Source organism: Nitratireductor aquimarinus (assembly GCF_017255295.1).
In the GTDB taxonomy this organism is placed as follows: Bacteria; Pseudomonadota; Alphaproteobacteria; order Rhizobiales; family Rhizobiaceae; genus Nitratireductor; species Nitratireductor aquimarinus.
Genome location: NZ_JAFKDE010000012.1, coordinates 52,153 through 108,463, shown reverse-complemented (window position 1 = coordinate 108,463; position 56,311 = coordinate 52,153). Strand labels below are relative to the sequence as shown.

Here is a 56,311-nt window from a genome sequence, read left to right as displayed (position 1 = left end):
TCCGGGCAAAAGGGGCAGTCGCCCTGCCCCTTGTCCCTTAAGTTACTGCGTGACGAACACCGTCACCATGGGCTTTTTGCCCCATGCGGCGTTTGCGGCGTTGCGTACCGCGCGGCGCGCGGATTCCGACACCATGTCGAGATCCTTGCGGCGGTTGCGCGGAATGCTGCGTACGGCGCCAATGGCGGCGTCCAGCATGATGTCCTCAAGCGTTTCGCCTTTTGCGTCGCGCTCGGCCACGCCGATGGCGACAATGTCCGGATCGCCATCCAGATTGAGCCGGTCATCGAGCACGATGTTGATGGCCACATGGCCCGCATAGGAGAGCTTTCGGCGATCGCGGATGCCCATCTCCTCCTCGTCACCGAGAAGGCGGCCATCCTTGAAGAAGCGGCCATGCCGGGCTTCGCCGATGATCTCGGCGGGTCCGGGCGCAAGCCGCACGATGTCGCCATTGCGCACCTGTGCAACCTCGGGGATGCCTTCCATGGAGCCGAGCGAGCCCTGCGCCACGAGATGCGCGGCTTCGCCGTGAACGGGCACGAGGATCTGCGGGCGGACCCACGAATACATGCGCTTCAGTTCGCTGCGGCGCGGATGGCCGGAAACATGCACCAGCGCGTCATCATCCTCGATGATCTTGATGCCCATCTCGATGAGACGGTTCTTGGTTTCCAGAACCGCCTTTTCGTTGCCGGGAATGAGGCGCGAGGAATAAACGACCGTATCGCCGGCTGCGAGCGCGACATTGCGCATCTCGTCCCGGGCGAGCTTGGCGAGTGCTGCGCGGTTTTCGCCCTGGCTGCCGGTGCACAGGACCACGACCTTGTCGCGCGGCACGTGCTGGAACTCATCCTCGTCCAGATATTCCGGCAGGCCGTCGAGATAACCCAGATCGGTTGCCACATCGATGACGCGCTTCATGGAGCGGCCAAGCACCAGAAGCTGGCGACCGGCGTCGCGCGCGGCCTCGGCGATGGAACGGATGCGCCCCACATTCGAGGAGAAGGTGGTGACGACGACACGGCCGGCAGCCGCTTCGATGACTTCCTTCAGCCCCTCGCCCACCGCCTGCTCGGTGGGGGATTCGCCCTCACGCATGGCGTTGGTGGAATCGCACATCAGCGCCAGCACGCCCTCGTCGCCGACAGCCCGGAAGCGCGCCTCGTCCGTCTTGGGACCGATGGCGGGTGCGGGGTCGATCTTCCAGTCGCCCGTGTGAACGAGCGTGCCAAGCGGCGTGGTGATCACCAGCGAAACCGGCTCGGGAATGGAGTGCGCAACCGCGATCGCCTCGATGGCGAACGGTCCGACCTCGAACTTTTCACCGGCCTTGAAAATCTTCACCGGCACGTCGGGCGCCCAGGATTCCGACTGGCGCTTGGCCTCCAGAAGCCCCGCGGCGAACGGCGTCATCCACACATCGGTCTTCAGGCGCGGCCACAGATCAAGGATCGCGCCGTAATGGTCTTCATGGGCATGGGTGATGATCATGCCGCGCAGACGGTCGATCTCGCCTTCGATGAAGCTGATATCGGGGAGAACGAGATCGACGCCCGGAAGCTCCGGCCCCGGGAAGGTCACGCCGCAATCGACAATGATCCATTCGCGCTTGGCGGCCGGGCCAAAGCCGTAAAGGCCGAAATTCATGCCGATCTCGCCGACGCCGCCGAGCGGACAGAAGACCAGTTCGGCCTTCTTCAGATCTTCGCTCACGGTCGTCTCTTTCTTGCTGGAACGCGCCATGGGTCCCTTTCTCTTAATCTGCCTGTGCCGAGGCGACCGCGCCGAAATGCACGTCGCCCGCTGCAATTCTCAATAATGAACCGTCCGCCTCGCGGATGACGAAGCGACAGGCTTCGTCGATGGTTTCGAATGTACCGCGCGCCACACGTCCATCGACACGGATGGACACCTGCGCGCCAAGCCCGGCGGCCCGGGTGAGCCAGCGCTTGCGAATGGCTTCAAGCCCGCGCCCGGCATTCCAAAGACGAACGTTATCGACCCAGGCGTCGGAAAGCGCAAGGAAGAGATCGCCCGCATCCCCTTTGAAACCAAGCGCTTTGAGCGAGGTCGCCGGATAGGGTGTGTTTTCCGGGTGGGCGACGACGTTGACGCCAATGCCCACGGCGATGGCGAAGCGCCCATCCGGGAGGATGGACGATTCGAGCAGGATGCCCGAGAGCTTCGCCCCTTCGGCCAGAACATCGTTTGGCCATTTGAGCGCAAAGCGCCCGCCCGGAAGATCGCCGCCATCGGCAGCGACCGCAATGCGCTGTTCGGGAACGACAGCGAAAAGTGCGTCTGAAAGTGCAAGGCCTGCCACGAAACCAAGCGTGGCGGCGGTGGCCGGCTCGAAATGGCCGACCGTCAGGAGCGTTGCTGCAAGATTGCCGGGCGGTGTGGACCATTCGCGGCCGCGACGCCCTCGCCCGCTCTCCTGACGGGATGAGACGACCCAGAGGTCGCCTCCGTCGCCGGCGCGCGCATGTTCGAGCGCCAGCGCATTGGTGGAGCTGACGCTCTCATGGGCCTCCAGCCGATAGCCGGCTGCTGCAGCCGAAGGCGCCAGACGAAAGGCCATGACCTAGAAGAAGGTCTTTGCGGCAGCCTCGGCAATGCGGCCGACGGGGCCAGCGATCACGGCATAGAGCAGGACGAATGCGCCCGACAGGAGCATGACGAAGCGCAGCTCGCCTGCCATCGGCTGGAACGCACCCGAGCTCTCGTCAAACCACATGATCTTGATGACGCGCAGATAGTAGAACGCGCTGACCACGGAAGCGACGAGACCGATCACGGCGAGCGGATAGAGCCCGGCCTGAATGGCGGGAAGGAACACGAACCACTTGCCCCAGAAGCCCGCGAGCGGCGGAATGCCGGCCAGCGAGAACATGAGGATGGTCATGACCGTCGCCATCATCGGATTGGTGGTCGACAGACCTGCCAGATCGTCGATCTGCTCGACATTGGCGTCGTTGCGGCGCATCGCCAGGATGACGGCAAAGGTGCCGAGCGTCATGGCCAGATAGATCAGCATGTAGATCGCAACACCGGCAACGCCTGCTTCCGAATTGGCGGCAAGGCCGACCAGCGCGTAACCGACGTGACCGATGGACGAATAGGCCATCAGACGCTTGATGTTGCGCTGACCGATGGCGGCGAACGCGCCCAGAACCATGGAAGCGATCGACACGAAGATGATGATCTGCTGCCAGTCGCTGGCAATCGGCTCGAACGCGCTCATGGTGACGCGCACCAGAAGCGCCATGGCGGCCATCTTCGGCGCAGCCGCGAAGAAGGCGGTGACCGGCGTCGGCGCACCTTCATAGACGTCCGGCGTCCACATGTGGAACGGCACGGCCGAGATCTTGAAGGCGAGACCGGCAAGCACGAACACCAGACCGAAGACGAGGCCAAGCTCGCGCTCCGCACCCGTCAGCGTTGCCGCGATGACGTCAAAGCCGGTGTTGCCGGTGAAGCCGTAGACCAGCGAGATACCGTACAGCATCATGCCCGAGGAAAGCGCGCCAAGCACGAAGTACTTGAGGCCGGCCTCGGTGGAACGGGCGCTGTCGCGGTTGATGGCGGCGACCACATAGAGCGCGAGCGACTGAAGCTCGAGGCCCATGTAGAGCGCGATCATGTCATTGGCCGAGATCATCAGCATCATGCCGAGCGTGGCCAGCATGATGAGAACCGGGAACTCGAACTTGTCGAACTTCTCGGCCTTGGCGAAACCGACCGACATGACCAGCGTCACGACCGAGCCGACCAGCGTCAGGATCTTCATGAAGCGGGCAAAGCCATCGCTCACGAAGGCCCCGCCAAAGGCGCGGCCATCGGCCGGGAACACGACCATCAGCGCGATCACGGCGACCAGAAGCGCGACCGCAAGACCGGTCACGGTGGAGTTGGCACGGGGGCCGGAAAAGACACCGACCATCAGGAGCGCCATAGCGCCCACCGCCAGAATCAGCTCCGGCGTTGCAAGGATCAGGCTTATCGTCAGATCAGGCGTCATTCGCTTTCGTTCCGTTTACTGCGCGGCAGCTGCTGCCGCTTCCCGTGCCATGTCGGCCGACAGGGAGACATTATTCACAAGCGCTTCGACCGAAACCGCCGTCGCATCGAGGAGCGGTGCCGGGTAGACACCGAAGAAGATCACCAGAACCACAAGCGGGTAGAGGATGAGCTTCTCACGCGCGGAGAGGTCGAGCATGCCCTTCAGGCTTTCCTTGGTGAGCGAGCCGAAGACCACGCGGCGATAGAGCCACAGTGCATAGGCTGCCGACAGGATCACGCCGGTCGTGGCGAAGAAAGCCACCCAGGTGTTGACCTTGAACACCGACAGAAGCGTCAGGAACTCGCCGACAAACCCGCTGGTGCCCGGCAGGCCCACATTGGCCATGGTGAAGATCATGAACACCGTGGCGTATTTGGGCATGTTGTTCACGAGGCCGCCATAGGCCGCGATCTCGCGGGTGTGCATGCGGTCATAAATGACGCCGACACACAGGAAGAGCGCGCCCGAGACCAGACCATGCGAGAGCATCTGGAAGATCGCGCCCTGCACGCCCTGCTCGTTCATGGCGAAGATACCCATGGTGACGAAGCCCATATGGGCGACCGACGAGTAGGCGATCAGCTTCTTGATGTCCTCCTGCATCAGCGCCACCAGCGACGTGTAGACGATGGCGATGACGGACAGCGCGAACACCAGAGGCGCAAGATCGATGGAGGCGACCGGGAACATGGGCAGCGAGAAACGCAGGAAGCCGTAGCCGCCCATTTTCAGGAGAATGCCCGCCAGAATGACCGAGCCCGCCGTCGGCGCTTCAACGTGCGCGTCGGGCAACCAGGTGTGGACCGGCCACATCGGCATCTTCACCGCGAAGGATGCGAAGAAGGCGAACCATAGCCAATATTGCATCCCCGACGGGAAGACGTGCGTGAGCAGCGTCGGAATGTCGGTCGTGCCGGCTTCCCAGTACATCGCCATCATGGCGATCAGCATCAGAACCGATCCCAGAAGCGTGTAGAGGAAGAACTTGAAGCTGGCATAAACGCGACGCTTGCCGCCCCACACGCCGATGATGATGAACATCGGAATGAGGCCCGCCTCGAAGAAGACGTAGAAGAGCACGATGTCGAGGGCGCAGAACACGCCGATCATGAGCGTTTCCAGGATCAGGAACGCGATCATGTATTCCTTGACGCGGTGCTCGACCGAATTCCAGCTCGCCAGGATACACAGCGGCATGAGGAAGGTCGTGAGGATGACGAACAGCATCGAGATGCCGTCGACACCCATGTGATAGGCAATGCCGGAACCGATCCACTCGCGCTTCTCGACCATCTGGAAGCTGGGCGTCGACGGATCGAAGCCAGCCCAGATGAAGAGCGACAGGACGAAGGTGAAGACCGTCGTCAAAAGCGCAACATTGCGAATGTTCCGGCGCGCACCTGCGCCATCCTCCCGGATAAGGAGGATCAAAAGCGCACCCACCAGCGGCAGGAAGGTGACCGTGGAAAGAATTGGCCAGTCGGTCATGGCTTAGAACGTGCCTCCGAGCATCATCCAGGTAACGAGGGCCGCAACGCCGATGAGCATGGCGAAGGCGTAGTGATAGAGATAGCCGCTCTGCAGCTTGACGATCCGGTTGGTCACATCGACCACCCGGGCCGAAATTCCGTCCGGGCCGAGGCCGTCGATGACGGCGCCGTCGCCCTTCTTCCAGAGGAAGCGGCCAAGGCGCATCGCCGGGCGAACGAACAGGAAGTCATAGAGCTCGTCGAAGTACCACTTGTTCAGCAGGAATGCGTAGAGACCGCTGAACTGCTTGGCGAGCCGCTTCGGACGCTCGGGCGAACGGATGTAGTAGACCCAGGCGACGTAGAGGCCGAGAAGCATGGCGACGAACGGAGCAAGCTTCACCCAGACCGGAACATGGTGGAACTCTTCCAGCATGTGGTTGCCCGGCAGCGTGAACAGGGCGCCCTTCCAGAACTGGTCATAGGCATCGCCGATGAAGAAGCCCTTGAAGGCAACGCCTGCGAACAGTGCGCCAACGGCGAGGATGAACAGCGGCACCAGCATGACCAGCGGCGATTCATGAACATGGCTCATGACATCGGCGGAAGCCCGCGGCTTGCCATGGAAGGTCATGAAGATCAGACGCCAGGAATAGAAGCTGGTGAACACGGCTGCGATGGTGAGCATGACGAAGGCGAACATCGCGAAGTAGTTCTCGCCCGCGAACGCACCTTCGATGATGGCGTCCTTGGAGAAGAAGCCTGCCGTGCCGATGACCGTCATCGGGATGCCCACGCCGGTCAGCGCGATCGTGCCGATGATCATCATCCAGTAGGTCTGCGGGATCAGCTTGCGAAGGCCGCCCATCTTGCGCATGTCCTGCTCGTCGGAAACGGCGTGGATGACCGAACCGGAACCAAGGAACAGCAGAGCCTTGAAGAAGGCGTGCGTGAACAGATGGAAGATGGCCGCGCTATAGAAGCCCGTGCCGAGCGCCACGAACATGTAGCCGAGCTGCGAACAGGTCGAATAGGCGATCACGCGCTTGATGTCGTTCTGCACCAGACCGACGGTCGCGGCGAAGAAGGCCGTGAACGCGCCGACGAAGGTGACCACCGTGAGCGCGGTGTGCGACAGTTCGAAAACCGGCGACAGGCGCGCAACCATGAAGACACCGGCGGTGACCATGGTGGCGGCGTGAATGAGTGCGGAAACCGGCGTCGGGCCTTCCATGGCGTCCGGAAGCCAGGTGTGCAGCGGCACCTGCGCCGACTTGCCCATGGCGCCCATGAACAGAAGAAGACACACGGCCGTCAGCGCCCCGCCCTTGTCGAGCGCGTAGCCGAGGAAGGTCAGGACAGGTTCGCCCGCTTCTGCGCCTTCAGCCGGCAGATAGGTAGCGGCATTGGCGAAGATGGTGCTGAAATTGACCGAGCCGAACAGCATGTAGATGCCGAAGATGCCGAGCAGGAAGCCGAAGTCACCAACACGGTTGACGACGAAGGCCTTCATGGCGGCGGCATTGGCCGAGGGCTTCTTGAACCAGAAACCGATCAGCAGGTAGGAGGCAAGACCAACGCCTTCCCAGCCGAAGAACATCTGCACCAGATTGTCGGAGGTCACCAGCATGAGCATGGCGAAGGTGAACAGCGACAGATAGGCGAAGAAGCGCGGCCGATGCGGGTCGTGATGCATGTAGCCGATCGAGTAGATGTGCACCAGCGCCGACACCGTGTTGACCACGATGAGCATGACGGCGGTGAGCGTGTCCACGCGGATCGCCCAGGACACATCCAGATTGCCCGAGGTGATGAAGGAAAGAAGCGGAACGGTGAACGCCTCGCCGCTGCCCAGAGCCACCGAGAAGAAGGCCACCCAGGACAGAAGCGCGGTGATTACCATCAGGCCGCTTGTGATCAGCTCGGAAGCCTTCGCGCCGATGGAGCGGCCGAACAGCCCGGCGATCAGAAAGCCGATAAGCGGGAGAAATACGATCGCTTGATACATGGCCGTATGCTCAGCCCTTCATCATGTTGATGTCTTCGACGGCAATGGTGCCGCGGTTGCGGAAGAAGACGACGAGAATGGCAAGGCCGATCGCGGCTTCCGCCGCCGCGACGGTGAGAACGAAAAGCGCGAAAACCTGGCCGACCAGATCTCCAAGAACCGAGGAGAAGGCGACGAAGTTCAGGTTGACCGCAAGCAGGATGAGCTCGACCGACATCAGGATGATGATGACGTTCTTCCGGTTGAGGAAGATGCCGAACACGCCGAGCGTGAACAGGATCGCCGAGACGGTCAGATAGTGTGCAATGCCGATTTCCAGCATGATCAGATTCCCTCGCCCGTTTCGACTTTCTTGATCTCGATCGCCGTCTCAGGGGTGCGCGCCACCTGGGCAGTGATGTCCTGCCGCTTGACGTTTTCCTTGTGGCGCAGCGTGAGCACGATGGCGCCGATCATGGCGACCAGCAGCACCATGCCGGCGATCTGGAAGTAGTGGATGTAATCCGTGTAGAGGATATCGCCGAGCGCTGCCGTGTTGTGGCGCACATCGATCGGCGGCGTCGGCTGGGCGACCTCGCCTGCGATCTCCGGCGCGAATGCATAACCGCCGAGAACGACGATCAGCTCCGCAGCCAGGATGATGCCCACCAGCGCGCCGACCGGAGCATATTGCAGCGCACCGCGCTTCAGCTCCGCGAAGTCCACATCCAGCATCATGACGACGAACAGGAACAGCACGGCAACCGCGCCGACATAGACGACCAGCATGATGAAGGCCAGAAACTCAGCGCCCGTAAGAAGGAAGAGACCGGCCGAGTTGAAGAACGCGACGATCAGATAGAGCACCGAATGCACGGGATTGCGCGCGGAAATGACCATAAAGGCCGCCGCCACGGTTAGGAAGGCGAACAGATAAAAGAAAATCGCCTCAAGTCCTGTCAGCATGGTTCCCTCGGTACCTAGCTAGCCTGCCGAAGCATAACGCCCGGCTTCTGCGATCCGCCCGGCCAGGCCGAGCGTCAAATTAGCGTGTTCCTAGACTGCAAGCCGGCTTGCGTGAAGCCGGCTGCCGCCTGCGAATTAGTCTCGATGCCCCGATCCGAATGCGGATCGCCTCGAGCGGGGCAGCTGTAGACGGGCGCCCTGCCCCCGTCCACGGGTCAAACCGTCACCGGTATGGTGCGTCCAGCGCGATGTTGCGCGCCAGCTCTCGCTCCCACCGGTCGCCATTGGCGAGCAGCTTGTCCTTGTCGTAGTAAAGCTCTTCGCGCGTTTCCGTCGCGAATTCGAAGTTCGGCCCCTCGACGATGGCGTCGACCGGGCAGGCCTCCTGACAGAAGCCGCAATAGATGCACTTCACCATGTCGATGTCGTAGCGCACCGTGCGGCGGGTGCCGTCATTGCGGCGCGGACCGGCCTCGATGGTGATGGCCTGAGCCGGGCAGATGGCCTCGCACAGCTTGCACGCGATGCACCGCTCTTCACCATTGGGATAGCGGCGCAGCGCATGCTCGCCACGGAAGCGCGGGCTCACCGGACCTTTTTCATGCGGGTAGTTCAACGTGTATTTGGGCGCGAAGAACTGGCGCATGGACAGGATGACAGCCCCGACGAACTCTTTGAGAAGCAGCGATTTCGCGGCCTGAGCAAGCGCAGTCATCGTTTTTCTCCGAAACGCGTTTCAGAATGGATGATGGCCATGATCATGCCATCCCCGTGAATTTCAGGAAGGCCGCGGTTGCGACAACCATGAACAGCGACAGCGGCAGGAACACTTTCCAGCCAAGACGCATGAGCTGGTCGTAGCGGTAGCGCGGGACAAAGGCCTTCACCAGCGAGAACATGAAGAACACGAGGCAGACCTTGAGGACGAACCAGATGACGCCCGGCACCCAGGTGAAGGGAGCGAAGTCGAACGGCGGCAGCCAGCCACCCAGGAACAGGATGGTGGTGAGCGCGCACATCAGGACGATGGCTACATACTCGCCAAGGAAGAAGAGCAGGAACGGCGTCGAGGAGTACTCGATCATGTGACCGGCCACGAGCTCAGATTCCGCTTCGACCAGATCGAAGGGCGGACGGTTCGTCTCGGCAAGAGCGGAGATGAAGAACACGATGAACATCGGGAACAGCACGAGCCAGTTCCAGTCGAGGAACGAGTTCGGCAGGCCGACCATGGTGCCAAGACCGGTGCCCTGCGACAGGACGATGTCCGTCAGGTTGAGCGAGCCGACCGTGAGCAGAACCGTGACCATCACGAAGCCGATGGAGACTTCGTAGGAGACCATCTGCGCCGCCGAGCGCAGCGCGCCGAGAAACGGATATTTCGAGTTCGAGGCCCAGCCGCCCATGATCACGCCGTAAACCTCGAGCGAGGCGATGGCGAAGACATAGAGAATGCCGATGTTGACGTCGGCAATGGCCCAGCCTTCCGCGACCGGGATCACCGCCCAGGCCGAGATGGCGAGCACGGAAGCCACCATCGGCGCGAGCAGGAAGACGCCCTTGTTGGCGCCGGACGGAATGACCGGCTCCTTGAAGACGAACTTGAAGAGGTCGGCGAACGCCTGGAACAGGCCCCACGGACCGACCACGTTCGGACCGCGACGACGCTGAACGGCCGCCCAGATCTTACGGTCGGCGTAGAGGATATAGGCGACGAAAACCAGCAGGATGACGATCATCGCCACCGACTGCAGAAGGATCAGAAGCCCCGGAAGGACGTAGGTTGAAAAGAAGGTATCCATTCGTCTCTACTCGGCCGCCTGTTTCAGTTCGCCACGCGCCAGCGCCGAACATTCGGCCATGACGGCCGACGCGCGGGCAATCGGATTGGTCAGATAGAAGTCCTTCACCGGCGAGGTGAAGGGAGCCTTGGTCAGACGCCCGCCAAGCCTGGCGAGCTTCTCGATAGCAGCCGGATCGGCCGGAGCGACCGTGTCGATGGCTGCGAAATGCGGGAATTCGGCATAAAGCGCGGCGCGCAGGGCAGCCAGCGAGTCGAACGGAAGCCTGTGGCCAAGCACATCGGACAGCGCCCGAAGAATGGCCCAGTCTTCCTTTGCCTCGCCCGGTGCGAAACCGGCGCGGTTGCCCATCTGCACCCGGCCCTCGGTGTTCACATAGGTGCCGGACTTCTCCGTATAGGTGGCTGCCGGCAGGATGACATCGGCGCGGTGTGCGCCGGCGTCACCATGGGTGCCGATGTAAACGGTGAAGGCGTCGCCGATGGCGTTCATGTCGATTTCGTCTGCGCCGAGCAGGAAGAGCACGTCCAGTGCGCCCATCATGCCATTCGCGTCCTTGCCGCCCTGCCCCGGCACGAAGCCGAGGTCGAGACCGCCGACGCGGGCTGCCGCCGTGTGCAGAACGGCAAAACCGTTCCACTCGTCGGACACGGCGTTGACGGAACCGGCGAGCTTGGCTGCGAGACCGAGAATGGCTGCGCCGTCGGTGCGGGCCAGAGCCCCCTGCCCGACCACGATCATCGGCCGCTTTGCCTTCTTCAGAACGGAAGCGAACTTGCCCTTGCCGTCTACCAGCTCCTGCAGCGTGTCCGCTCCAGTGCCCAGCATGTCGTAATCGTAACGCAGGTCACCCATCTCGCCGATCACGCCGACCGGGAAATCGCCCATGCGCCAGCGCTTGCGGATGCGGGCATTGAGAACCGAAGCCTCGAAGCGCGGATTTGCGCCAATGATCAGAAGCGCGTCAGCATCCTCGATGCCTTCGATGGTCGGGTTGAACACATAGCCTGCACGGCCAAGCGCCGGATCGAGTGCTGCGCCATCCTGACGGCAATCGTAGTTCGGGGAACCGAGCGACTGCATCAGCGCCTTGAGCGCGTACATTTCCTCTACGGCTGCCAGATCGCCGGCAATCGCGCCGATCCTGTCGGACGTCGTTGCGGAAACGGCCCTGGCGATGGCGTCGAACGCCTCGCCCCAGGAGGCCGGCTGCAGACGGTTGTCCTTGCGCACATAGGGGCGGTCGAGGCGCTGCGTGCGCAGGCCGTCCCAGATGAAGCGCGACTTGTCGGAGATCCACTCCTCGTTAACCGCCTCATTGATGCGCGGCATGACGCGCATGACTTCACGGCCACGCGTGTCGACGCGGATGGCCGAGCCGACCGCATCCATCACGTCGATGGACTGGGTCTTGTTCAGCTCCCACGGACGCGCCTGGAAGGCGTAGGGCTTGGAGGTCAGCGCGCCGACCGGACAAAGGTCGATCACGTTGCCCTGCAGCTCGGACGTCATCGCGTGCTCGAGATAGGTGGTGATCTCGGCATCCTCGCCGCGGCCGATCAGGCCAAGCTCGGAAATGCCGGCCACTTCGGTGGTGAAGCGAACGCAGCGCGTGCAGTGAATGCAGCGCGTCATGATCGTCTTCACGAGCGGTCCGATATATTTGTCTTCGACGGCGCGCTTGTTTTCCTTGTAGCGCGAAGAATCCACGCCGAAGGCCATCGCCTGGTCCTGCAGATCGCACTCGCCGCCCTGGTCACAGATCGGGCAATCGAGCGGATGGTTGATGAGCAGGAACTCCATCACGCCTTCGCGGGCCTTCTTGACCATCGGCGTGTTGGTGAACACTTCCGGCGGCTCGCCATTCGGGCCGGGACGCAGATCGCGCACGCCCATGGCGCAGGATGCGGCCGGCTTGGGCGGTCCGCCCTTCACTTCCACCAGACACATACGGCAGTTGCCGGCGATCGACAGACGCTCATGAAAACAGAAACGCGGCACCTCCGCGCCCGCCTCTTCGGCGGCCTGCAGCAGCGTGTAGTGATCGGGAACCTCGATCTCCGTGCCGTCGACTTTCAATTTTGCCATGGTCGCTGTCCGCTTGCCTCTCGCCCCTTCCGGAGCAAAATCTTCACTCTTATTCCGCTGCCACCAGTGCCGGCTGCACCTGATGACCATTGCGGGTGAATTCGTCGATACGCCGCTCGATTTCCGGGCGGAAATGACGCACGAGACCCTGGATCGGCCATGCAGCCGCATCGCCAAGGGCGCAGATCGTGTGTCCTTCCACCTGCTTCGTCACGTCGAGCAGCATGTCGATTTCGTGTTTCTGGGCCTGGCCGACGACCAGACGCTCCATCACACGCCACATCCAGCCGGTGCCTTCACGGCACGGCGTGCACTGGCCGCAGCTCTCGTGCTTGTAGAAGTAGGAGAGCCGCGCAATCGCCTTCACGATGTCAGTGGACTTGTCCATGACGATCACGGCGGCGGTGCCCAGACCCGACTTCAGCTCGCGCAGGCTGTCGAAGTCCATCGGCGTGTCGATGATCTCGTGCGCCGGCACCAGCGGCACCGAAGAGCCGCCCGGAATGACTGCGAGAAGATTGTCCCAGCCGCCGCGAATGCCGCCGCAATGGCGCTCAATCAGCTCGCGGAACGGGATCGACATCTCTTCTTCCACCGTGCACGGCGTGTTCACATGACCGGAGATGCAGAAGAGCTTCGTGCCTTTGTTGTTCTCCCGCCCGAAGGAGGAGAACCAGGACGCGCCGCGGCGCAGAATGGTCGGCGCAACGGCGATGGATTCGACGTTGTTCACGGTCGTCGGGCAGCCATAGAGACCGACATTGGCCGGGAATGGCGGCTTGAGACGCGGCTGGCCCTTCTTGCCTTCAAGGCTTTCGAGCAGCGCGGTTTCCTCACCGCAGATATAAGCGCCGGCGCCGTGATGGACGAAGACGTCCATGTCCCAGCCGCACTTGTTGTTCTTGCCCAGAAGGCCCGCGTCGTAGCACTCGGCGATGGCGCGCTCGAGCGCCTCGCGCTCACGCACGAATTCGCCACGCACATAGATGTATGCGGTGTGCGCGCCCATGGCGAAGCCGGCGATCAGGCAGCCCTCGATCAGCGTGTGCGGATCGTGGCGCATGATGTCGCGGTCTTTACAGGTGCCCGGCTCCGACTCGTCGGCATTGACGACGAGGTAATGCGGACGGTCGCCCGGCTCTTTCGGCATGAACGACCATTTGAGACCGGTCGGGAAGCCGGCGCCACCGCGCCCGCGCAGGCCCGAAGCCTTCATCTCGTTGATGATCCAGTCGCGGCCCTTGTCGACCAGTCCCTTCGTGTTGTCCCAGAGGCCGCGCGACTGCGCGCCCTTCAGCGAACGGTCGAACTGGCCGTAGATATTGGTAAAGATGCGGTCCTTGTCAGCGAGCATGGCTTCGTCCCTCACCTCGGCTTCTTGCCGAAGACCTTGATGTATTCGGCTTCGCCGCCCTTGGCGAGCGCCTTGGCCTGCTTGACCCAGTCGTCGCGCTCAATGCGGCCATGGAAACTCAGATATCCGTCAACCCACTCGCGCTCGGCCTTCTTCCACTTTGCGACCTGCGCAAAGGTGAAAATGCCGATCTCGTGCAGAATGCCTTCGATCTTCGGACCGACGCCGGAAATCAGCTTCAGATCGTCCGTTTCAGCCGGACGCTCAATGCCTTCGGGGCGGTTCTTGTCTTCAAGGCTCGGCTTCGCGGCCTTCTGCGGCGCGCTCTTGGCGGTTGCAGAGGTCGCACCATTGTCGGCCTTGACCGGCGACGGCGATTTGATGGCCGGATCGGTCACGGTTGCAGACGTGTCGGGCTTGGCTGCCTGAGACGGCGGAACCTTCGTCCCGGTGGCGGCTGCCCTCGAAGAGGAAGCCTTCGCCTTGCCGGTGACGGCCTTCTCGTCGGTCAGCGCGGTCAGACCGCCAGCCGCACCGGAGAAGATGCGGTCGATCTGCGGACCGGGTTCGATCGTGTCGCCCTTGCCTGCCTCGAATGCATCGATGATCTCTTCGAGACGCTGCGGCGTCAGATCCTCATAGGTGTCCTTGAAGATCATGACCATCGGTGCGTTGACGCATGCGCCCTGGCACTCGACTTCTTCCCACGACAGCGTGCCTTCCTCATTGAGGTGGAACGGCTCGGGATTGATCTTCTTCTTGCACAGCTCGATGAGCTCGCCCGAACCACGCAGCATGCACGGCGTGGTGCCGCAGACCTGGATGTGGGCGCGCGTGCCGACCGGCGCGAGCTGGAACTGGGTGTAGAAGGTCGCCACTTCCAGAACACGGATCAGCGGCATGTCCAGCATTTCTGCCACATGCTCGATGGCTGCGCGCGTGACCCAGCCTTCCTGCTCCTGCGCCAGCATGAGCAGCGGGATCACCGCCGACTGCTTGCGGTCCTGCGGGTATTTGCCCAGCCAGCGCTTCACCTCCCCGCTCATGGCGGAGGAGAATGCGAAGCTTTCGGGCTGGACGGCTTCGTCTGCGAGACGGCGGACTGACATTTATCTGTCTACCTCACCAAACACGATGTCGAGGGAGCCAAGAACGGCGGCGACGTCGGCCAGAAGATGGCCGCGGCACAGGAAATCCATGGCCTGGAGATGAGCAAAGCCCGGTGCGCGCAGCTTGCAGCGATAGGGCTTGTTGGAGCCGTCGGAGACCAGATAGACGCCGAACTCGCCCTTGGGCGCTTCCACAGCCGCGTAAACCTCGCCCGCGGGGACGTGGTAGCCTTCGGTGTAGAGCTTGAAGTGATGGATCAGCGCTTCCATCGACCGCTTCATCTCGCCGCGCTTGGGCGGGACGACCTTGCCGTCGGTGTTGGAAACCGGGCCGACACGCTCCTTGCCAAGAAGACGATCAACGCACTGGCGCATGATCTTCGCCGACTGGCGCATCTCTTCCATACGGATGAGATAGCGGTCGTAGCAGTCGCCGTTCTTGCCGATCGGAATGTCGAATTCCATCTCCGGATAGCACTCATAGGGCTGGCTCTTGCGCAGATCCCATGCAGCGCCCGAACCACGCACCATGACGCCCGAGAAGCCCCAGGCCCATGCCTCTTCCAGCGTCACGACGCCGATGTCGACGTTACGCTGCTTGAAGATGCGGTTGCCGGTCAGAAGGCTGTCGAGATCGTCCAGCGTCTTGTGGAACGGATCGATCCACTTGCCGATGTCCTCGACCAGCTGGTCGGGAATGTCCTGATGAACGCCGCCGGGACGGAAATAGGCTGCGTGCATGCGCGCGCCACAGGCCCGCTCATAGAACACCATCAGCTTTTCGCGTTCCTCGAAGCCCCACAGCGGCGGGGTGAGCGCGCCCACGTCCATCGCCTGCGTGGTGACGTTCAGGAGGTGGTTCAGAATACGGCCGATCTCGGAATAGAGAACGCGGATAAGCTGTCCGCGGATCGGCACCTGAACGTCGAGCAGACGCTCGATCGCCAGGGCATAGGCATGTTCCTGGTTCATCGGCGCGACGTAATCGAGACGGTCCAGATAGGGCACGGCCTGCAGATAGGTCTTGTGCTCCATCAGCTTTTCGGTGCCGCGGTGCAGCAGACCGATATGCGGATCGACTCGTTCCACCACCTCGCCGTCGAGTTCCAGCACCAGACGCAGAACGCCGTGGGCCGCCGGATGCTGCGGGCCGAAGTTGATGTTGAAATTGCGGACGGAGTGCTCAGTCATCTGGCGCTGCCCAACCTCTAGTCTTTCGCCTTCTCATCACCGGGCAGGACGTAATCCGTCCCTTCCCACGGCGAGAGGAAATCGAAATTGCGGAATTCCTGCCTCAGATTGACGGGCTCGTAGACGACGCGCTTCAGCTCGTCATCATAGCGAACCTCGACAAAGCCGGTCAGCGGGAAGTCCTTGCGGAGCGGATGCCCTTCGAAACCGTAATCGGTCAGAAGGCGGCGCAGGTCCGGATGGCCGGTAAACAGCACGCCGTACATGTCGTAGGTTTCACGCTCATACCAGTCGGCGGCGGGAAACACTTCCACGACCGACGGCACCGGCGTGTCCTCATCCGTCGACACCTTGACGCGAACGCGCTGGTTCTGGCGCGGCGACAGGAGATGGTAGACCACCTCGAACCGCTTCTCGCGCGCCGGATAATCCGCGCCTGCAATGTCGACAAAGGCGAAGAACTGGCACTGCACGTCGTTCTTCAGAAAGTTGAGCACATCGACGATGTCACCCGGCTCGACCAGGAAGGTCAGCTCGCCATAGGCGACGACCGCATCCTGAATCTGGGCGTCGAGCTTTTCCGTGACGTATGCCGCCAGGTCCTTCAGCGCTTCGCTCATGCTCGCCTCTAACGTTCGATCGTGCCGGTGCGACGGATCTTCTTCTGGAGAAGAAGAATGCCGTAAAGCAGCGCTTCCGCCGTGGGCGGGCAGCCGGGCACATAGATATCGACAGGCACGACGCGATCGCAGCCGCGCACCACCGAATAGGAATAGTGATAGTAGCCGCCGCCATTGGCGCACGAGCCCATGGAGATGACGTAACGCGGCTCCGGCATCTGGTCGTAGACCTTGCGGAGCGCAGGCGCCATCTTGTTGGTCAGCGTGCCGGCGACGATCATCACGTCGGACTGGCGCGGTGAAGCGCGCGGCGCGATGCCGAAACGCTCTGCATCGTAGCGCGGCATGGAGATGTGCATCATCTCGACGGCGCAGCAGGCCAGACCGAAGGTCATCCACATGAGCGAGCCGGTGCGCGCCCAGGTGATCAGCGCTTCCGACGACGTGACGATGAAGCCCTTGTCGGAAAGCTCGTTGTTGAGGCCCGTGTAAAACGGATCGTCCGCGCCGACCGGATTACCGGTGCGGGGGTCGATCAGCCCCTTGGGCTGGGGCGCCACGAGCGTGCCGTTGTTCAATCCCATTCCAGCGCTCCCTTCTTCCATTCGTAGATGAAGCCGATGGTCAGAACACCGAGGAACACCATCATAGACCAGAAGCCAAGCCAGCCGATTTCGCCGAACGCCACCGCCCACGGGAAGAGGAACGCGACTTCCAGATCGAAGATGATGAACAGAATCGCCACCAGATAGAAGCGCACGTCGAATTTCATGCGCGCGTCGTCGAATGCGTTGAAGCCGCACTCATAGGCCGACAGCTTCTCCGGATCCGGGTTGCGGTAGGCCACCAGGAACGGGGCAACCACAAGCGCAATTGCGACGACGAGGGCGACGCCGATGAAAATAACGATAGGTAGGTATGAACTCAGAAGCTCATTCATGGTCCGACTTTCCGTTGCCCGCCGCGGGCGAGGCTGCGTATCAAAGGCCCGTAACCGGGGTTTGTGCGCCGCTAGCCGAGGCAGCAAGGCTAGGCTCATGTTGCAACGCGGCGAGGGTTAGCGCAGGGCGCTTGGCGAAGCAAGTCAAACATTGGCGAGAATGCGGCATTGTCTAAAGCATTTCCGCCGTTTTTCGCCTGCCCCACACGGTTTCGCCGCGTTTCATGAGCGGACTTAACGCATAAAATCGGTGTGTAAAGAGTTACCTCCGCCCTGTCATCGTCCTGTCAGGAGAGGTTGCGGCCGCGAAGCCTGTCGGGTGGCGCGGCCGGAAACGAAACGCTACGTCTTGTGTATATTGGACACGCGAATTCGGCAAAGCCCATGAGAAAGCAGCGACTCACGCCCGCCGAGGTGCGGCGAATTGCCCTCGGAGCCCAGGGGTTTTCCACTGCTGCGCCGGCAAACGGTGTGGAGAGGCAGCATCTAAGGCGCACGCTTGCACGAACCGGCCTTCTGCAGATCGACTCGGTGAATGTCGTCGCGCGCGCCCATCTGATGCCGCTTTATGCGCGACTCGGCCCCTACCCTGTCGAACTTCTGGAGCGCGCCCAGTCCAGAAAGCCGCGCATGCTCTTTGAATACTGGGCGCATGAAGCTTCCCTCCTCCCTGTGGAGACACAGCCCCTGATGCGCTGGCGCATGGAGCGGGCGGCGCGCGGCCAGGGTGTCTACAAGGGGCTCGTGCGTTTCGCCCGTGAAGAACACGCCTTCATTGAGCATGTATATGAGCGCGTCGCAGACGAAGGCCCGATTGCCTCCTCGGCTTTCGGCGGCGACCGGGGCGATGGGGGCTGGTGGGGCTGGAGCAAGACCAAGAAGGCGCTGGAATGGCTGTTCTGGTGCGGCCGCATCACCACGCATTCACGCCGCCCGAGCTTCGAGAGGCTCTACGATCTGCCCGGGCGCGTGCTGCCGCAGAGCGTGCTCGACACGCCCACTCCACGCGAAGACGATGCGCAGCGCGCGCTGGTGGAGATTGCCGCACGTGCACTGGGTGTCGCCACCGAACCGGACCTGCGCGACTATTTTCGCCTGAAACCGGCCGACTCGCAGGCCCGCGTTGCAGAACTGGTGGAGGCCGGCGCGCTGCTGCCGGTCGAGATTACGGGCTGGCGCAACACGGCCTATCTGCACCGGGACGCAAAGCTTCCGCGTCGCATCGACAGGCCCGCCCTGCTCTCGCCCTTCGATCCCGTGGTCTGGGAGCGCGACCGCGCCGAACGCATCTTCGGCTTCCGCTACCGCATCGAGATCTACACGCCGGCCCACAAGCGCGTGCATGGATATTACGTGCTGCCGTTTCTCATGGGCGACCGTATCGTCGCCCGCGTCGACCTGAAGGCCGACCGCGCAAAACGCACGCTTCTGGTCCAGGCGGCCCATGCCGAACCGCATGCGCCGGCAGAAACGGCGGAGGTCTTGTCTTGTGAACTACAGCGGTTCGCCAACTGGCTGGAACTGGAGAGCGTTTCCATCATGGAGCGAGGTGATCTTGCCTCTGCTCTCATCGCGTACAAAAAGGCGGCCTGACGCCACGGAATTTGCTTAGGGTCAGGACCCATTAATATGGCCGCAATGGTCGGCCTGATTTGTGCGGATACGCGAAGCAAGGCTGCAGGAAGACTTCATGTCTTTCAAAGCTTTGCGACAAAGTAGCCCGTGCAAATCAGGCTGATCCGAAGGACGCTCGATAGACCGGCGACCTGCGGCGTCAAATCCCTTGACCGGGGGAAGACCCCGCTCTGCGGGCTTTTCCTGGCATCTCTTGGTCTATCGAGCGCCATTGCGGCCATATTAATGGGTCCTGGCCCTAGCCGGAACGGTTTCAGGAAACAGAAAATGCAACCTCCGGCTATCTTACTGTCAAATCCACGCTCTTTTTTTGGCCCTTTTCACAACGCTTTATACGCGAGAGAAGCAAAAAGCCGCTCTTTACGCGACATTTGTTCAAATCCGGAAATTGGTGTCTTTTTTCAATCTTTGGATGAAGCCGACGGATACATGCGCCCTGCACAAACCCGCGCAAAACCGGGCATCGAGGCGCAGAGCATTCTCCCGCAATCATTACTTGCATAACCTTGAGTTGTCCTGTAGATTGTTGAAATATATTTATCTAGGGTTGCTTTCAATTTCAAATTAAACCCCAGATTGCATAGACCTATACTACAAGTTTATAGCTCGCTTTATTCTTTGTTTAATTTTGCTCCTGAATCCTGATGCCGGGCTTGGGAGTATTGGAATGACAAAAAGAATTATCAGAAAATTTCTGGACCGATCAGACGGCACGGCAGCTCTCGAATTCGCGATCATCGCACCTGTGTTTTTCCTGACGGTCTTCTCGATGATCGCCTATGGCATCTATCTGAGCGCATCGCACTCCTGCAACAGGTGAGCGCCGACGCGGCGCGAGCGGCGGTTGCCGGTCTTTCCCAGACCGAGCGGCAGACAATCGCACGCGACTTCATTGAGCAGTCGATGATGGACCACCCGTTCATCAATGCCGAGAAGTTCAACATCGATGTCGCTGACGATGCCGGTAATCCAAACCAGTTTACGGTAACCGTCAAATACGACTCCAGCGATCTGCCGATCTGGTCGCTCTATTCATATGCGATGCCGGACAAGGAGATTGTCGGTTTCTCGACCATCCGGCTCGGAGGCCTCTGAGATGCGGGCGCTGCTTCCCCTCGCCCGCCGCTTTGTGAGAGACACCAGGGCCAATGTCGCGACGCTGTTCGCGCTCTTCCTGCCGATCATGATCGGCTGCCTGGCGCTTGCAGTGGATTATGGCAATCTCACGCTTCAGGACCGCAAGCTGCAAAAGGCGGCGGACCTTGCCTCCATCGTGGCGGCGGCAGACATCGTCAACGCGGAAGAAGCGGTGGCGAAGTTCTTCGCGCTCAACAACCACAACATTGCAGTCGAGACCGAAGACGGCCTCCTGCTTGATGAGCGATATCTGACGGAAGAAGAGTATATCGACCAGCAGAAGCGCGGCGTCGCCAGGCTTGTACGTGGTCGCTACTATCCCGACCCGTCAATCGCCGCAAATCTGCGCTTTGTGGAGATGGAGACCTCGCCGGACGCCGCCAAGGTGACGATCCGGAAGGAAGGCAACATCTATTTCGGGTCTCTCTTCACCGATGCGCCCGAGCTCTTCGCCGTTGGAACGGCCTCGTCGGAGAAACTGGCCGGCTTTTCGGTCGGCTCCCGCCTCGCCAGCCTGAACGGAGGCATTCTCAACAGCCTTCTTGGCGGCCTTCTGGGCACAACGATCTCACTCAAGGCGATGGACTATGAGGCGCTGCTCGACGCGGATGTCGATGTGCTCGCCTTCATGCAGACACTGGCGACAAGGCTGGACCTGACCGCCCTCACCTATGACGAGATCCTGGCAACGGATCTGACGCTGCCGCAGCTTCTGTCCACGATCCGGCTGACAAGCGGCGTTCCGCCCACGGTGCAGACCGTGCTCAAGACGCTTGAGACAGCCACGTCCAAAAACGCCGAAACGATCCGGCTGGACCGCATCCTCAATCTCGACGCCAAGAATGCCCTGACACTGGCGACAGATGCGCCATGGGACATGAAGATCGGCGTTCTGGAGATCATCACGGCGGCAGCGGCACTCGCCAATGGCGAAAACCAGATTGCCGTCGACACGGGGCTCAGCCTGCCGCCACTGACGAATCTTTCCGTCAGCCTGGCGATCGGCGAACCGCCGGTGGGTACGCCAAGCCACGCGCTCGGCCCTATCGGAACCGCCGTAAGAACGGCGCAGACCCGGCTGAAGGTCTCGTTTGAACTCGACATCAACCTGATCGTCCTGCGCACCAGGCTTCGCGTGCCGCTCTATGTGGAAGTCGCCCATGCCGAGGCGCGGCTTGCCGACATTCAGTGCAGCCCTTCCTCGCCCAACAGCGGCAGCGTCACCATCGACGCCATGCCCGGCGTTCTGGAAGTGGCGCTCGGCGAGGTGGATGACAGCGTTCTGTCGACATTCTCGGAGGAAGCGCGCGTGACCCCGGCCAAGATGATCGATGTCGACGGGCTGCTCTCCATCTCGCTCGAAGGCATGGCCCATATCGAGGGACAGAACCTGCGCCCGTCGCGGCTTCGGTTTTCCGATTCCGACATTCATCAGGCGCGTGTGAAGAGTGTGTCCACGCGCAACCTTCTGGGCTCGGTGACCGGCTCGCTGCTCGAAAACCTGGAACTCGAGGCAAAGGTTCTGGGCGGCTCGCTGCTGGGCGGCACGCTCCTGAACGGCCCTCTGGTGCAGGGAACCGTGAAAACGCTTCTGGCGGGCCTGACAGCCCCCATCGACGAACTTCTCTACAATGTGCTGGCGCTTGCCGGCGTGAAAATCGGCGAAGCCGATGTTCGGGTCACCGGTGTCAGCTGCGAACGGCCGGTCCTAGTTCAGTAATTACCCAAGCAGACCGTCCAAAACTGCCCCGCAACCAGCGTTGCGGGGCTTTTTTTATTGAGCTTCACGCTGGCTTGCGGAAGTGCCGCACCAATGCCATCTGGACGCCGACGGGCACCGGTGCCACCTTCCAGACAATCGAGTGCAGTTTCGCAGAAAGAACAGACCATGAGCAGCGGCATCCATCACATCACGCTGATAACCCGCAAGGTGCAGGCCAATGTGGATTTCTATGCCGGTTTTCTGGGGCTGCGGCTGGTCAAGCAGACGGCGGGTTTCGAGGATGCCGAGCAGTTGCACCTGTTCTATGGCGACGCGGCCGGCACGCCGGGCTCGCTCGTTACCTTTCTTGTCTGGGAAGACGGTGCGCCGGGCCGCGCAGGCTATGGCCAGATCGGTGAGTTCGCACTCGCCATTCAACCGGAGAGCATCGGCTTCTGGCTGACGCGCGCGCTCGCCGCCGGCCTCAGGCCGGAGGGACCGCGCAACGAGCTGGGCGAACCCGTGCTGCGGCTGAAGGATCCAGACGGGATCATCATCAAACTCGTGGGCGTTGCCGGACTGCGCCATGCAGCCCCCTGGGCGGCTGACGGCATTCCGCCGGAACATGCAGTCGGCAATCTGCGCAGCGCGACGCTCTTCACCGAGGAGCAGGATCTGACCCGCGCCTTCTTCACCACGCATTTCGGCTATCGCCCCGGAATGAGCGACGGTGCCATCGAACGCCTTGTCTCCGAGACGGGCGACGCGCTTGATCTGCGCAATGTGCAGGGTTTCTGGTCAAGCGCGCCGGGCGCTGGCACGGTCGACCACATCGCCCTTCGCGCAACTTCCGAACAGGCGCTGGAAGCGACCGGGGCGAGCCTCAGGCGCAGCAATGCGACACCCACCACGATCCATGATCGCAAATATTTCACCTCGCTTTATGCCCGCGAGCCAGGCGGCGTTCTCGTCGAGATGGCAACCGATGCGCCGGGAATGGGCGTGGATGAGCCGCAGGAGACGCTGGGAAGCACGCTTTTCATTCCGCAGGCCCCGGCCGGGGATGAAGATGCCTTCCGCGTGGTGCTGCCGCAATTCGCGATGCCCGGCGAACCACGCGTGATCTATCGCGAGCTTCCATTCGTGCACCGTTTCCACACGCCAGAAGCGCCCGATGGCGGGCACATCGTGCTTCTGCATGGGTCCGGCGGCACGGAGACCAGCCTGATGCCGCTTGCCGCACGCACGGCCCCGCACGCCACGCTTCTGGGGGTGCGCGGGCGGGCCACCGAGGAAGGTGCAGCGCGCTGGTTCCGCCGCTTGCCACAAATGCGCTTCGATCAGGCCGACATTCGCTCCGAGGCGGAAGCCTTTGAAGCCTTCTGCGAAGGCGCTGCCGCCGCCTATGGGGTCAAAGCCTCCAACACGGTGCATATGGGCTATTCCAACGGAGCGAATTTTCTGGCCGCCTTCATGCGGCTTCACCCGGGCTGGGTGCGCAAAGCGGTGCTCATCCGTCCGATGGATGTGCTGGAGGAATCACCAGAGGCCGATCTTACGGGCGTTGAGGTGTTGATGGTCGTCGGTGCGGAAGACCGCCTGACCCGGCAGCCGCAGGCCCTGTGCGACACGCTCAGCACCGCCGGCGCGACGGTGACCGTGGAAACGGTGGCGGCAGGCCACTTCCTGACCGAGGCAGACGACCCGGTGGTGCAGTCCTGGCTGGAGACCCATACCCCATGACCGTTGAGACCGCAGACGCCCGAAACAGCCCCGGACCGGCCATTGCCACCATTTGCCTTGGCGTGCTTTGCCTTGTGTTCAACGACGCCATGGCGAAATGGCTTACCGCGCATTATGGCCCGCTGCACATCGTGTTCTGGCGCAACATTCTGGCCGTGCCAATGATCGCCGCCTTCATCATCGCCACGCAGGGCCTGCCGGCGATCCGCACGCGGCATCTGGCCGTCCACGCGGCCCGTGGCTTCGTGATGGTGCTTGGAAGCTACGCTTTCTTTCGCGGCCTCGCCACGCTGCCGCTGGCCGAAGCCACATCGCTGGTCTTTGCCGCCCCGATCTTCATCACCGCGCTCTCGGTGCCGCTTCTGCGTGAGCATGTGGGCTGGCGGCGCTGGCTGGCCGTGTGCGTCGGCTTTGCCGGTGTTCTGGTGATTGTGCGACCGGGGGCGGAAGCCTTCCAGCCAGCCTCGCTGTTTATCGTCGGCACGGCCTTCTGCTACGCGCTGTTCATGATCAGCGCGCGCTGGGTCGGACGCGAGGAGAATGTCTGGACGATGATGTTCTATGTGGCGCTGTTTCCGCTCATCTACGCCACGCCCGTGGTGGCGATGGACTGGCAGCCGCTTGCGCTTGATCACCTGCCGCTTTTCCTCGGCATGGCGGTGTTCGGCTCCATCGGCATAACGCTGATCGGCCATGCGTTCCGCCTCGCCCCTGCCGCCATCGTCGCGCCCTTCGATTACACCGCGCTTCTTTGGGCAAGCCTGCTGGGCTGGCTGGTCTGGGGCGAACTGCCCGACGGCTGGACCTATGTGGGCGCGGCCATCATCATTGCCAGCGGCGTCTATATCGTTCTTCGCGAAACCCGTATGGCGCGCAAATAGGCGCGCCGGCGGGGCTTCTGTCAGATCGCCGTGGCGCGCAGGATGAGCGCCGGCATGTCGAACACCACAGAACCATCCGCCTGCCTGAAGGGTGCGAGCGCTGCCTCGCTCTCTTCAAGAAGCCGTTCGAACTGCTGGTCATCGAGCAGACCGCCAAGCGTCCACACACAGGCGCGTTCCGTTGAAACGAGCGCGCCGATGGATTTGAACCGGACCTGTGCGTTGTGGCGAACCACGGACGCGTCACGCAGACCCGCCTCGTGACACAGGGTTTCGAGCGCGCAAGCGTCTCCGAGTGCGAATGGTGCGCGGAAAGCGTCTCCCGTCGCCTTTCCGAACAGACGGTCGAGCAAGCCGGCGAATGTGTCGTAAGCGGGCGAATGCGTCAGCGCATCGCAAACGGCGACAGCCATGCGCCCGCCGGGCCGGAGGACACGCCGCATTTCACGCAGGGCCGCTACCCTGTCATCGAAGAACATGAGACCGAACTGGCTCACCACCGCATCGAAGTCGGCATCCGAGAATGGCAGCGCCTCGGCACGGCCTTCCACCCAGACGATCGCCGTCTTCTTGCTGCGGGCCACCGCCAGCATTTCGGGATTGGCGTCGAGCCCGACCACCGCGCCGGAAGGCCCCGTGCGGGACGCGGCAGCCAGCGTCAGCGCGCCCGTGCCGCAGGCGACATCAAGAACGCGGTCTCCGCCCTGAATGCCTGCCTCTCCGGCGACAATCGGCCCCCATTGGGCAAACAGAGCCGGCACAAACCGCTCATCATAGATCCGTGCGGGTGAGGTTTCCCGGTCGAGCAGGGTCATGGAGAGCCTCCTTTCAGGCGCTTCGCATCCAGCCATTTGGCCGATCAGCCTGTGCGAGGGTATTCTGGGCCCATGGCGCAAGCCCATGACCGCACGTCTGCAATGCTTGCCGGATCGTCCAGAACCGGGCGCCGGCAGGGAGAACTGCGCGCCGGTGTCGGGACACCGCTTCTCTGCACCCAGAGCGGAACCGACCCGCTCTCTGATGTTCTGCGCGCGGTGAGGCTGACGGGGGCGGTGTTTCACCGCGTGGAAGCAAGCTTTCCATGGGGCGTGGAGATACCCGACAGCACGCTCTACAGACCCATCATTCTGCCGCAGGCGCAGCACGTGATTTCCTACCACATCATTCTGGAGGGCAACGGCTTTGTCTGCATGCCCGGCAGCGAACCGGTGCGGTTTGAGGCCGGGGACATTCTGCTTCTGGCCGGCGGAACCCGCTACGCGCTTCTGAGTACGCCCGGGCAGAAGCCGGAATATGACGAACCGGCCACGACGGCGTTTTTCAGGGAATGGATGAACGGGACACTGCCCTTCGTGACACGGGAGGGTGGCGGCGGCGAAGGCGGAACGGCCTATATATGCGGTTTTCTCGGCTGTGACACACGCCCGTTCAACCCGGTTCTGTGTGCCCTGCCCCCACTGACCAGAATCAAATGGGCCAGAATCAAATGGGCAGGACACGAAGGGGCCGGCCTGCTCGGCCAGTTGATCGAGCTCACACTGGCCGAAAGCGGCCTGCCCGGCCCGGGTGGCGAGGCGATACGCCTGCGCCTGTGCGAACTGATCTTCGTGGAAGTGATGCGCCTTTGCCTGCAGTCACTGCCGGCGCATGAAAAAGGCTGGCTGTCCGGCCTGCGCGATCCGTCGGTCGGCACGGTTCTGGCGCTGCTGCACGCGCAACCCGCAAAGCACTGGACGCTCGACACGCTGGCCGCAGAGGCAGGGGTGTCGCGCGCTGCGCTGGCCGCGCGCTTTGCCCATCTCATGGGTCACGGCCCGATGCATTATCTCGCCCTGTGGCGCATGCAGCTCGCCGCAAACCGTCTTTCAGACAGTTCCTTGAAGGTGGCTGCCATCGGGCGTGACGTTGGCTACGCATCGGAGGCCGCCTTCAGCCGCGCCTTCAAGAAAGCCACGGGACTTTCTCCATCCGCCTGGCGCAATCGATAGGGCCAGCATTGGAGCGAGGCGCTCAAGCGTGTATGATACAGGCTTCCCGCCACACGGCAGGCTATCAACACAAACACCGTGTGGCCCAAGTGGAGGAGATCATGAAACGCCTTGCACTCATTGCCGCGCTCGCCCTTTTCATGCCGGCCAGCGCGCTCGCAAACTCATGCCCGATCCTGATGTCGGAAATCGATGAGGCGATGCAGGTCGCATCGCTGTCGGACGGCGACAGGGCGCGTGTGGAAGAACTGCGCGCACAGGGTCAGGTCCAGCACGAGGCCGGTGACCACGCGGCTTCCATGCAGAGCCTCGGAGAAGCGAAACGCATTCTCGGCCTCTGATGCATGTGACGCCTCTAATGTAAGTGACAACGTGATTGTGCGCCGGCTGGAAAGCCGGCCCGGCGCACCGAACGATGCAACACAGGGCGCGGGCCTGCTTCCAGACAACAAAAAAGCGGGCCTGAGCCCGCTTCCTTCGTTCCCGTGACTTTCGAGGGTGCCGGTACCTTCATGGTCACCACACGGTCTTCCGGGTCGAATACAGCAACCGGTCGGGGAACCTCACCACATATCTTGCAGGACGTCCCGCGCCGGCCCGGCTGCCGACCACGCTGATATGGGGAGGCAGCCTGAGCCTTTCAAGCCCGGAAAGAGAATGGCGTCAGCTATTGGGCGGCAATCACCTCTTCCTCGCCCTCTCCTTCAGCATCCGCCTGCTCGCCTTCAGCCTGTTCACCGTCCGGCTGTTCCTGCGCTTCAGCCTCAAGGCTTTCGCGCACCTCGTCGATCTTGCCTTCCGCCTCGCCAACGCCGAGCAGGTCTTTCGCCCAGCTCAGCATTTCGTCGTCGACATAGGCGTCAGCGCCATACTCTTCGACACGGTTGGGATTGGCCGCCGCCAGAAGCGCTTCGGTGAGCGCCTGATCGTCGGTCTCGCCTTCATAGGCGTCGGCCCTGGCCTGCGCTTCATCGAGATCGCCTTCCACCTCCACGAGCGAAGCATAGGCGTCGCTGGCAAGCGCATCCTCAAGTGCTGCGCGTTCGGCCTCGAGCAGTGCGGCGTCCTCCTCGGAAAGCGCTTCTGCATCGACGGCATCGAGTGCATCAAGACGCGCCTCGAGTTCTTCGGTGCCGAGACCCTGATAATCGAACCCGTCATGAGCTTCGATGCCGGCGGTCATCGCCTGAACGGCCTCAGCGGCTGCGGCAGCCCTGGCTTCCAGTTCCTCGATATCGGCCCCGAGCATCTCGGCCTCCGCCGATGCAAGAACATAGGCCCGGATCGCCGTCATGCGCGGGTCACTGGCGTTCAGATAGGCATGATAGTTGCGGTTCAGCGAATTCAGCCCCGCGAGCTTGGCGTTGAAGTTGCGCGGACGTTCCGGCCGCGCCTGCGGCACCGGTGCGCTTGCCGGCAGAACCTGAGCGGGGCGGTAGGCGCGCGCCGTGCGGGTTTTCTGCTTGGAAGCAGGCCGCGCCGCGCGCTGCGCCTTTCCTGGCGCTTCTCGTTTGCCGCCAAAAGCGTTGCGCGCAGCACCGACGACATTGTCGATGAAACCGCCAATGCCTTTGTTGCCCTGACCGCGCGCGTTCTGGTTTGCGCGTTCCGATGCGCGCCGGACGCCGGAGCGCGCAGCGCCATTGCCGCCGCCATGGGATTTGCCGGCCTGGCTCTTGCCGCTGCCGCCCCCATGCCCGCCGCCATGCCCGCCGCCGTTTCCACCACCATTGCCGCCGCCGTTTCCGCCACCGTTGCCACCGCCATTTCCGCCGCCCTTGGCGAGCGCATCGACCGAGAAGGCCGATGGCGACAGGTTGGAGCCGGACAGCATGACAGGCGCGGCCATGAGCGCGGAAGCGCAGGCCAGAGTGATGGCTAAACGGGACAGCATGGCAATCTCCTCGACAGAATCTTCGCCCGGAGGTTAGCCGGCGTTCAGTAACCGCCGAAATAACGATTTATGTGGGAATCAAAACAAACTCGAACATCCGGTCGCCAGGCAGCCGGGCCTGCGCATTTCTCAGGCAGCATCCTCGTCGCGATGCAGCTGATGAACCTCGATGCGGTTGCGCCCCAGATCCTTCGCCCGGTAGAGCGCGCCGTCGGCCTTCTCCAGAAGGGTATCCAGATCCACGGATGCGCCTTCGCTCGCGGCAAGCCCGACGCTCAGCGTGACGGTCAGGGAGATCGTGTCGTCGTTGAGGGTCATGGTCTGGGCGAAGACGCTGCGAATTCGCTCTGCCACCTCCAGCGCCTCGCTGCGGCGGCATTTGGAAAGAAGAACCGCAAATTCCTCGCCGCCCACCCGGCCGACAATGTCGTTGCGGCGCAGGCAGGCATTGATGCGGGCAGCCGCGATGGCGATCACCTGATCCCCGGCCGCGTGCCCGTATCTGTCATTGATCGCCTTGAAGTGGTCGATGTCGATCATCAGGGCCGCAAAGGGCTGGGAGAAGCGGTTGAGCGAGCGGATGGCTGTCGCCGCTTCTTCCTGAAACGCCCCGCGGTTGAAAACGCCGGACAGCGTGTCGTGGGTCGCAAGATGCGAGAGCTCGCCGATAAGCCGCTTCTGCTTCGCCATGGCGCTCGCCAGCATCATCGGCGCAAGCGCAATCAGGCTGACGCCGAGCCGCATGGAAATCAGCCCGCTCTCGGTCGTCACATCCACCACATTGGGGAAATAGCCGGCCGACAGCGCCAACAGGCTCCAGAAGCTGAAGATCGAAGTCAGAAGCACGGTGAGGAAGCGCGGATAGACGATGGCGCTCCAAAGCAGAGCCGGAACCGGGAACGCGATGGCGCCCGGCCCGCCGATCTGCACGCTGACCGCGCAGGATGCGACGAGCGCCAGCGCCGGAAGCGTCAGGCGCAGCAGATCCATGCGCGATGCGCTTTTGGGAAGCGACACCCGGCGGGCGGTCAGCATGACCGGGAGAATGGCCACGTAATTGGCGAATTCCGTGACGAACCAGAAGGACCAGCCGCCAAGCGAGGAGCCGCCGAACAGAACCGGATTGGCAACCGCGCCCACCAGGCCTGCAAGGAAAGCCCCGAATCCGATGGCCGCGACCATCAGAGGAATCGATTCCGGCGTTTTCAGGCGGATCGTGTCACGCGAATAGCGCCGCAGCAGAAAATAAGCGCCGCCAACACCGACAAGATTGGCGGCTGTGAGAATCAGCGTCTTGAACAGGGTCGAGCCGGTCAGAAGGTCTGCCGCGAGGAAGCCCAGCGTCGCCATGCCCCAGCCAAACGGCGTCGCGGTCGCCGGAAAGCGCAACAGCATTCCCAGCATGATCGCATTCGCGGGCCAGACGGTCGCCAGAAAATCGACGGGGCGCGTATAGATGCCGACAAGACAGGCGCACAAGACCACCGCGCCGATCAACAGCGCTGCCGGCACTTGCCCGAACCCCGGGACTGCCGTTTGCGCCCCACTGGCTTCCCGCCCAATCAGCACAGATACGAACTCCATCTACAATCGAAGATCAGGGTATCGGCCAAAACTCACCCTCCGGTTAAGAGGTCGGCTAACGAACTGACTGTGGCGATCTGTGGAGGTTATGGTTAATCGGCTTATGCAGATTCCATTAAATTTAGAGGCATAGGCTGGCGGATTATGAGACCGAGCCAACTAATAGCCTTTTTGTTTCGCGCTGCCCTGCTTCTGTCGCCGGCGACGATCGCGGTCCTTACCTTCATTTATCTGGTGCAGACCGCCGAACAGCGCGACATTCCGCCGAGCGTCGACAGAATCCACACGGCAACGATCCGCTGACGCCCCTGCCCTGACAGGACGACATGGAATCGCAGATTGCCGGCTTGCGTGGCCGACCCGGGAGTGAATCGGCGTCAGATCAGAAAAATCAGAGAAAAGCGGCCCGCCCGTGCGTGCCTGCGAATCGCACATGGCGATTCGTGCGCAGAGCAAGCGATTGGACCAAAAACCGATAACCGGCTCAATTGAGAGCGGTGCGATAATCTGCTTTGAAATCAGGAAGAAGAAGCCATTTGGCAGAGAGTGTATTTCACTCTTTAGCGCGGCCGCCACTTCTCCAGGGAGAGGAGAAGTGGCGCGAGTGACGGGGCTCGAACCCGCGACCTCCGGCGTGACAGGCCGGCACTCTAACCATCTGAGCTACACCCGCGCTTGAGGCGCTCTGCCGTGGCAGCAACGCGTCGATGAGCGCTGAATTAGGGGGTTCTTGCGGGAGTGTCAAGCGCCCCAAACCCACTTTGTGAAACTTTCTTGATCTTATTCGAATTCGCTCTGAAAAAGCTCTTTTCCACTTGCGATCCGATCGCGAAGCACCTAAAGGAAGCGGCTTGGAATGGGCGATTAGCTCAGTTGGTAGAGCGCTTCGTTTACACCGAAGATGTCGGGAGTTCGAGTCTCTCATCGCCCACCATTCCCTCCCTCACTTTTGCGCTTTTCCTGCCCCGCCATACGCGGACTTTCAGGCTATGAGTGCTGTTTTTCCCGCATGGAGCCGGTGTGGCTGAGATTCGCAAAGCCCGGAAAGACGATCTGGTCGATCTGATCGAGATCTGGCGGGGCTCGGTGCGTGCGACTCACGATTTTCTGGCCGAATCCGACTTCCGCGCCATCGAACGGGACGTCTCGGAAAAATATCTGCCCTGCGCGTCTCTCTGGGTTGCCGTTGATGAGCGCGATTCTCCACTGGCCTTCATGGGAATCGACAAATCGCACATCGACAGCCTGTTTGTGGCCACTGAGGAGCGCGGCAAGGGGCTTGGCAGGCTTCTCATTACCCATGCCCGCCAAATCGCCGGGAATCGCCTCACGCTGGACGTGAACGAGCAGAACGGGCAGGCGCTCGCCTTTTACCGCAGAATGGGCTTTGCGGTGCATGCACGCTCGCCACGGGACGGTGGAGGCCGTCCTTACCCGCTCCTGCATATGACACTGCGCGCGGTCTGAGGCGCCCGACGCCCGAGCAGGCTGCCGGATCACTGCGAATCTTCCCTATGAGCGAATTCAGGCGTTTCTCACCACCCGCACAAGAATCACAGCGCTACGTTGATGGGCTGAACGATTCTATCGGTATTTCTCGGTATCGGCGTCGGTCCACGGGCGGATGAGAATCGTCGCCGCATCATCGTCGCCCTCAACGCGATAGGCAGCCGGATGCACTCCCGCCGCATCATCCTCAAGCCTGCAGAGAACCTTCTCGACAAAACGCGAAAAGTCACCGCTTTCCTCAACGAGTTCCGCCGTCAGCGCAAGCTGGCAGTCATGCCCCTTCTTCCTGATGTAGAAAGCGTATTCGGCAGCCTCATCTGGCCGCAGATCGCGCGACATGGAAAATAATACCGGCTCGAGTTCCCGGAAATCATCCGCCAGCGCCGGGCCTGACAGGATCGCGGCCGCCACAGCCACCAATATGCGCTTCATCATCGCCCCTCCCCGACCGCAAACAATGCGCTGCATAATGCAGATCGCCCACCCTGCGGCAAGCCCAGCGGTCAAGCGGAGAGACTGAGGCAGCACAAGATCGGGGGACGGAGGGGAAGGACAGGCCACGCCAACGGGCAGGCGGGCAACTGAACAGCAGACAAAAGAAAAGCCGGGTCGAAACCCGGCTTTTCTTGTATTCCCAAAAGGGCGCAATCAGGCGTTGACTGCGTCCTTGAGGCCTTTGCCGGCCGAGAACTTCGGCACGTTGCGGGCCGGGATCTGAACTGCGGCACCGGTCTGCGGGTTGCGGCCGGTGGAAGCCTCACGCCGAGAAACGGAGAAGTTTCCGAAGCCGACGAGGCGCACGTCCCCACCCTTCTTGAGTTCGCCTTCGATAACGGCAAAAACCGCATCGACCGCGGACTGGGCGTCGCCCTTGGAGAGGTTGGCCTCTTCTGCGACTGCGGATACGAGCTCGTTCTTGTTCATGTAATTACCCCTTCCTGATAAGGACCAAGTGATGCGACTCACTCAGCTCGAGGCAGTCTAGGGAGAACAAGTGTCCCAACCAAGCAAGAAATGATCAAAAACTACTCGCAAACCCATGTTTTCCGGGGTTTTCGACAGAAAAGCCGGGCACGAAGCCCGGCTTTTGTCGATTTTAGCGAAATTACGGCCACAAAGTGGCGCAATCCCTTGTGCTGCACCGGCTCGACCGCTTTGCCGAACCGGTTCAGGGCAAGCCGTCAATGGGCGACGGCGGGCCCCTCATTTCCAACGCCAACCTTGCTGGCCGGCTCCGCAGGCTCGACCCATTCAATCGGCTCGGGCATCCGCACGAGAGCATGTTCCAGCACCTCGCCGACGCGGCTGACGGGCACGATCTCGAGACCGTTCTTCACGTTCTCGGGAATGTCAGCCAGATCCTTGGCGTTCTCTTCGGGGATCAGCACCTTCTTGATGCCGCCGCGCAGCGCCGCCAGGAGCTTTTCCTTCAGACCGCCAATGGGAAGCACACGGCCACGCAGGGTGATCTCGCCGGTCATGGCGATATCCTTGCGCACCGGGATGCCGGTCATGATCGACACGATGGAGGTCGCCATGGCAACACCGGCCGACGGGCCATCCTTGGGCGTCGCGCCTTCCGGCACGTGCACGTGGATGTCCTTCTTGTCGAACACGGGCGGCTCGATGCCGAAATCGACCGCGCGCGAGCGGACGTAAGACGCCGCTGCGGAAATCGATTCCTTCATCACGTCACGCAGATTGCCGGTGACAGTCATCTTGCCCTTGCCCGGCATCATGACGCCTTCGATGGTCAGAAGCTCGCCGCCAACCTCGGTCCAGGCCAGACCGGTGACCACACCGACCTGATCCTCGCCCTCGGCCTGACCGAAGCGATAACGCTGAACGCCCAGATAGTCGGCCAGATTGTCCTCGGTCACTTCGACCTTTTCCTTGCCGCCGTCCTTCTTGGCGTTGCGCAGGATCTCCGTCACCGCCTTGCGGGCAAGCTTCATCAGCTCACGCTCAAGGTTACGCACGCCCGCTTCGCGGGTGTAGGTGCGGATGATCTCGCGCAGCGCGCCGTCGGTCACCGAGAACTCCTGCGGCTCAAGCGCATGTTCGCGCACGGCCTTGGGCAGAAGATGCCGCTTGGCGATCTCCACCTTCTCATCCTCGGTGTAACCGGCGATGCGGATGATCTCCATACGGTCCATCAGCGCCGGCGGAATGTTCAGCGTGTTGGCCGTGGTGACGAACATCACGCTCGACAGGTCGTACTCAACCTCGAGATAGTGATCCATGAAGGTCGAGTTCTGCTCGGGATCGAGAACCTCGAGCAGGGCCGAAGACGGATCGCCACGGAAATCCATGCCCATCTTGTCGATCTCGTCGAGCAGGAAGAGCGGGTTGGACTTCTGCGCCTTCTTCATCGACTGGATGACCTTGCCGGGCATCGAGCCGATATAGGTGCGGCGGTGACCACGGATCTCGGCCTCGTCACGCACGCCGCCGAGCGCCATGCGGACATATTCGCGTCCGGTGGCCTTGGCGATGGACTTGGCGAGCGAGGTCTTGCCGACGCCGGGCGGTCCGACGAGGCACAGGATCGGGCCCTTGAGCTTCTTCTGACGGCTCTGCACCGCCAGATACTCGACGATCCGCTCCTTGACTTTCTCGAGACCGAAATGGTCCGTGTCGAGCACGTTCTCGGAAAATTCGAGATCGTTCTTGATCTTGCTCGGCTTCTTCCACGGAATGGAGAGCAGCCAGTCGAGATAGTTGCGCACCACGGTGGCCTCTGCCGACATGGGCGACATGGTCTTGAGCTTCTTCAGCTCGGCCTCGGCCTTCTCGCGCGCTTCCTTGGAGAGCTTCGTCTTCTTGATCCGCTCTTCGAGCTCGGCAGCCTCGTTGCGGCCGTCCTCGCCCTCGCCGAGCTCCTTCTGAATGGCCTTCATCTGCTCATTCAGATAGTACTCGCGCTGGGTCTTCTCCATCTGCCGCTTCACGCGGCTGCGGATACGCTTTTCCACCTGCAGCACGGAAATCTCGGCTTCCATGAAGCCCATGGCCTTTTCAAGCCGCTCGCGCACGGAGAGCGTGGCCAGCATTTCCTGCTTTTCGGGGATCTTGATCGCCAGATGCGAGGCAACGGTATCGGCCAGCTTCGAGTAATCCTCGATCTGGTTCGCCGCACCGACCACTTCGGGCGAAATCTTCTTGTTCAGCTTGACGTAATTCTCGAAGTCCGAGACCACCGAACGCGCCAGCGCCTCGATCTCGACCTGGTCTTCTTCCGGCTCGGGAAGCAGATCGGCCGTTGCCTCGTGAAACTCTTCACGATCGCTGAACTGCGAAACACGCGCACGCGACGTGCCCTCGACCAGCACTTTCACCGTGCCGTCGGGCAGTTTCAGGAGCTGCAGAACGTTAGCCAGCGTACCGATATCATAGATGCCACTCGGCTCCGGATCGTCGTCCGCCGCGTTCATCTGCGTCGCCAGCAGGATCTGACGCTCGGCGCCCATCACCTCTTCCAGCGCCTTGATCGACTTGTCGCGGCCGACGAAGAGCGGAACAATCATATGCGGGAACACCACAATGTCGCGCAGGGGCAACACGGGATACAGAGCACCACCAGCGGTCTTGGGGGTATCAGTCATGTTTCAGCCTTTCAAACCGCAGCCGCTCAAGAGCCAGCCGCGGACTTCAGTCTATCCGGCCAGAGCGTTATCCACCAGAAGCACCCGCATTGTCGCGCGATGCGTGAATGGAAACCACCCCACCTTTGCTCCCCCCTTAGTTGGAGACATGGACCGAGAAGATCAAGGGCTTACGCATGATGCGTGGGCCGGACACACAGCAAGCGCCCTTCAGGCTTCTCGATCTGGGCAAACGGTGGACAAGAACAGTGCAGACAACACAACGTCACCGAAGCGGAGCCCCGGTGACGCTGAAACGCTTTGCACATCGAAACGCCGAACAATCGTCAGGCGCTCGCATTGCCTTTTTCCTGCTCGCGCTCCGCATAGATGTAGAGCGGGCGAGCATTGCCGGCGACCACCTCATCGGAGATCACCACTTCCTGGACGCCTTCCAGCGCCGGCAGTTCGAACATCGTGTCGAGCAGGATCGCTTCCATGATCGACCGCAGGCCACGGGCGCCGGTCTTGCGCTCGATTGCCTTGCGGGCAATCGCGGCAAGCGCGTTCTCGTGGAAGGTCAGCTCGACATTCTCCATGTCGAACAGACGCTGATACTGCTTCACCAGCGCATTCTTGGGCTCGCTGAGGATCTGCACCAGTGCAGCCTCGTCGAGGTCCTCAAGCGTCGCCAGAACCGGCAGACGGCCAACGAATTCGGGGATGAGACCGAATTTCAGAAGATCTTCCGGCTCGACCTGGCGGAACAGCTCGCCCGTCGGGCGATCTTCCGGAGAGGCCACCGTCGCGCCGAAGCCGATGGAGGTCTTGCGGCCACGGTCGGAAATGATCCTGTCGAGGCCGGCAAAAGCGCCGCCGCAGATGAACAGGATATTGGCCGTATCCACCTGCAGGAACTCCTGCTGGGGATGCTTGCGACCGCCCTGCGGCGGTACGGAAGCGACCGTGCCTTCCATGATCTTCAGCAGCGCCTGCTGCACGCCCTCGCCCGAAACATCCCGCGTGATCGAAGGATTGTCGGACTTGCGCGAAATCTTGTCGATCTCATCGATATAGACGATGCCGCGCTGCGCCCGCTCGACATTGTAGTCGGCCGACTGGAGCAGCTTGAGAATGATGTTCTCGACGTCCTCGCCCACATAACCGGCCTCGGTCAGCGTCGTCGCATCGGCCATGGTGAAGGGCACATCGATGATGCGCGCCAGCGTCTGGGCCAGAAGCGTCTTGCCGCAACCGGTCGGGCCGATCAGCAGAATGTTGGACTTGGCGAGTTCGACCTCGGCATTCTTGGATGCGTGGGCCAGGCGCTTGTAGTGATTGTGGACGGCCACAGACAGCACGCGCTTGGCATGCGCCTGACCGATCACATAATCGTCCAGCACCTCGATAATTTCCTGCGGTGTGGGCACGCCCTCGCGCGACTTCACCATCGAGGATTTGTTTTCCTCGCGGATGATGTCCATGCACAGTTCGACGCACTCGTCACAAATGAAGACAGTGGGTCCCGCAATAAGCTTGCGGACTTCGTGCTGGCTTTTGCCGCAGAAGGAGCAGTACAGCGTGTTCTTGGAGTCTCCGCTGCCGTTGCTGGCCTTGCTCATGTCTTACGTCCTTTCACTACCACCGGCAGGTCGACCCGCACTTGCCGGGCGGTCATGGTGCCTCGGAACACGATAGCCCCGGGCGGTCCACGCTCTGTCCTCGAAACGAAACACAAATCCGAAAACGCGGCAACCATACCGAGCCCCTGTCCAGACCTTGGATCTGGAAACTCAATATAGACTTAACGTAGGCGTTCACACACCGGCTGCAAACACAAAAATGTGACGGAAATGACGCAATCGGCGGCAAATGCCGGCCAAACCGCGCCATGCCCGGCACAAGGCCGGGCAGACCGATTGCAAAAGCCGCGTTCCGAATCAGGATTCGGCTGCTTTCTCGGGCGTGTCGCGGGAGCTGACGACCTTGTCGATCAGGCCAAACTCCTGCGCCTCGTCCGAGGTCATGAAATGATCGCGGTCAAGCGTGCGCTCGATCGTGTCGTAATCCTGCCCGGTGTGCTGGACATAGACCTCGTTCAGACGACGCTTCAGCTTGATGATGTCCTGCGCGTGGCGCTCGATATCGGACGCCTGGCCCTGGAAGCCGCCCGAAGGCTGATGCACCATGATGCGCGCGTTCGGCGTCGCAAAGCGCATGTCCTTGTGGCCGGCGCACAGAAGCAGCGACCCCATCGACGCAGCCTGGCCGATGCACAGCGTGGAGACCGGCGGCTGGATGAACTGCATCGTGTCGTAGATGGCCATGCCCGACGTCACCACGCCACCCGGCGAGTTGATGTAGAGCGCGATCTCTTTCTTCGGGTTCTCTGCCTCGAGGAAGAGGAGCTGCGCACAGACCAGCGAGGCCATGCTATCCTCGATCGGGCCGGTGATGAAGATAATGCGCTCCTTGAGGAGGCGCGAGAAGATGTCGTAAGCCCGTTCACCCCGGTTCGTCTGCTCGACGACCATGGGCACCAGATTCATGGCGGTATCGACGGGATTCGGCATGAAAACACCTTTCGGTTTGAGGTCGCACGCCCGATTGGCTGGCGCACGCAAAAGCGGCAGAATCGTTTGGTTCAACGGGATAGATATGATGCCCCATTCCCCCGACGCAAGAGCAAGCCTTTATCTTGATGATCGCCGGCGTCCGATTCGCCGGTTCTGACAGGCCCATACCGCGCCCTGCGCGCGACGCAATGTACCCATCGGGGGCCCCTTGAGGCGCCCATCAAGCCGGACCGCACCATCATGCCCCAAAGACCAGCCCACCTCCTCTACGATCATGATCGCAAAGCCGTTCGGCTCGATCCGCACGATCCGGACTTCGTTCAGGATCCCTACCCGGCCTATGCCTATCTGCATGCCCATGCGCCCGCGTTCTTCTGGGACGACTTCGGCTTCTGGTGCCTGACCGACTATGAAAGCGTCAACCGCGCCCTGCGCGACCGGCGCCTTGGACGCGAGCAACCCGCCGACCAGAAGCCCGACCCGGCCACGCGCACGCATCTGAAGCATTTCGACGCCATCGAGGCCAACTCGATGCTTGAGATCGAGCCGCCCGTGCACACGCGGCTCAGGAAGCTCGTCAACCGCGCCTTCGTCTCACGCCAGGTCGAGCGGCTGCGCCCCCGCGTAGAGACGCTCTGCCACACGCTGATCGACGGTTTTGAGAAGACCGGCGAAGCGGAGCTGCTTGAAGCCTATGCAACGCCCATTCCGCTGGTGATCATCACGGAGATGCTGGGCGTGCCCACGGATATGGGGCCGCAGCTCGTGGAATGGTCGCATCGCATGGTCGCCATGTATATGCACGGCTCTGACGAAGAGACGCAGCGCAGCGCCGATGAGGCCGCGCGCGACTTCGCCGCCTTCATCCGCGACTACGCCAGAAAGCGCAGCGCCACACCGGGCGATGATCTGCTGAGCCTGCTCATCGCCGCGCAGGAAGATGGCGAACGGCTGAGCGAGGATGAGCTTGTCTCTTCGGCCATTCTTCTTTTGAACGCAGGGCATGAGGCAACCGTGCACCAGCTGGGCAACGCCGTATCGACCCTGCTGGCGCAGGGCGGCGATCCGCGGCGCTTCTTCGGCTCCGACGCGGATGCGGCGGCAACGGTGGAGGAATGCCTGCGCTACGATCCGCCGCTGCACATGTTCACCCGCTATGCCTATGAGACGGTGGAGGTCGCTCCGGGCCTGACCCTGAAGCCCGGCGAGACGGTCGGCCTGCTCCTGGGCGCAGCCAACAACGACCTGACGGCTTTCGAGGAGCCGCGCAGTTTCCGCCCCGGTCGCCCCGACCAGAAGAATGTGTCATTCGGCGCGGGCATTCATTTCTGCATCGGCGCGCCATTGGCGCGGCTGGAAATGCAGGTGGGGCTAAAGGTTTTGTTCGAGCGCCTGCCCTCGCTCGCCCTGAAGGTGCCGCCGGTCTATGGCGACACCTACCATTTTCACGGACTGGAGCGGCTGGACTGCGTCTGGGACGCCTCCTAGCGCCCCCACCTCCCTGCAATAAGAAACGGCGCGGGCCTTTCAGCCCGCGCCGTCATTGCATTCGCGATCAGTCGCTTCGATCAGATTTTGGCGAGCGCCTGCTCCAGATCGGCGATGATGTCTGCCACGTCCTCAATGCCGATAGACAGGCGGATCACATCGACGCCGGCGCCAGCCGCCGCCTTCTGCTCGTCGGAGAGCTGGCGGTGGGTGGTGGAAGCCGGATGGATGATCAGCGACTTGGTGTCGCCGATATTGGCCAGATGCGAGAAGAGTTCGACGCTCTCCACCACCTTTACGCCCGCATCGAACCCGTCTTTCAGGCCGAAGGTGAAGACAGCGCCAGCGCCCTTGGGCGAATACTTCTTCATAAGCGCGTGGTTGGGATCTTCCGGCAGGCCCGGATAGGAAACCCACGACACCTTGTCGTGCCCCTTGAGCCATTCGGCCACCTTCAGCGCATTGTCGCTGTGGCGCTGCATGCGAAGCGCCAGCGTCTCGATGCCGGTGAGGATCTGGAAGGCGTTGAAGGGCGAGATCGCCGGACCGAAATCGCGCAGGCCCAGAACGCGGGCTGCGATTGCGAAGGCGAAATTGCCGAAGGTCTCGTGCAGAACCATGCCGCCATATTCGGGACGCGGCTCGGAGAGCATCGGGTACTTGCCGGACTTCGACCAGTCGAACGTGCCGCCATCGACCAGTGCGCCGCCCACGGAATTGCCGTGGCCGCCCATGAACTTGGTGAGCGAGTGCAGCACGATGTCAGCGCCATGCTCGATGGGACGCAGCAGGTAGGGCGACGCCATCGTGTTGTCGACGATCAGCGGCAGGCCGTGACGGCGCGCAATGTCGCCGATCTTTTCCAGGTCCACGAAAGTGCCGCCCGGATTGGCCAGGCTCTCAACGAAGATCGCCTGCGTGTCGTCATCGATCTGGCTTTCGAAACTGTCGAAATTCTCCGGATCGGCCCAGCGGACATGCCAGTCGAAATTCTTGAAGGCATGGCCGAACTGATTGATGGAACCGCCGTAAAGCCTTTTGGCAGCGATGAAATTCGCGCCCGGCCGCATGAGATTGTGGAAGGTCAGCAACTGAGCCGCATGGCCGGAAGCCGTGGCCAGCGCCGCCGTGCCGCCCTCAAGGGCTGCAACGCGCTCTTCGAGCACGGCCTGGGTGGGATTCATGATGCGGGTGTAGATGTTGCCGAAGGCCTTGAGGCCGAACAGCGAAGCGGCATGGTCCGCATCGTCGAAGACATAGGAGGTGGTCTGGTAGATCGGCGTGGCGCGTGCGCCTGTCGCCGGATCGGGCTGGGCCCCTGCATGCACCGCCAGCGTGTCGAAACCGGGAGTACGCTCACTCATATGACAATCCCTCCATGTCAAAATCCCTCCATGTCAAAAATCAGGGTTGCGGGCATCAATACAGAGCCCTTGGTCGCAGGCAAAGGAGATTTATGCCCCGCCGACCGGCTGCACTGAAAAATCAGCGCTGGCGAATGCCGAAGCTCTGGAAACCTTTGCGCATGATCGGCTTTTTCGACGAAATCACGCGGCTGTTGACGCCGTTCCAGCCGATTTCGCGTGAAAGCCGCGCATATTCGATCTTCGGGCAGCGATCCATCACGACCTGAATGCCCTTCTCCTCAAGACGTTTTGCGGACGCATCGTCACGCACAGTTAGCTGCATCCAGACCACTTTGGGGAGCGTCTCCATGGCGAGGATCTCGTCCGTCAGGCCCGGAATGGCGGAGGATGGGCGGAAGACATCGACCATGTCGACGGGCTCGGCGAGATCGGCAAGCGTTGCGGCGACGGGACGACCGGCGATCTCCTTGCCGGCCTGACCGGGATTGACGGGAAACACCGTGTATCCCTTGTCGATCAGATACTTCGTGACAAAGAAGCTGGGCCTGACCTCATTGGCCGAAGCACCCACAATGGCGACGCTCTTCACCGTGTTCAGAATGCCGGAAATATAGGCGTCGTCGTAACTGTCGTGGTTCATCGTCGCTCCCGAACCCTGCGAATGCCGCCTCAATCTCGGCAAAGCCGCAGGCTATGATATGATAATCGTTATCCGCTGCACCCGTTGCAGCCTGCTCAAAGCAAAGTGACCGATCATGTTGAGATACATCGCCCTGACCCTTGGAATGGTCGTTCTGGCCAGCCCTGCCGGAGCCATATCCCGCTACACGTCAACTGCCATGAGCTGTGCCGAGGCGCAAGCCAGGATCAATGCGGAGGGTGCGGCGATCATGCGCTACCAGTCGCGCAACAATCCGAGCCTGCCCCGCTATGACCGCTATGTGGCGAATGAGAATTTCTGCCCGGTGGCGCACATCGCCGTGCGCGATTACATCCCTACCGCAGACCGCGAATCCTGCCCGGTTCTGCGCTGCAAGGCGGAGATGCGGGAGCGGCTTTTCGACCGCCGGTGGATATTCCGGAACTGACGGGAACGGCCCAAAGAAAGGTACTCCGGATGCGGTCTCCATGAGAACCGTCCGGCGTTATATTGCTATAAAAGAACATCTCAAAAATCATTGATTTATTTAACTTTATAGCCGCTTTTACCGGCAATTTTCCTGCTGCATAACGTCCCGGCGCGCCCCTGAAGCCACCAGCATTTCTGGCCGGCGAAACGCGTGTTTGAAAGTCAAAAATTTCAGAAAGGGAAGCTATGCGTAAGTCATTGATGTTAGCCGTTGCCTGCGTCCTCCTTTACCCCAACAGCAGCGCTCAGGCAGGTGGTCAGACCTGCAGGGAGCTTCAGGATTCCATCAGCGAAAACGGGGCGGTCATCCTGCGTTATCCGTCGAGCACCGCACAGGCTCCCCGGCGCTACGACCGGTTTGTCGCGGATCAGAGCGAATGCCCTGCGCATTATGAAACACTCAAAGTGCGGCTTTTACCGGCGCTCGATACCGATGCGTGCCCTGCCCATGTGTGCTGGAGCGACGACTAGATCGCCTGCTTCACGCCAGGCATTTGCGGAGGCGGCGCGCTTGTCGCCCCCGTAGATCGCTCAATCCGGCAGCGAGATCGCGCCGTCGTCGCTGATCGGAAAATCCGGATTGAACGCGACCTCCCAGAGGTTCCCCTCTGTGTCGGCAAAATACCCCTGAAACCCGCCCCATGAGGCATGAGCGGCAGGTTTCACGATCCGGCCACCCGCTTTGGCGGCGCGGTTGAGCACGACGATCACATCGTCCTCGCTGCGCGTGTTGTAGGCGAGCGCCACACCTGAATGCCCGGCCGCCGCCTCATGGGCTGCGCGATAATTCTCTTCGCCGACATCGGCCACAAGCTCCTCGCGCGGCCAGAGCGCCAGGATCATCCCGCCCATCTGGAAGAAGGCGACACCACCCGTCATCTTGCGATTACGCTCAAGCCCCATGGCCTCGTAAAACGCCACCGCGCGCTCCAGATCGTCTACGCCAAGCGTGATCAGCGAGATGCGCGGTTCCATGCCTACTTCCCTTTCCACTCGGGAGCGCGTTTTTCGATGAACGCGCCGATGCCCTCTTCGGCATCACGGGCGAGCATGTTCTCGACCATGACCCGCACCGTGTAATCATAGGCCTGTGACAGCTCCATCTCGGCCTGTGCATAGAACGCCTCCTTGCCGATCTTCAGCGTCAAAGGCGATTTGGAAGCAATGGTTTGCGCGAAATTCATCACGGTTTGATTCAACGCATCCTGCGGCACGACACGGTTGACGAGACCGAAGGCATGCGCGCGCCCGGCATCGACCATCTCGCCCGTCAACAGCATCTCCATCGCATGCTTGCGCGAGACATTGCGCGACAGGGCAACCATGGGCGTGGAACAGAACAGGCCGATATTCACGCCCGGCGTGGCAAAACGCGCCGTCTCGCTCGCAACCGCCAGATCGCAGGAGGCGACAAGCTGGCAACCGGCAGCGGTGGCGATGCCGCTCACTTCGGCGATCACCGGCTTGGGATGACGCACGATGGTCTGCATGAGGCCCGAGCAGAGGAGCATGGTCTTTTCGAAGAACGCCCTGCCCCGGTCCGCATCGGCGCGGTGGGCCGTGAGTTCCTTCAGATCATGACCGGCGCAGAACACCTTGCCCTCGGAACGCAGCACGATGACCCGGACCGCATCATCGTCGCGGGCGCGGTCGAGCGCTCCCTTCAGCGCCTCCATCATGGCGATCGAGAGGGCATTGGCCGGCGGGCTCGCGAGCGTGATCTGCACAATGCCGTCCGCCTCACTGACTGAAACCGGCGCCTGGACGCTCTCCTGCACTGCCGCCGCATTGGCCATGGTCTTCCTCCGTGTTCATGAACCGCCGTCACCATAGTGCCGCTTGTGTTGCAACGGCAATCCGGCAATTCTCTTCGCAGCCGGCCTTTTGCGACAGATCCAGCCGGCGTCGATCGGGAGGTCAGGATCATGGATATGAAGCGGGCAGGCACAAGGCCGGACAGCGTGCTCCAGCCGGTGATGGACGCGGAAGAGGTCAATCTCTATCTGCGCGATGTCTTTCCCCAGGCCTGCAGCGGGGAGACGCCCGATTATCGCGCGCTGGAAGTCTGGCCGGGGGGCTGTACGGTGCGTCTGGAAGCAGGCTTTCAGCATCTGCGCCCGGGCGACACGGTGGCCGGCCCCTCGCTCTTTGCCCTCGCCGATATCGGCGGCTATGTCTGCGCGCTCTCCCATGTCGGGCGCAAGGCGCTGGCCGTGACCACCAACCTGAACATCAACTTCATGCGCAAGGCCAATGCGGGCGTGGTGGATGGCCATTGCCGCATCCTGAAACTGGGCCGGCGGCTGATGGTATTCGAGGCCGAGCTGGTGGCTGGCGACACGGGCGAAACCGTTGCCCACGCGACCGGAACCTACTCCATTCCACCCTCAAAATAGGCTTTTGCACGGCTGAAGTGCGCCAAACGGGCGTCAATTCATGCGGTATTATAATACCATATTTTTAAACCATTGTTTTTATTGATTTTTTCAGCGCAATACTCGAAACATTGCGCTTGACGATCCCCCGGTCCGTCTATAGGTAACCATCGCTGCACCTCGAATGTGGTGCTGCATTGGTTTGCGCTGGCCGAATCCGAACCGGACAAGATCGCCGCGAACACAAGCAACAAGAAACGCCCTGCCTTCGGGCCGGGTCCAATAAAACGGAAAAGACCCATGAAAACCTTTTCGCAGAAGCCTGCGGAAGTGACGAAGAAGTGGATCCTGATTGACGCCGAAGGTCTCGTCGTCGGTCGTCTGGCCACCATCGTCGCAAACCGTCTCCGCGGCAAGCACAAGCCCACCTTCACCCCGCATGTGGACGACGGCGACAACGTCATCGTCATCAATGCCGACAAGGTGGTCTTCACCGGCAAGAAATACACCGACAAGAAATACTACTGGCACACGGGTCACCCCGGCGGCATCAAGGAGCGCACTGCGCGCCAGCTGCTCGAGGGCCGGTTCCCCGAGCGCGTGGTTGAGAAGGCCGTTGAGCGCATGGTTCCGCGTGGCCCGCTTGGCCGTCGCCAGATGAAGAACCTGCGCATCTATGCAGGCGCCGAGCACCCGCATGTCGCCCAGAACCCGGAGACGCTCGACGTCGCCGCCATGAGCAAGAAGAATGTGAGGGCCCAGTAATGGCCGAAATCAACTCCCTCGAAGAGCTGGGTGCGGCAACCGCTGCGCAGAACGCCGAGCAGGAAGCTGCTCCGGTGCATGTGCAGAAGCTGGACGCACATGGCCGCGCTTACGCCACCGGCAAGCGCAAGAACGCAATTGCCCGCGTGTGGGTCAAGCCGGGCTCCGGCAAGATCACCGTCAACGGCAAAGAGTTCGCGGCTTACTTCGCACGCCCGGTTCTGCAGATGATCCTGCAGCAGCCGATCGTTGCTGCCGACCGCAATGGCCAGTACGACGTCGTCGCCACTGTCGTTGGCGGCGGCCTGTCCGGCCAGGCCGGTGCAGTTCGTCACGGCATCTCCAAGGCTCTGACCCATTACGAGCCGGAGCTGCGTGGCGTCCTCAAGAAGGGTGGCTTCCTGACCCGCGACAGCCGCGTGGTTGAGCGTAAGAAGTACGGCCGGGCAAAGGCTCGTCGTTCGTTCCAGTTCTCCAAGCGCTAAGCTTCACGAACTTCCAAGAACGAAAAGCGGGCCTTCGGGTCCGCTTTTTTCTTGCGCAGATTTTACCTTCCCCCTACCCATTGGGCCGATGGAGCGGTTCACCGCCTCATGGCGTCGCAGCCGGGCTCTGTCTTTTTGTTTCACCGCATTCGTGCGGATGTCAGGCGGGTGGGCCTGACTGCGAAATGCTCTGAAGGAGGAGCGCCATGCCGTCGAATTCCATCGACAATGCCTTCACCGCCCGCGGCCTGACGGGTGCGGCCAGCGACCCGACCTATGCGGGAGCGCTCTCCTTCATGCGCCGCAAATTCACCAAATCGCTGAAGGGCGCCGACGCCGTCGTGTGGGGCATCCCCTTCGACGCCGCCGTTTCCAACCGGCCGGGCGCGCGTTTCGGCCCGCAGGCGATCCGCCGCGCCTCGGCGATCTTCGACAATGATCCGCAATATCCGTTCGACGCCGATCTGTTCGAGGCGCTGGCCGTCATCGATTATGGTGACTGCCTTCTGGATTACGGCAATCACCAGAAGACGCCGGCGACCATCGAGCGCGAAGCGGCAAAGATCCTCAAATCCGATGCGTTTCTGCTTTCGCTTGGCGGCGACCACTTCGTCACCTGGCCGCTTTTGAAAGCGCATGCAGCAAAGCACGGGCCCCTCGCCCTCGTGCAGTTCGATGCGCATCAGGACACCTGGTATGATGACGGCAAGCGCATCGACCACGGCTCCTTTGTCGGCCGCGCGGTGCGCGACGGCGTCATCGATCCGGCGGCGTCCATTCAGGTCGGCATTCGCACTCACGCGCCCGAGGATTGCGGCATCGCCATTCTCCACGGCCATGACGTGGAAGAGATGAAGGCCGGCGAGATCGCCGAGGCCATCATGGCCCGCGTCGGCGACCGGCCTGCCTATGTCACTTTCGATATCGACTGCCTCGACCCCGCTTATGCGCCCGGCACCGGAACACCGGTGGCCGGCGGCCCATCCAGCGCCCGGATGCTTTCCGTTCTGCGCCAGCTCGGCGCGCTCGACATCGTCGGCGCGGATGTGGTGGAGGTCGCTCCAGCCTATGACCATGCCGACATAACGGCCATCGCGGGGGCAACCATCGCCATGCACTATCTCGGCCTTCTCGCGGCGCGAAAGCGACGATAAGAGCTGAAGCAGCGATTCAAGCGCTTTGCGGATTGATTCCGCCGGCGCGCATAACCAGTTGAAATCCGAATCTTTTCCAGGACTGACACCATGACGGCGAAAATCTTCATCGATGGCGAACACGGCACCACCGGCCTGCAGATCAGGACGCGGCTGGCCGAGCGCCGCGACATCGAAGTGATCTCCATTCCGCCAGAAAAGCGCAAGGATCCGGCTGCCCGCGCCGAATTCCTCAACGCTGCCGACATCGCCATTCTGTGCCTTCCCGACGATGCCGCGCGCGAAAGCGTCTCGCTGATCGAGAACGACAGCACCCGCGTGATCGACGCCTCGACCGCGCATCGCGTGGCCGAAGGCTGGACCTATGGCTTCGCCGAGATGGACAAGGCGCAGGGCGACGCGATCCGCACGGCAAAGCGTGTCGCCAATCCCGGCTGCTGGCCGCAGGGACCCATCGCCTTCCTGCGCCCGCTGATCCGCGCCGGCCTGCTGCCGGCCAATCTGCCAATCACTGTGAACGGCATTTCCGGCTATTCCGGCGGCGGCCGCACCATGATCGAGGATTACGAAGCGAAGGGTGACGCTGCGCCGGAGTTCATGCCTTATGGGCTGTCGCTCAACCACAAGCATCTGCCGGAGCTTCAGGCCTATGCGGGCCTTGCCGGCGCGCCGCTCATGCAGCCGGCTGTCGGCGATTTCGCGCAAGGGATGCTGACCGCCCTGCCCCTGCAGCTTGGTCACCTCGACAGCGTGCCGACGGGCGCCGAGATGCATGCCGCGCTCGCCGACCATTACAGCGCCATCAAGGATGGTGTGGTGAAGGTCGCTCCTTACGGCGTGATCGAGCGCACGGAAAAGCTGAACCCGGAAACCCACAACAACACCAACGACATGACGCTGCATGTGTTCGTCAACGATGCGCGCGCGCAGGCCCTGCTGGTCGCCGTCTATGACAATCTCGGCAAGGGCGCTTCCGGCGCTGCCGTGCAGAACATGGATCTGATGCTTCAGGGGCTCTGAGCCTCCAGACATCGCCCGATAAAAAAGGCGCGTCCCCGTGGGGCGCGCCTTTTTTGTTTTGGGGCGTTTTTGTTTGGAACGCTCTGCGCGGCTAGATCGCCGCGTAGACCTCGTCTTCGTCACGCTTGAGACGTCGAGCGCCGGGCAGCGGATAAGGCCCCTTCGTCGCGCGCCAGTGGGCGCAGGCGAAGAACAGAACCACCAGCGCCACGCCCTGATGGGTGAGCGCCACGTCGATGGGCACGACCATGAGCAGCGTGACGATGCCAATGGCCGCCTGCACCAGAACGAGAGCGGCAAACAGGACCGCCCGGCGCGCATGCGGTGTGGAGGGCGCACGGCGGAGCACGAACACCATCTGCCAGAGCGCCAGCGCCAGAAGCGCGTAAGCGCCGAGACGGTGAATGAACTGCACCATCTTGGGGTTCTCGAAGAAATTGAGCCAGGCAGGCGTCTGCGCGAACAGACCGCCCGGCACCAGTGCACCGTCCATCAGCGGCCAGGTGTTGTAGGTCATGCCTGCGCGAAGACCGGCCACGAGACCACCCAGATAGATCTGGAAGAGGACGGCGACCACCATCCAGCCGGCGAAGCGGCGAATGCCCTCCTCGGCCCGCCCCGTCGAGTGGGGCGCAAGCCCGCGCGCCACCAGCGCGGTGGCGGCGAAGATGAAGCAGGCGATGGTGAGGTGTGTGGCGAGCCGGTACTGGCTCACATCCACACGGTCGACAAGACCGGAGGCGACCATCCACCAGCCGACCGCGCCCTGAAGCCCGCCAAGCGCCAGAATGCCCAGAAGCTTGGGCTTCAAATCGCTTTCAAGCCGCCCGGTCATCCAGAAGAACGCCAGCGGCAGCGCAAAAACGAAGCCGACGCCACGCGCCAGAAGCCGGTGCGCCCATTCCCACCAGAAGATGGTCTTGAACTCGCCAAGGCTCATGCCCTTGTTGATCTGCTGGTATTCGGGGATCTGGCGGTACTTCTCCAGCTCTTCCTGCCATTCGGCTTCGCTGAGCGGCGGGATCACGCCGTGGATCGGTTTCCATTCGGTGATGGAGAGGCCGGATTCGGTCAGCCGCGTCGCGCCGCCGACGATCACCAGCGCAAACAGCGTAAACAGCACAAAGTAGAGCCAGAGGCGCACGAATTTTCGATTGCGCAGCAGGGTCTCCTGCGGAACTTGCGCGGTTGCAGCACTGGTAGCAGTCATATCCACAGCGTCAGCCATCATCGTTTCGGAAGAAGTCTGTAGGTGAACCAAAGCCCGGCAAGTTGCAAGCCGCAGCGCCAATTACGCGACAAGCCGTCGCGCAGGTGAACGCCTGCGATTGCATCGCGGGGCGGCTCACTCTATGAAGCGGCGGAAAGGTCTTCCCAATGCCCGTACGCCTGCGAAAATTCATCGGTATGGTCGCCCTCGTGGCGCTGGTCGTGGTTTACGCCATCCTGTCGACGGCAATCGCCGTGGCGCAGCTGGCCGATGCCGGTCCGCTGATGCACCTTGCCTATTATTTCCTGACCGGCCTCCTGTGGATCATTCCCGCCATGTTCATCATCCGCTGGATGATCGGGCGACCGCAGAACGACGCCTGATCCGTCGATCTTTCTTTCACCTTTTGCGGTTACACAGGATCAAAGCCGCCCGTGCGGCGGTCCTTTTGATCGCGATGGATGATGACGGTTTCCAACCAGCCTGAACGGACACCGAGCGCCACGGCAAGCCCCGCTGCGGGGCTGACAGTCGAATTGCGCCCGGCCGATAGAGCGGCGCTGGCTCTCTATCGCGAGGACAGCGCTGCCTCCTGCTTCATGCCGGCGCAGAGCCCTGAATGGGTTTCCGCCTGGGCAAGGCACAGTGTTCACGAGACGCTGATCGTTCGGCTTTCAGACAGTGAAGGCCATCTTCTGAGCCTTCCGCTGGAGCTGGCTGCGCAGGGGCGCTTTCGCGTGGCGCGCTTCATCGGCGACCGGCATGCCAATGGCAATTTTCCGCTGACCGACCGGCGGGCGGACGACCGCATCGGCTCTGTCCAGCTGCGGGACCTCCTCGACCACATCCATGACCAGAGGCCGGACATCGATCTTCTGAGCCTGGAGCGTCAGCTCCATGCCTGCGATGGCGTGGCCAATCCACTTCTTTTCTGGCCGCACAGCGAAAGCCCCAATCTGTCGCTTGCGGTCGATCTGGAGGGCGGATTCGACGCGGCGCTTTTGCGCGCCAGCGGCAAGCGAAAACGCAAGCAGCACCGTTCGCAGGCGCGCAAGCTTGAAGCCGCTGGCGGCTTTGAACGGCGCATGGCGAAAACGCCGGATGAGGCGGATGCGATGCTGGAGGCCTTCTTCGCCATGAAGGCGGAGCGCTTTGCACAGATGGGCATCCAGAACGTGTTTGCGCCAGCGCCGGTCCAGGCTGCGTTTCACACGCTGTTTGGCGAAGCAACGGCAAGCGAACATCCGAAATTCGTGCTTCACGGGCTGGAGGTTGCCGGCAGGCTTCGCGCCGTGACCGGCTCCAGCCTCACCGATGATCGCATCATCTGCGAATTCAGCTCAATCTCAGACGACGAGCTGACCGAGATCAGCCCCGGGCGCTTTCTGTTTTTCGAGAACATACAGGAAGCCTGCGAACAGGGTCTGAAGGTCTATGACTTCAGCGTCGGCGACGAATATTACAAGCGCCTGTGGTGTGATCTGGAGACCGTACAGTTCGACAGCTTTGTTCCGCTAACGGTCAAAGGGCGGGCAATGGCCCTGACACGCGGCGCCATTGCGGGCGGAAAACGCATCGTCATCAACGACCCGCGCCTCTGGGCCATGGCCAAGGGCCTGCGCAAACGGCTTTCGGCGTTGAGGCGCTAGGGTATTTTGCAGTCAGGCGGCGTCGCGTCCGGGCGGTGCGGGCGGCTTGGAACCGCCAGTCGGCGAAACGAGGATGGGCGTTGCAATGCCGCTCTCGCGCAGTTCCTCGGCCGTTTCTGCGGCCAGCTCACCGGCTTCCGGATCAATCATGCTGACAAGAACCTGCGTATCGGACGACATGAGACGTCCAATCCCCTGCGCATCGACAGGACCGCACTCGATGATGACCACATCATAGGCCGCCGACAGCGATTCGATGATGATGGGCAGCCGGTCGGCGGCGCGCATGGCGCGCTGCGGGTCCGCCGTCCCAACGGGGATGATGTGGCACTCGGAGAACAGGTCCGTGTGGATCACATCGGCAAAGTTTGCCTCGGATGCCAGAAGATTGGTGATGCCGGCATAGGCAACGCTTTCCAGCATGGGAAGCGATGCGGCACCCGATGAAGTGAGGTCGAGCAGCAGGACCCGCATGCCGGAATCAGCCACATCCCGCGCGACCAGAACCGAAGCGGCAGCCGCCTCATCCCCTTCCGGCGAAATGAACAGCGCCCGGGTAACGCCCCCGGTGACGAGCCGCTCGGAGGCCTGCTCCACATCCATGCCGCCATAGCGGGCCGTCCGCGATACGGGCTTCGGAAAAGGAAGGTCTGCGACCTCGGGCGTCGGCAGGACCGGCTCCGAAGGCCGTTCCGGCGCCGAAACCGCATCAAGAGCAGGCTCGGCCCGCCGCATGGGAACGGCCGCTGGAAGCGGCGCGGGTGCCACAGCCGACGGGCGCATGGCGCGGCCGGAGAACAGTTCCTGCAGAAGCGTGATCACGGCCATGATCAGCAAAGAAGCGACAAAGGCCGCCGCCGTGATCGGCACGATTTTTGGGAAATAGGGCTCGCTCGGCGTGATGGCGCGCGAGAAGATGCGCACATCAGCGGGGAGATAATTGCGGTCGCTGCGCGAGGCAGCCTCGCGGTAGCGGGTCAGATAGGATTCCAGCAATTCGCGCTGTGCGGCGGCTTCGCGCTCCAGGGCGCGCAGTTCCACCTGCTCTTCTTCGGCGCGCGCCGAGGCGACCTTGAGGCGGTTGAGTTCGGCCTGCAGCTCCTCCTCGCGGCGCTCCGCGCGGGCAGCCTCGGCTTCGAGCCCCGCGAGCACCTTGGTGGCCTCATTGCGGATCTGGACATCGAGATCGCTTAACTGCGAGCGCAGGGCGCGGATGCGTGGATGGTTTCCAAGAAGCGTGGTCGACAGATCGGCGATCTGCGCGTTCAATTCCACCTGCCGCTCGCGCAGCCGCTGGATGAGTGGCGACGCCAGAACCTCCGGCATGCTCTCGACGGCCACACCGCTTTCAAGGGCGCTGCGCACGGATGCCGCCTGCGCGGCTGCGGCCGAACGGTTGGCGCGGGTGCGCGAAAGCTCGCTGGAGAGTTCCGAAAGCTGCTGCGTGGCCAGCACGGTGTTGTTCTGCCCAAGCAGGAGATCCGACTGGGCGCGGTATTCCGCGACCCGCGCCTCGGCCTGTTTCACGCGCTCGCGCAGGTCCTCGATTTCCGGCTCAAGCCACTGGGTCGCACTGGTATTGGACTGAAGCTTGGCGTCGCTCTGCATGGCGACATAGGCGTTGGCCACCGCATTGGGCACTTCTGCGGCAAGCTGCGGGTCTTCCGAGGAGAACTCGATCACGATGACGCGCGAATTCTCGACGCGATAGACCGTCAGCCGTTCACGAAAAGCCCGCAGCACTTTTTCTTCGTCGGTGCCCTCGACCGGCGCGTTCTTGAGACCGACCATGACGAGGATGCGCGAGACAAGCGAGCCCCCGCTGCCGGAGAACTCCTTGCGGTTTGCAAGGTTGAGATCGCGCGCCACCGTGTCGAGGATTTCCGTCGAGGTGATCAGCTCGACCTGGCTGGTGACCCCTTCCCCGTCAAGAATCGGACGGTCGCCATCGCCCACGCCCTGCGGACGGGTGTAGATTGATTCGCGCGTCTCGATCAGAAGCCTTGTCTGCGCGCGGTATTGCGGGGTGGCCATATAGGCAAGCGCGAACACCAGTCCCGTAATAATGAGAGAAGCAAACAGAATGCGCGGCCATTTGCGCCGGACAGCGGCAAAAAGCCGGCCCAGGTCGACATCCACGTCACCATGCGCGATCTGATCGCTGTTCATGCGGTCTGCTCCCAAATTGGTCCGCGCCAAGGTAAACGCGCATAGTAACCAGCGGGTTAAAGCTTCACGCACACCGCTAGACGGTTACGGTATGCGCGCTATGAGGGTATAAGAGCGCGCTTTACCCGACATTAACCCTAATGGATGGATAAAACGGCCATGGGACCTGTGTTTGCGGGTCAAGATGACGCCAGAGGTTTGCAGTCCGTCATGAAGAATAAAGCCAAATTCTTGCCAGTGCTGGCAGCGCTCGTTGTCGCTTCAGGCTGTTCGGGCTATCGCCCGGCGCCGGCGGCGTTTCACGAAGCGCTCTATCAGCCCTATGTGCTTGATGCAGGCGACACGCTGCGCATCACCGTCTTCGACCAGGACAACCTCAGCAACACCTATAATGTCGACCAGTCCGGTTACATCGCGTTTCCGCTGGTGGGATCGGTGCCGGCGCGCGGCAAGACCTCCAAACAGGTCGAGCAGTCCATCGCCAGCATGCTCCGCCAGGGATATCTGCGCGATCCCGACGTGACCGTCGAGGTCGACCGCTACCGCCCGGTCTTCATCATGGGCGAAGTGGGCGCACCGGGTCAGTATTCCTATGTGCCGGGCATGACCGTACAGAAGGCCGTTGCGGCGGCCGGCGGTTTCAGCCCGCGCGCCAATCAGGGCAATGTGGACATCACCCGCGACATCAATGGCAAGGTTCTGACCGGTCGCGTGGTCACCACGGACCCGCTGCTTCCCGGTGACACCGTCTATGTCCGTGAACGCCTGTTCTGAGACATCTCCCCCGCAAACGCCCCTGCCGGCTGAGGCTGGTGGTGGGAAGCTGCGCATCGTTCACTGTTTTCGTTCGCCGGTCGGCGGCATCTTCCGCCATGTGCGCGACCTGTGCGACGCGCAGCGCGCGGCGGGGCATGATGTCGGCATCATCTGCGATTCCACCACTGGCGGCGACTATGAGGCAAGCCTGATCGCCGCGCTGGAGCCCAGCCTCTCTCTCGGTGTGCGCCGCACGCCCATGCAGCGCCATATCGGGATCGGCGATCTGACAGCTGCACGGCGCGCCTATCACGTGGTGCGCGAAATGCGGCCCGATGTTCTTCACGGCCATGGCGCAAAAGGCGGCGTCTATGCGCGTGTGTTCGGCACGATGATGCGCATGGCGGGACAGCGGCCCGCGCGCATCTACTCGCCCCATGGCGGTAGCCTGCACTATGCGGCGGAGACGGCGACGGGGCGCGTGTTCTTCGCCATCGAGCGCCTGATGGACCGCTTCACCGATCACATCCTGTTCGTTTCGGACTACGAAAAACGCACCTTCGAGCAGAAGGTGGGGAAGCCCCGCGCACCGTTCTCGCTTGTTTATAACGGACTGACGCCGGCCGAGTTTGAGCCTGTCCGGACAGTCGGGAATGCGGCGGACTTTCTCTATATCGGCATGATGCGCGACCTGAAGGGACCGGATCTCTTCATCGACGCACTGGCGCTTACCCGCGACCTGCTCGGACGCGACCTTACGGCCGTCATGGTCGGAGACGGGGCCGGTCTTGAAGGGTACAGGCGTCAGGCCGACGAGCTCGGCTTCGGGGAGCGCATTCGCTTTCTCCCGGCCATGCCCGCGCGCGAGGCCTTCGGACTGGCGCGGATCATGGTGGTGCCATCACGCGCCGAAGCCATGCCCTATATCGTTCTGGAAGCGCTGGCCGCCGGGCGCACGCTCATCGCCACCGCCGTGGGCGGCATTCCGGAGGTCTTCGGAGAGGCGTCCCCTGCCCTCACCGAGCCCGACGCCGGCGCCATTGCCGGGACCATGCAGCGCGCCCTTGATGACGAGCGCGCCTTTCACGCCCTCATGCCGCCGCCTGAAGAACTGCGCGCCCGTTTCGGCGCGGATGTGATGGCGAAGGCCATTGAAACGGTCTACCGGACGAGCCTGCCAATAACTCGTTAAGCACAACCGGAAAATATTCCCAGCCAGTACTTTCATGAAAGGGAATCTTACGCCCCGCAAAATATGCTGCGCGCATAAAAAGCAGGGGGCGTATTCCGTTCATGAACCAGGTAGACCCGAAGCGGATCTATGCATCGAAGGCGAGACAGACGGGAATCCTGAAGGCCGGTAGCGAGCAGACCAAGCTCAATCCGATCGCCTGGCAGGTCGCGCAGCAATACAAGCGCGAAACCATGTCTCCTGTCATGGTGCTCGGTGTCATGCGGCTGGTTGAGCTGTCCATGCTCCTCCTCACCGGCATCGCGCTCTACTTCGCCTATGTCGGTTTTTCCGCACCGCTTTTCTGGCACTACATGACCGTTGTCGGCGGCGGCTCGGTTCTGGCCATCGTCATCTACCAGTTCACCGGCTGCTACGACATGCGCGCGCTGCGCAATCCGTCGGGCTCCATGGGGCGCATCTTCGTTGCCTGGATGGCCACATTCGCCGCACTGGCGTTGACCGGCTTCTTCCTGAAAATTTCTGACAGTTTCTCGCGCTTCTGGCTCGGCGCATGGTTCGTGTGCGGCTTCGGTGCGCTGCTCATGCTGCGCATCACCGCCTCGCAGCTCCTGCGCCGCTGGGCGCGCAACGGCACCATCGAGCGCCGCGCCGTGATCGTCGGCGGCGGCGCCAATGCCGAAGACCTGATCCGCTCCATCGAGCAGCAGCCCTATAACGACATCCGCATCTGTGGCCTGTTCGACGACCGCGACGACCTGCGCTCGCCGCCCGTCGTCGCCGGTTATCCAAAACTCGGCACCATCACGGAACTGGTGGAGTTCACCCGCATCGCGCGCATCGACATGCTGATCGTCGCCCTGCCGATCTCGGCGGAGAAGCGCGTTCTCTCGCTTCTGTCGAAGCTCTGGGTCCTGCCGGTCGACATTCGCCTCTCGGCCCATGCCAACCATCTGCGTTTTCGTCCGCGCGCCTATTCCTATATCGGCTCGGTGCCGATGCTCGATATCTTCGACCGCCCGATCAATGACTGGGACTCGGTCGCCAAACGCGGTTTTGATATCGTCTTCAGCCTGATCGGCATTGTGCTTTTCTCACCGATCATGCTGGCCACCGCCATCGCCATCAAGCTCGACAGCAAGGGCCCGGTTCTGTTCAGACAGAAACGGCACGGCTTCAACAATGAAGCCATCGAGGTTCTGAAATTCCGCTCGATGTATGTGGAGCAGTGCGACCCGACGGCGAAGGCCGCCGTGACGAAAAACGACCCGCGCGTCACGCGCGTCGGTCGCTTCATCCGCAAGGCCTCCATCGACGAGTTGCCGCAGTTCTTCAACGCGCTTTTTGGTTCGCTTTCGCTGGTCGGACCGCGCCCGCATGCCGTGGCTGCACAGGCCCACAACCGCCTCTATGAAGAGGTGGTGGACGGCTACTTTGCCCGTCACAAGGTGAAACCGGGCGTGACCGGCTGGGCGCAGATCAATGGCTGGCGCGGCGAAATCGACACGGATGAAAAGATCCGCAAGCGCACCGAATACGACCTCTATTACATCGAAAACTGGTCGCTCTGGTTCGACCTCAAGATCCTGCTTTTGACGCCGATCCGGCTTCTCGACACGGAAAACGCATATTGAGCCTGCTCGCCTATGATAGCGCGCCGCCGGTTCTGCCCCGTGCGGCGGTCGACGCCAAACTGGTTTCGCTTCTGAAACTGGCAGCCATCGGCT

General features: G+C 62.0%; 53 protein-coding genes, 2 tRNA genes and 1 pseudogene (1 of these 56 cut by a window edge). 24 read left to right on the top strand and 32 right to left on the bottom strand.

What is annotated here, in order from left to right; translation table 11 throughout:
• Positions 1–42: 42 nt before the first annotated feature.
• The 16 genes from JYP46_RS19735 to JYP46_RS19660 form a co-directional block, all read right to left on the bottom strand.
• Positions 43–1,746 carry a ribonuclease J gene (locus JYP46_RS19735; protein ID WP_113154962.1) on the bottom strand — a complete coding sequence of 568 codons (1,704 nt, stop codon included), beginning with the start codon at positions 1,744–1,746 and terminating at the stop codon, positions 43–45.
• Positions 1,747–1,759: 13 nt separating this feature from the next.
• A complete protein-coding gene (locus JYP46_RS19730; protein WP_113154961.1) occupies positions 1,760–2,584 on the bottom strand; it encodes a biotin--[acetyl-CoA-carboxylase] ligase in 825 nt (274 codons plus the stop codon).
• A gap of 3 nt (positions 2,585–2,587) precedes the next feature.
• Positions 2,588–4,024, bottom strand: a complete 1,437-nt coding sequence (gene nuoN / locus JYP46_RS19725; RefSeq protein ID WP_113154960.1) for an NADH-quinone oxidoreductase subunit NuoN — start codon at positions 4,022–4,024, stop codon at positions 2,588–2,590.
• Between the two features lie 15 nt (positions 4,025–4,039).
• On the bottom strand, positions 4,040–5,554 hold the full coding sequence (locus tag JYP46_RS19720; RefSeq protein ID WP_206545488.1) for an NADH-quinone oxidoreductase subunit M: 1,515 nt from the start codon (positions 5,552–5,554) through the stop codon (positions 4,040–4,042).
• Positions 5,555–5,557: 3 nt separating this feature from the next.
• Complete coding sequence (gene nuoL, locus JYP46_RS19715; RefSeq protein WP_206549087.1) at positions 5,558–7,543, bottom strand: NADH-quinone oxidoreductase subunit L; 1,986 nt, start codon at positions 7,541–7,543, stop codon at positions 5,558–5,560.
• Positions 7,544–7,553: 10 nt separating this feature from the next.
• Positions 7,554–7,862 carry an NADH-quinone oxidoreductase subunit NuoK gene (nuoK, locus tag JYP46_RS19710; protein ID WP_025030250.1) on the bottom strand — a complete coding sequence of 103 codons (309 nt, stop codon included), beginning with the start codon at positions 7,860–7,862 and terminating at the stop codon, positions 7,554–7,556.
• A gap of 5 nt (positions 7,863–7,867) precedes the next feature.
• The gene (locus JYP46_RS19705) at positions 7,868–8,488 is read right to left on the bottom strand and encodes an NADH-quinone oxidoreductase subunit J (protein ID WP_113154957.1); all 621 of its coding nucleotides are present in this window, start codon (positions 8,486–8,488) and stop codon (positions 7,868–7,870) included.
• A 223-nt stretch (positions 8,489–8,711) separates the two neighbouring features.
• Positions 8,712–9,203, bottom strand: coding sequence for an NADH-quinone oxidoreductase subunit NuoI (gene nuoI, locus JYP46_RS19700; RefSeq protein WP_113154956.1), 492 nt, complete (start codon positions 9,201–9,203; stop codon positions 8,712–8,714).
• A gap of 43 nt (positions 9,204–9,246) precedes the next feature.
• Positions 9,247–10,290 carry an NADH-quinone oxidoreductase subunit NuoH gene (gene nuoH, locus JYP46_RS19695; RefSeq protein WP_206549086.1) on the bottom strand — a complete coding sequence of 348 codons (1,044 nt, stop codon included), beginning with the start codon at positions 10,288–10,290 and terminating at the stop codon, positions 9,247–9,249.
• Between the two features lie 6 nt (positions 10,291–10,296).
• Positions 10,297–12,378 (bottom strand): NADH-quinone oxidoreductase subunit NuoG, encoded by a 2,082-nt coding sequence (gene nuoG, locus JYP46_RS19690; protein WP_206549085.1) that lies wholly within the window; start codon positions 12,376–12,378, stop codon positions 10,297–10,299.
• A gap of 49 nt (positions 12,379–12,427) precedes the next feature.
• Positions 12,428–13,732, bottom strand: a complete 1,305-nt coding sequence (nuoF, locus tag JYP46_RS19685) for an NADH-quinone oxidoreductase subunit NuoF (RefSeq protein WP_113156261.1) — start codon at positions 13,730–13,732, stop codon at positions 12,428–12,430.
• An 11-nt stretch (positions 13,733–13,743) separates the two neighbouring features.
• Positions 13,744–14,841, bottom strand: coding sequence for an NADH-quinone oxidoreductase subunit E (locus tag JYP46_RS19680; RefSeq protein ID WP_206545492.1), 1,098 nt, complete (start codon positions 14,839–14,841; stop codon positions 13,744–13,746).
• Positions 14,842–16,032 (bottom strand): NADH-quinone oxidoreductase subunit D, encoded by a 1,191-nt coding sequence (locus tag JYP46_RS19675; RefSeq protein ID WP_206549084.1) that lies wholly within the window; start codon positions 16,030–16,032, stop codon positions 14,842–14,844.
• 17 nt (positions 16,033–16,049) lie between these two features.
• The gene (locus tag JYP46_RS19670) at positions 16,050–16,652 is read right to left on the bottom strand and encodes an NADH-quinone oxidoreductase subunit C (RefSeq protein WP_113154951.1); all 603 of its coding nucleotides are present in this window, start codon (positions 16,650–16,652) and stop codon (positions 16,050–16,052) included.
• A gap of 8 nt (positions 16,653–16,660) precedes the next feature.
• On the bottom strand, positions 16,661–17,236 hold the full coding sequence (locus tag JYP46_RS19665) for a NuoB/complex I 20 kDa subunit family protein (protein ID WP_113154950.1): 576 nt from the start codon (positions 17,234–17,236) through the stop codon (positions 16,661–16,663).
• Positions 17,227–17,592: an NADH-quinone oxidoreductase subunit A gene (locus JYP46_RS19660; RefSeq protein ID WP_113154949.1), complete on the bottom strand. Its 366-nt coding sequence runs from the start codon at positions 17,590–17,592 to the stop codon at positions 17,227–17,229. Before JYP46_RS19660 ends, JYP46_RS19665 begins: the two co-directional genes overlap by 10 nt.
• A gap of 384 nt (positions 17,593–17,976) precedes the next feature.
• Here JYP46_RS19660 and JYP46_RS19655 point away from each other — a divergent pair, with 384 nt between their 5' ends.
• The 6 genes and pseudogenes from JYP46_RS19655 to JYP46_RS19630 all read left to right on the top strand — a co-directional run bounded on the left by JYP46_RS19655 (position 17,977) and on the right by JYP46_RS19630 (position 24,690).
• A complete protein-coding gene (locus tag JYP46_RS19655; RefSeq protein ID WP_206549083.1) occupies positions 17,977–19,185 on the top strand; it encodes a winged helix-turn-helix domain-containing protein in 1,209 nt (402 codons plus the stop codon).
• Between the two features lie 309 nt (positions 19,186–19,494).
• A complete protein-coding gene (locus JYP46_RS19650) occupies positions 19,495–19,731 on the top strand; it encodes a hypothetical protein (protein WP_206549082.1) in 237 nt (78 codons plus the stop codon).
• 163 nt (positions 19,732–19,894) lie between these two features.
• Positions 19,895–20,322: pseudogene (locus JYP46_RS19645) on the top strand (TadE/TadG family type IV pilus assembly protein).
• A gap of 1 nt (position 20,323) precedes the next feature.
• Positions 20,324–22,084 carry a pilus assembly protein TadG-related protein gene (locus JYP46_RS19640; RefSeq protein WP_206549081.1) on the top strand — a complete coding sequence of 587 codons (1,761 nt, stop codon included), beginning with the start codon at positions 20,324–20,326 and terminating at the stop codon, positions 22,082–22,084.
• A gap of 168 nt (positions 22,085–22,252) precedes the next feature.
• Positions 22,253–23,809 carry a VOC family protein gene (locus tag JYP46_RS19635; RefSeq protein ID WP_206549080.1) on the top strand — a complete coding sequence of 519 codons (1,557 nt, stop codon included), beginning with the start codon at positions 22,253–22,255 and terminating at the stop codon, positions 23,807–23,809.
• Positions 23,806–24,690 carry a DMT family transporter gene (locus tag JYP46_RS19630; RefSeq protein ID WP_206549079.1) on the top strand — a complete coding sequence of 295 codons (885 nt, stop codon included), beginning with the start codon at positions 23,806–23,808 and terminating at the stop codon, positions 24,688–24,690. Before JYP46_RS19635 ends, JYP46_RS19630 begins: the two co-directional genes overlap by 4 nt.
• A 20-nt stretch (positions 24,691–24,710) precedes the next feature.
• Here the strand turns inward: JYP46_RS19630 and JYP46_RS19625 are convergent, their stop codons facing one another.
• On the bottom strand, positions 24,711–25,505 hold the full coding sequence (locus tag JYP46_RS19625; protein WP_206549078.1) for a methyltransferase domain-containing protein: 795 nt from the start codon (positions 25,503–25,505) through the stop codon (positions 24,711–24,713).
• Positions 25,506–25,577: 72 nt separating this feature from the next.
• Between JYP46_RS19625 and JYP46_RS19620 the strand changes: the two genes are divergently transcribed.
• Positions 25,578–26,678: an AraC family transcriptional regulator gene (locus tag JYP46_RS19620; RefSeq protein WP_206546678.1), complete on the top strand. Its 1,101-nt coding sequence runs from the start codon at positions 25,578–25,580 to the stop codon at positions 26,676–26,678.
• A 101-nt stretch (positions 26,679–26,779) separates the two neighbouring features.
• Positions 26,780–27,019, top strand: coding sequence for a hypothetical protein (locus tag JYP46_RS19615; RefSeq protein WP_113154941.1), 240 nt, complete (start codon positions 26,780–26,782; stop codon positions 27,017–27,019).
• Between the two features lie 326 nt (positions 27,020–27,345).
• Here JYP46_RS19615 and JYP46_RS19610 read toward each other — a convergent pair whose 3' ends face one another.
• The 4 genes from JYP46_RS19610 to JYP46_RS19595 form a co-directional block, all read right to left on the bottom strand.
• On the bottom strand, positions 27,346–28,572 hold the full coding sequence (locus JYP46_RS19610) for a hypothetical protein (RefSeq protein ID WP_206549077.1): 1,227 nt from the start codon (positions 28,570–28,572) through the stop codon (positions 27,346–27,348).
• A gap of 129 nt (positions 28,573–28,701) precedes the next feature.
• Positions 28,702–30,084: a GGDEF domain-containing protein gene (locus tag JYP46_RS19605; RefSeq protein WP_222474271.1), complete on the bottom strand. Its 1,383-nt coding sequence runs from the start codon at positions 30,082–30,084 to the stop codon at positions 28,702–28,704.
• Between the two features lie 231 nt (positions 30,085–30,315).
• On the bottom strand, positions 30,316–30,732 hold the full coding sequence (locus JYP46_RS19600; protein WP_206549076.1) for a hypothetical protein: 417 nt from the start codon (positions 30,730–30,732) through the stop codon (positions 30,316–30,318).
• Positions 30,733–30,752: 20 nt separating this feature from the next.
• Positions 30,753–30,829, bottom strand: a tRNA-Asp gene (locus JYP46_RS19595).
• Between the two features lie 185 nt (positions 30,830–31,014).
• Between JYP46_RS19595 and JYP46_RS19590 the strand changes: the two genes are divergently transcribed.
• A tRNA-Val gene (locus JYP46_RS19590) sits at positions 31,015–31,090 on the top strand.
• Between the two features lie 86 nt (positions 31,091–31,176).
• The gene (locus JYP46_RS19585) at positions 31,177–31,623 is read left to right on the top strand and encodes an acetyltransferase (RefSeq protein WP_206549075.1); all 447 of its coding nucleotides are present in this window, start codon (positions 31,177–31,179) and stop codon (positions 31,621–31,623) included.
• Positions 31,624–31,740: 117 nt separating this feature from the next.
• On the opposite strand, the gene JYP46_RS19580 is transcribed toward JYP46_RS19585, so the two are convergent.
• From JYP46_RS19580 to JYP46_RS19560, 5 genes are all read right to left on the bottom strand, one after another.
• Entirely contained in the window at positions 31,741–32,097 is a 357-nt protein-coding gene (locus JYP46_RS19580; protein WP_206549074.1) for a hypothetical protein, read from the bottom strand.
• A gap of 216 nt (positions 32,098–32,313) precedes the next feature.
• Positions 32,314–32,589: a DNA-binding protein HupB gene (gene hupB, locus JYP46_RS19575; RefSeq protein ID WP_113154937.1), complete on the bottom strand. Its 276-nt coding sequence runs from the start codon at positions 32,587–32,589 to the stop codon at positions 32,314–32,316.
• Positions 32,590–32,846: 257 nt separating this feature from the next.
• A complete protein-coding gene (gene lon, locus JYP46_RS19570; RefSeq protein ID WP_206546683.1) occupies positions 32,847–35,270 on the bottom strand; it encodes an endopeptidase La in 2,424 nt (807 codons plus the stop codon).
• A gap of 326 nt (positions 35,271–35,596) precedes the next feature.
• The gene (gene clpX / locus JYP46_RS19565) at positions 35,597–36,871 is read right to left on the bottom strand and encodes an ATP-dependent Clp protease ATP-binding subunit ClpX (RefSeq protein ID WP_206549073.1); all 1,275 of its coding nucleotides are present in this window, start codon (positions 36,869–36,871) and stop codon (positions 35,597–35,599) included.
• A gap of 318 nt (positions 36,872–37,189) precedes the next feature.
• Complete coding sequence (locus JYP46_RS19560) at positions 37,190–37,822, bottom strand: ATP-dependent Clp protease proteolytic subunit (RefSeq protein WP_113154934.1); 633 nt, start codon at positions 37,820–37,822, stop codon at positions 37,190–37,192.
• A gap of 243 nt (positions 37,823–38,065) precedes the next feature.
• Here JYP46_RS19560 and JYP46_RS19555 point away from each other — a divergent pair, with 243 nt between their 5' ends.
• On the top strand, positions 38,066–39,313 hold the full coding sequence (locus JYP46_RS19555; protein ID WP_206549072.1) for a cytochrome P450: 1,248 nt from the start codon (positions 38,066–38,068) through the stop codon (positions 39,311–39,313).
• An 80-nt stretch (positions 39,314–39,393) separates the two neighbouring features.
• Here the strand turns inward: JYP46_RS19555 and JYP46_RS19550 are convergent, their stop codons facing one another.
• On the bottom strand, positions 39,394–40,677 hold the full coding sequence (locus JYP46_RS19550; protein WP_113154932.1) for an O-acetylhomoserine aminocarboxypropyltransferase: 1,284 nt from the start codon (positions 40,675–40,677) through the stop codon (positions 39,394–39,396).
• Between the two features lie 121 nt (positions 40,678–40,798).
• Complete coding sequence (locus JYP46_RS19545; protein ID WP_206546685.1) at positions 40,799–41,320, bottom strand: CoA-binding protein; 522 nt, start codon at positions 41,318–41,320, stop codon at positions 40,799–40,801.
• 115 nt (positions 41,321–41,435) lie between these two features.
• On the opposite strand from JYP46_RS19545, the gene JYP46_RS19540 reads away from it, so the two are divergent.
• Both JYP46_RS19540 and JYP46_RS19535 read left to right on the top strand, forming a co-directional pair.
• Positions 41,436–41,768 (top strand): hypothetical protein, encoded by a 333-nt coding sequence (locus tag JYP46_RS19540; RefSeq protein WP_113154930.1) that lies wholly within the window; start codon positions 41,436–41,438, stop codon positions 41,766–41,768.
• Between the two features lie 227 nt (positions 41,769–41,995).
• The gene (locus JYP46_RS19535) at positions 41,996–42,280 is read left to right on the top strand and encodes a hypothetical protein (protein WP_113154929.1); all 285 of its coding nucleotides are present in this window, start codon (positions 41,996–41,998) and stop codon (positions 42,278–42,280) included.
• Between the two features lie 60 nt (positions 42,281–42,340).
• On the opposite strand, the gene JYP46_RS19530 is transcribed toward JYP46_RS19535, so the two are convergent.
• Positions 42,341–42,784 carry a VOC family protein gene (locus tag JYP46_RS19530; RefSeq protein WP_206546686.1) on the bottom strand — a complete coding sequence of 148 codons (444 nt, stop codon included), beginning with the start codon at positions 42,782–42,784 and terminating at the stop codon, positions 42,341–42,343.
• Positions 42,785–42,786: 2 nt separating this feature from the next.
• The gene (locus JYP46_RS19525; RefSeq protein ID WP_113154927.1) at positions 42,787–43,605 is read right to left on the bottom strand and encodes an enoyl-CoA hydratase; all 819 of its coding nucleotides are present in this window, start codon (positions 43,603–43,605) and stop codon (positions 42,787–42,789) included.
• Positions 43,606–43,734: 129 nt separating this feature from the next.
• On the opposite strand from JYP46_RS19525, the gene JYP46_RS19520 reads away from it, so the two are divergent.
• The 5 genes from JYP46_RS19520 (at position 43,735) to argC (ending at position 47,608) form a co-directional block, all read left to right on the top strand.
• Complete coding sequence (locus JYP46_RS19520) at positions 43,735–44,205, top strand: PaaI family thioesterase (RefSeq protein WP_206549071.1); 471 nt, start codon at positions 43,735–43,737, stop codon at positions 44,203–44,205.
• A gap of 279 nt (positions 44,206–44,484) precedes the next feature.
• The gene (gene rplM / locus JYP46_RS19515) at positions 44,485–44,949 is read left to right on the top strand and encodes a 50S ribosomal protein L13 (protein WP_113154926.1); all 465 of its coding nucleotides are present in this window, start codon (positions 44,485–44,487) and stop codon (positions 44,947–44,949) included.
• Positions 44,949–45,434, top strand: a complete 486-nt coding sequence (rpsI, locus tag JYP46_RS19510; RefSeq protein ID WP_113154925.1) for a 30S ribosomal protein S9 — start codon at positions 44,949–44,951, stop codon at positions 45,432–45,434. Before rplM ends, rpsI begins: the two co-directional genes overlap by 1 nt.
• A gap of 206 nt (positions 45,435–45,640) precedes the next feature.
• Positions 45,641–46,588, top strand: a complete 948-nt coding sequence (gene speB / locus JYP46_RS19505; RefSeq protein ID WP_206549070.1) for an agmatinase — start codon at positions 45,641–45,643, stop codon at positions 46,586–46,588.
• Between the two features lie 90 nt (positions 46,589–46,678).
• A complete protein-coding gene (argC, locus tag JYP46_RS19500) occupies positions 46,679–47,608 on the top strand; it encodes an N-acetyl-gamma-glutamyl-phosphate reductase (protein WP_206549069.1) in 930 nt (309 codons plus the stop codon).
• A 91-nt stretch (positions 47,609–47,699) separates the two neighbouring features.
• Here the strand turns inward: argC and JYP46_RS19495 are convergent, their stop codons facing one another.
• Positions 47,700–48,818, bottom strand: a complete 1,119-nt coding sequence (locus tag JYP46_RS19495; protein ID WP_206546690.1) for a COX15/CtaA family protein — start codon at positions 48,816–48,818, stop codon at positions 47,700–47,702.
• A gap of 167 nt (positions 48,819–48,985) precedes the next feature.
• Between JYP46_RS19495 and JYP46_RS19490 the strand changes: the two genes are divergently transcribed.
• Both JYP46_RS19490 and JYP46_RS19485 read left to right on the top strand, forming a co-directional pair.
• Positions 48,986–49,201 carry a DUF2842 domain-containing protein gene (locus JYP46_RS19490; RefSeq protein ID WP_113154922.1) on the top strand — a complete coding sequence of 72 codons (216 nt, stop codon included), beginning with the start codon at positions 48,986–48,988 and terminating at the stop codon, positions 49,199–49,201.
• A gap of 81 nt (positions 49,202–49,282) precedes the next feature.
• Positions 49,283–50,467, top strand: coding sequence for a GNAT family N-acetyltransferase (locus tag JYP46_RS19485; RefSeq protein ID WP_206549068.1), 1,185 nt, complete (start codon positions 49,283–49,285; stop codon positions 50,465–50,467).
• 12 nt (positions 50,468–50,479) lie between these two features.
• Here JYP46_RS19485 and JYP46_RS19480 read toward each other — a convergent pair whose 3' ends face one another.
• Positions 50,480–52,636: a GumC family protein gene (locus tag JYP46_RS19480; protein ID WP_206549067.1), complete on the bottom strand. Its 2,157-nt coding sequence runs from the start codon at positions 52,634–52,636 to the stop codon at positions 50,480–50,482.
• Positions 52,637–52,846: 210 nt separating this feature from the next.
• On the opposite strand from JYP46_RS19480, the gene JYP46_RS19475 reads away from it, so the two are divergent.
• The 4 genes from JYP46_RS19475 to JYP46_RS19460 all read left to right on the top strand — a co-directional run.
• Positions 52,847–53,410, top strand: a complete 564-nt coding sequence (locus JYP46_RS19475) for a polysaccharide biosynthesis/export family protein (protein ID WP_206546692.1) — start codon at positions 52,847–52,849, stop codon at positions 53,408–53,410.
• Positions 53,388–54,584, top strand: a complete 1,197-nt coding sequence (locus JYP46_RS19470) for a glycosyltransferase family 4 protein (RefSeq protein ID WP_206549066.1) — start codon at positions 53,388–53,390, stop codon at positions 54,582–54,584. The genes JYP46_RS19475 and JYP46_RS19470 overlap by 23 nt, the downstream gene beginning before the upstream one ends.
• Positions 54,585–54,685: 101 nt before the next feature.
• On the top strand, positions 54,686–56,218 hold the full coding sequence (locus JYP46_RS19465; RefSeq protein ID WP_206549065.1) for an undecaprenyl-phosphate glucose phosphotransferase: 1,533 nt from the start codon (positions 54,686–54,688) through the stop codon (positions 56,216–56,218).
• Positions 56,215–56,311, top strand: the 5' end (the start) of a protein-coding gene (locus JYP46_RS19460) for an O-antigen ligase family protein (protein WP_206549064.1). It continues 1,181 nt past the right edge of the window; 97 of the gene's 1,278 nt are visible here — the first part of the coding sequence; the start codon lies at positions 56,215–56,217; its stop codon lies beyond the right edge, outside the window. Before JYP46_RS19465 ends, JYP46_RS19460 begins: the two co-directional genes overlap by 4 nt.

Excerpts from the sequence above, each read along its gene's own strand:
- JYP46_RS19490 (WP_113154922.1), top strand. The coding sequence starts at position 48,986 with ATGCCCGTACGCCTGCGAAAATTCATCGGTATGGTCGCCCTCGTGGCG.
- nuoG (WP_206549085.1), bottom strand. The coding sequence starts at position 12,378 with ATGGCAAAATTGAAAGTCGACGGCACGGAGATCGAGGTTCCCGATCAC.
- JYP46_RS19485 (WP_206549068.1), top strand. The coding sequence starts at position 49,283 with ATGACGGTTTCCAACCAGCCTGAACGGACACCGAGCGCCACGGCAAGC.
- JYP46_RS19480 (WP_206549067.1), bottom strand. The coding sequence starts at position 52,636 with ATGAACAGCGATCAGATCGCGCATGGTGACGTGGATGTCGACCTGGGC.
- JYP46_RS19495 (WP_206546690.1), bottom strand. The coding sequence starts at position 48,818 with ATGACTGCTACCAGTGCTGCAACCGCGCAAGTTCCGCAGGAGACCCTG.
- JYP46_RS19665 (WP_113154950.1), bottom strand. The coding sequence starts at position 17,236 with ATGGGATTGAACAACGGCACGCTCGTGGCGCCCCAGCCCAAGGGGCTG.
- JYP46_RS19650 (WP_206549082.1), top strand. The coding sequence starts at position 19,495 with ATGCAACCTCCGGCTATCTTACTGTCAAATCCACGCTCTTTTTTTGGC.
- nuoH (WP_206549086.1), bottom strand. The coding sequence starts at position 10,290 with ATGGATACCTTCTTTTCAACCTACGTCCTTCCGGGGCTTCTGATCCTT.
- JYP46_RS19470 (WP_206549066.1), top strand. The coding sequence starts at position 53,388 with ATGTCCGTGAACGCCTGTTCTGAGACATCTCCCCCGCAAACGCCCCTG.
- JYP46_RS19640 (WP_206549081.1), top strand. The coding sequence starts at position 20,324 with ATGCGGGCGCTGCTTCCCCTCGCCCGCCGCTTTGTGAGAGACACCAGG.
- JYP46_RS19615 (WP_113154941.1), top strand. The coding sequence starts at position 26,780 with ATGAAACGCCTTGCACTCATTGCCGCGCTCGCCCTTTTCATGCCGGCC.
- speB (WP_206549070.1), top strand. The coding sequence starts at position 45,641 with ATGCCGTCGAATTCCATCGACAATGCCTTCACCGCCCGCGGCCTGACG.
- JYP46_RS19560 (WP_113154934.1), bottom strand. The coding sequence starts at position 37,822 with ATGCCGAATCCCGTCGATACCGCCATGAATCTGGTGCCCATGGTCGTC.
- JYP46_RS19720 (WP_206545488.1), bottom strand. The coding sequence starts at position 5,554 with ATGACCGACTGGCCAATTCTTTCCACGGTCACCTTCCTGCCGCTGGTG.
- JYP46_RS19530 (WP_206546686.1), bottom strand. The coding sequence starts at position 42,784 with ATGGAACCGCGCATCTCGCTGATCACGCTTGGCGTAGACGATCTGGAG.
- argC (WP_206549069.1), top strand. The coding sequence starts at position 46,679 with ATGACGGCGAAAATCTTCATCGATGGCGAACACGGCACCACCGGCCTG.
- JYP46_RS19555 (WP_206549072.1), top strand. The coding sequence starts at position 38,066 with ATGCCCCAAAGACCAGCCCACCTCCTCTACGATCATGATCGCAAAGCC.
- JYP46_RS19625 (WP_206549078.1), bottom strand. The coding sequence starts at position 25,505 with ATGACCCTGCTCGACCGGGAAACCTCACCCGCACGGATCTATGATGAG.
- rpsI (WP_113154925.1), top strand. The coding sequence starts at position 44,949 with ATGGCCGAAATCAACTCCCTCGAAGAGCTGGGTGCGGCAACCGCTGCG.
- hupB (WP_113154937.1), bottom strand. The coding sequence starts at position 32,589 with ATGAACAAGAACGAGCTCGTATCCGCAGTCGCAGAAGAGGCCAACCTC.
- JYP46_RS19680 (WP_206545492.1), bottom strand. The coding sequence starts at position 14,841 with ATGTCAGTCCGCCGTCTCGCAGACGAAGCCGTCCAGCCCGAAAGCTTC.
- JYP46_RS19465 (WP_206549065.1), top strand. The coding sequence starts at position 54,686 with ATGAACCAGGTAGACCCGAAGCGGATCTATGCATCGAAGGCGAGACAG.
- JYP46_RS19545 (WP_206546685.1), bottom strand. The coding sequence starts at position 41,320 with ATGAACCACGACAGTTACGACGACGCCTATATTTCCGGCATTCTGAAC.
- JYP46_RS19535 (WP_113154929.1), top strand. The coding sequence starts at position 41,996 with ATGCGTAAGTCATTGATGTTAGCCGTTGCCTGCGTCCTCCTTTACCCC.
- JYP46_RS19630 (WP_206549079.1), top strand. The coding sequence starts at position 23,806 with ATGACCGTTGAGACCGCAGACGCCCGAAACAGCCCCGGACCGGCCATT.
- JYP46_RS19730 (WP_113154961.1), bottom strand. The coding sequence starts at position 2,584 with ATGGCCTTTCGTCTGGCGCCTTCGGCTGCAGCAGCCGGCTATCGGCTG.
- JYP46_RS19610 (WP_206549077.1), bottom strand. The coding sequence starts at position 28,572 with ATGCTGTCCCGTTTAGCCATCACTCTGGCCTGCGCTTCCGCGCTCATG.
- JYP46_RS19520 (WP_206549071.1), top strand. The coding sequence starts at position 43,735 with ATGGATATGAAGCGGGCAGGCACAAGGCCGGACAGCGTGCTCCAGCCG.
- JYP46_RS19675 (WP_206549084.1), bottom strand. The coding sequence starts at position 16,032 with ATGACTGAGCACTCCGTCCGCAATTTCAACATCAACTTCGGCCCGCAG.
- rplM (WP_113154926.1), top strand. The coding sequence starts at position 44,485 with ATGAAAACCTTTTCGCAGAAGCCTGCGGAAGTGACGAAGAAGTGGATC.
- nuoN (WP_113154960.1), bottom strand. The coding sequence starts at position 4,024 with ATGACGCCTGATCTGACGATAAGCCTGATCCTTGCAACGCCGGAGCTG.
- JYP46_RS19540 (WP_113154930.1), top strand. The coding sequence starts at position 41,436 with ATGTTGAGATACATCGCCCTGACCCTTGGAATGGTCGTTCTGGCCAGC.
- JYP46_RS19655 (WP_206549083.1), top strand. The coding sequence starts at position 17,977 with ATGAGAAAGCAGCGACTCACGCCCGCCGAGGTGCGGCGAATTGCCCTC.
- JYP46_RS19705 (WP_113154957.1), bottom strand. The coding sequence starts at position 8,488 with ATGCTGACAGGACTTGAGGCGATTTTCTTTTATCTGTTCGCCTTCCTA.
- nuoI (WP_113154956.1), bottom strand. The coding sequence starts at position 9,203 with ATGACTGCGCTTGCTCAGGCCGCGAAATCGCTGCTTCTCAAAGAGTTC.
- clpX (WP_206549073.1), bottom strand. The coding sequence starts at position 36,871 with ATGAGCAAGGCCAGCAACGGCAGCGGAGACTCCAAGAACACGCTGTAC.
- JYP46_RS19635 (WP_206549080.1), top strand. The coding sequence starts at position 22,253 with ATGAGCAGCGGCATCCATCACATCACGCTGATAACCCGCAAGGTGCAG.
- nuoF (WP_113156261.1), bottom strand. The coding sequence starts at position 13,732 with ATGCTCGCTGACAAGGACCGCATCTTTACCAATATCTACGGCCAGTTC.
- JYP46_RS19525 (WP_113154927.1), bottom strand. The coding sequence starts at position 43,605 with ATGGCCAATGCGGCGGCAGTGCAGGAGAGCGTCCAGGCGCCGGTTTCA.
- JYP46_RS19475 (WP_206546692.1), top strand. The coding sequence starts at position 52,847 with ATGAAGAATAAAGCCAAATTCTTGCCAGTGCTGGCAGCGCTCGTTGTC.
- JYP46_RS19660 (WP_113154949.1), bottom strand. The coding sequence starts at position 17,592 with ATGAATGAGCTTCTGAGTTCATACCTACCTATCGTTATTTTCATCGGC.
- JYP46_RS19670 (WP_113154951.1), bottom strand. The coding sequence starts at position 16,652 with ATGAGCGAAGCGCTGAAGGACCTGGCGGCATACGTCACGGAAAAGCTC.
- JYP46_RS19550 (WP_113154932.1), bottom strand. The coding sequence starts at position 40,677 with ATGAGTGAGCGTACTCCCGGTTTCGACACGCTGGCGGTGCATGCAGGG.
- nuoL (WP_206549087.1), bottom strand. The coding sequence starts at position 7,543 with ATGTATCAAGCGATCGTATTTCTCCCGCTTATCGGCTTTCTGATCGCC.
- JYP46_RS19735 (WP_113154962.1), bottom strand. The coding sequence starts at position 1,746 with ATGGCGCGTTCCAGCAAGAAAGAGACGACCGTGAGCGAAGATCTGAAG.
- JYP46_RS19580 (WP_206549074.1), bottom strand. The coding sequence starts at position 32,097 with ATGAAGCGCATATTGGTGGCTGTGGCGGCCGCGATCCTGTCAGGCCCG.
- JYP46_RS19620 (WP_206546678.1), top strand. The coding sequence starts at position 25,578 with ATGGCGCAAGCCCATGACCGCACGTCTGCAATGCTTGCCGGATCGTCC.
- lon (WP_206546683.1), bottom strand. The coding sequence starts at position 35,270 with ATGACTGATACCCCCAAGACCGCTGGTGGTGCTCTGTATCCCGTGTTG.